Consider the following 56,552-nt stretch of genomic DNA (forward strand, 5'->3'; position numbering starts at 1 on the left):
GCCCTCCGGGCGCTTCGTTCTTTCGTGTTTCCAGCTTATCAGATGTTTTCCGCTCCGTTTTCCGGGGCTTCGTCATCCAACTCGCCGGTGTCTTCTGAGGTTTGACGCCCCGTCCGACGTTTCAAACTCTAGCCGATCCCCGCTCCGAAAAGCGAATCCAGCCGCAATCCGATAAAAGCGCACGCCGAATAAGCACCGAGCCGAGACGCGAAAAAGCGAAACGACCGGTACGGACCGGAAGTGGTGTTTCAAGGGATTGGCCGCTCCGGGACCGTCCGCGCAAACGCGTGTCCGGTGCTCCCTGCCGAGCGACTAGAGAACACTACCCCTCTCCGGCGCCTGGGGCAAACCGGTGCCGGAGACGGTCCGGGTGCAGAGCGCGCGGCCCTGCTTCACGTACTCGCCGTTGGGGTGGTCGTTGCCGGAGACCCAGCGCAGGGCGGTGGCCTCATCGCGGCCGCCGTCGCGGTGGCGGCGGAGCAGTCGCTCCTCGCGGACGGTGTCGTCGGTGTCGACGTACCAGAGCTCGCGCAGCAGCCGGCGGGCGTCCGGCCAGGGGGTGTCCGCGGAGGCGAGGTAGTTGCCCTCGGTGATGACCAGGCGGGTGTGCGGGCGGACGACGTGGCGGGCGGCGACCGGTTCGTCCAGGGTGCGGTCGAAGTCGGGGACGTAGATGTCCTGGAAGCGGTCGGCGGCGACCCGGCGCAGCAGGGCGACGTAGCCGTGGGCGTCGAAGGTGGCCGGGGCGCCCTTGCGGTGGGTCAGTCCGAGGCGGTCGAGCTGGGCCGCGGAGAGGTGGAAGCCGTCGAGCGGGAGGTACGCGGCGGTGCCGGGGCCTTCGGTGCGTTCGACCTCGGCGACCAGGTGGCGGGCGAGGGTGGACTTGCCGGCTCCGGGCGGGCCGACAAGTCCGAGGATCGTACGGGCGTTGCTGCCCGGGCCGCGGAGGAGTCCGCGGGCGAGGGCGGTGAGGCGGTCCTCGTTCATGGCCGCACCCTACTCACTGGCCCGGGCCCGGCGGCCGGCTCAGTCGACGGCCAGGGCAGGGACGAGGGCGGGCTGCTCCAGGGTGAGCGTGCCGGCGTCCGCGTCGAGCACGGCGGGGACGCCGAGCGGGACGGTGAGAGTGGACGGACAGTGGCCGAAACCCAGTTCCCAGAGCACGGGCACGCCGAGGCCGCCGAGGCGGTCGAGCATCACGTCCCGGACCCGTTCGGGCCGCCCGCAGCCCTCCCAGGAGCCGAGGGCTATACCGGCCACGCCGTCGAGGGCGCCGGAGCGCAGGAACTGGGTGAGCAGGCGGTCGAGCTGGTAGGGGTGCTCGTTGACGTCCTCGAGGACCAGGATGCTGCCCGTGTAGGAGGGGCGGGCGGCGGGCGTGCCGCGCTCGGCGGCGAGCACGTGGACGCAGCCCCCGGCGGTGACGCCACGGGCACGGCCGGGGACGAGCGCGCCCGCGGTGGGCGAGGTGAGGACGGTGGTGGCGGCGGGGTCGAAGAGGGTGCGGCGCAGGTGTTCGGCGGTGGGGCCGTCCTCGACGAAGGAGGAGGCGGCGGCCATCGGCCCGTACAGGGTGGCGAGGCCGAGGCGCCGGGCGAAGGCCTCGTGCAGGGAGCTGACGTCGCTGAAGCCGATGAAGGGCTTGGGGCGGGCCGCGCGCATGGCGGTCCAGTCGAGCAGGTCGACGATGCGGTGGACGCCGTAGCCGCCCCGGGCGCAGATGACGGCGTCGACGGTGGGGTCGAGCCAGGCGTCCTGGATGTCGGCCGCGCGGTCGGCGTCGGTGCCGGCCAGGTAGCCGAGGGCGGGGTGGGTGTCGAGGACGTGCGGGGCGACGGTGACGCGCAGGCCCCAGGTGCGGAGGATCTCGCAGCCGGCGGTGAGTCGCCCGGCGTCGATCGGGCCGCTGGGGGCGACGACGGCGATGTGGTCGCCGGGGCGCAGCTGCGGCGGGCGGGTCAGTCCCTGGCCGGGCGTGGGCGGTTGCTGGTCCATGGACCGGGCCTTTCGGGGAAGGGGCGGCTGTGGGCGGCCTCGGGGTGTGGTCGAGGCCGCCCGGTGACGATATGCCCGCCGGTCGACCGGCCGATGTCCGTGGACGGACGGACCGCAGTGGGTCCGTGCGGGTTGCGGCCGTAGAGGGTGTTGACGGCGTTGAGGGCCCTTCAGATCGCGCCCATCACCTCCCGCACCTCGGCGAGGGTGGCGTCGGCGATGGCGTTGGCCCGTTCGGCGCCGTCCCGCAGGACCTGCCGCAGGTGGCCGCGGTCGGTGGCGAGCTCGGCGCGGCGGGCGCGCAGCGGGCGGAAGTGCTCGTTGACGGACTCGATGACGGTGCGCTTGAGGGCGGCCGCACCGCCGTCGCCGATCTCCTCGGCGATCGCCTCCGGGTCGCGGTCCTGGCAGAGCGCGGCGAGCAGGACAAGTCCGGAGACCTCGGGGCGGGCGCTCGGGTCGTAGGTGATGCGGCGGTCGGCGTCGGTCTTCGCGCCGCGGATGATCCGGGCGGTGGTGTCCTCGTCGGCGCCGAGGGCGACGGCGTTGCCGCGGCTCTTGCTCATCTTGCCGCCGTCGGTGCCCAGCAGCATCGGGGCGTCGGAGAGCAGCGCCCGGGGGCGGGGGAAGACGGCGCTGCCGTCGGCGTGCGGGTAGCGCTCGTTGAAGCGGCGGGCGACGGTGCGGGCGACTTCGAGGTGGGGCAGCTGGTCCTGGCCGACCGGGACGAGGTCGGCCTTGCAGAACAGGATGTCGGCGGCCTGGTGGACGGGGTAGGTGAACATCAGTCCGTTGACGGCGGCCTGGCTGGAGTGGGCGATCTCGTCCTTGACGGTGGGGTTGCGGCTCAGTTCGGCGACGCTCACCAGGCTGAGGAAGGGCAGCAGCAGCTGGTTGAGGGCGGGGACGGCGCTGTGCGCGAACATCGTGGCCCGCTCGGGGTCGAGGCCGGCCGCGAGGTAGTCGAGGACGAGGTTCTCGGTGTGCTCGGCGAGCCGGTCGGCGATGTCGCGGTCGGTGATGACCTGGTAGTCGGCGACCAGGACGAACATCTCGACGCCCTGGTCCTGGAGCCGGACCCGGTTCCGCAGGGTGCCGAAGTAGTGGCCGAGGTGGAGCGGGCCGGTGGGGCGGTCGCCGGTGAGGACGCGGTGGGAGGACGGGTCACCGAGCGGGTCCGTGGCGGTGAGGTCGGACGTTCCGGCGGCGGTAGCGGTGGTGGTGGCGGTAGCAGCGGTGGTCATCGGGTTTCTCCCTCGGTACGGCGGTGGTGGCGGCCGTCCGGGGCGAGGGGCCCGTCCCGTGGGGAAACGCGACAGGGCCGTCCGTCCCGGACGGCCCTGGTCAGGCGAGTGTGGTGGCCGTCCTAGGACGGCCACCAGCACAGGCCCACGAAGCGCTTCATGGCTCCCACCATAGCGTCAGTCCTCCACGACCAGGGCCCTGGTGTCGTGGCGCAGCGTCTCGCCGCGGAAGAACTCCGGTCGGATCCGGCCGTACCAGGTCATCAGCGCGGCGCCGAGCAGCAGGATGCCGACGCCGATCACGAACACCGAGCCGATGCCGAACAGCGCGCCGCTGCCGTAGTCGGGGGACCAGGCGTCGGTGAGGGTCTGCAGGAAGACGGCGCTCAGCAGCAGGCCGCCGAGCAGCGGGGCGGCGCCCTTGAGCAGCAGGTCGCGCAGGCTGCCGCGGAGCGAGCGGCGGAAGTACCAGACGCAGGAGAAGGCGGTCAGCGCATAGTAGAAGCAGATCATCAGACCGAGCGCCAGGATGGTGTCCTGGACGACGTCCTCGCTGATCAGGCTCATCCCGACGTAGAACACGGCGGTGGCGAGACCGGCCGCGACGGTCGCGTACCCGGGGGTGCGGAAGCGCGGGTGGACGGTGCCGAAGCGCGGCGGCACGGCGCGGTACGCGCTCATCGCGAGCAGGGTGCGGGCCACCGGGATGAAGGTGGTCTGCAGGCTCGCGGCGGCACTGGCGACGACGGCCAGGAAGAGCAGGATGCTCCACGGCGAGCCGAGCACCGGGCGGGCGAGCGCGGCGAAGACGTTGTCGGCGGTCGCCGGGTTGCCGAGACCGTTGCCGGTGCTGCCGACGCCGGCGAACATCTGCGCCGAGATCGCGACCAGCAGGTACGAGCCGACCAGGGTGACCATGGAGACCAACGCGGCCCGGCCCGGGGTCTTGGCGCTGCCGAGGGTCTCCTCGTTCATGGTGAGGCAGGTGTCCCAGCCCCAGTACATGAAGATCGACAGCGACAGGCCGGCGGTGAACGCGCTGAACGAGCCGACCTGGAGCGGGTTCAGCCAGGAGAAGGAGAAGCCGATCGAGTCGGGCAGGTCCCCGGCGGCGGCCTTGCCGATGGCGATGGCCGAGAACAGCAGCAGCACGGCCAGTTGGAGGCCGACCAAGCCGTACTGGAACCACTTGGTGGCCGTCATCCCCCGGTAACTCATCGCGGTGGCACCGGCGATGAGCAGCACCACGGTGAGCAGGTGGACGGCCTTGTTCTGGTCGAGCCCGGCGATCCAGTCGCTGCCGCTCATCTCGCCGAGCATCAGGTAGAGGAACTCCGTCGCGACCCCGGCGAGGTTGGAGAGCACGATGATGGTCGCGACGGTCAGTCCCCAGCCGGCCATCCAGCCGATCCGCGGGCCGAAGGCCTTGACCGTCCACGTGAAGGACGTCCCGCAGTCCGGGAAGTCCTTGTTCAGCTCCTTGTAGGCGAACGCGACGAGCAGCATCGGCAGGAAGCCCGCCAGGAACACCGCCGGCATCTGGACCCCGACCGCGGTGACCGTCGGTCCCAGCGTGGCGGTCAGGCAGTAGACCGGGGCGACCGTCGAGACGCCCAGTACCACGCTGCCCAGCAGGCCGACCGAGTTGCCCCGCAGGCCCTTGTCCCCCGCTCCCCCAGCCGTCCCCTGTTCGGGGACGCCACCACTGGTGCCACTGACCGGGGCACCCTGCGGAGCGCCGGGCGCCATTGCCCGGCCGCTGCTTGTGTGCTCTGAGAGCTGCTGATCAAACACCAGCGCACTCTAAGTCGCATGAAGAAGGTTGAATAGACCAACTCTTGGTGATTTTATGCACTTTCGATGACCTTTGACGCTCCGGTGAGCGACCCCGCACGGAGGGTGCGGCGGGCGGCGAGATAGGTTTGCCTCACCTAACCTCTTCCTCGACCGTCCGGTCCCGACCGTGAAGGAGCGTCGCGTGGCCCCCGACTCCGACGACTCGACCCTCGTGCCCGCCTCCGGCCTCGTACCCGCACCCGCGCCTGCGCCTGCTCCGCGCACCGCCAGCCGCCGTCGCTTCCTCACCGCCGGAGTGACCGGCGCCGCCGTGCTCGGCCTCGGCGGACTCCTCGCGGCCTGCGGCAGCTCGGGCGGCTCGGGCGGCTCGGGCGGCGGCGGAGGCAACGGCGGTACGAAGCCGGGCAGTGGCGGTTCGCCCGACCAGAAGTCGGTCAAGCAGGGCGGCGACGACTACGCCACCGTCATCGAGAAGATGAAGGGCTTCGGCACCGACGCCGCCCCGGGCGTCTACCCGCGCACCGTCAAGCACGCCATGGGCGAGACCGTCATCCCCGCCAAGCCCACCCGGGTCGTGGTGCTGGACACCGGCGAGCTCGACAACGTCGTCGCGCTCGGCATCCAGCCGGTCGGCGTCGTCCACACCGACGGCTCCAAGTCGCTGCCCTCCTACCTGAAGGACAAGGCGGGCAACCCGGCCGCCGTCGGCACCATCAACAGCCTCAACCTGGAGGCGATCGCGGCGCTCAAGCCCGACCTGATCCTCGGCAGCCAGCTGCGCGCCCAGGACCAGTACGCCCAGCTGTCGAAGATCGCGCCGACCGTCTTCTCGCTGCGCCCCGGCTACCCCTGGAAGCAGAACTTCCTGCTCAACGCCAGCCCCTTCGGTCTGCAGGCCGAGGCCCGGGCGCAGCTCGACGCCTACCAGGCGGCGGCCGCCGCGATCGGCACCGGGCTCGGCGGCAAGCGGCCCACCATCACGCCGCTGCGCTTCATGCCGGGCCGGACCAGGCTCTACGCCGAACTCTCCTTCATCGGCACCATCCTCACCGACGTGCCGCTGCCGCAGCCCGCGATCGAGCAGGTCAAGGAACTCGCGGTGGAGGTCAGCCCGGAGCAGATCGACAAGGCGGACGCCGACTGGATCTTCTACGGCGTGTACGGGAGCCCCAGTTCGACCAACCAGGACGCGGTGCTCGGCGGGGCGCTCTGGAAGACGCTCGGCGCGGTCAAGTCCGGTCAGGCGCGGCCGGTTTCGGACGAGACCTGGTTCCTCGGGCTCGGCGTCATGGCGGCCAACGCGGTGCTCTCCGACCTCAAGGGCTTCGTCGCGCCCGGCAGTTGAGCCGATACGCCTGGTAGGGGCCGCCGCTGATCGCCCGGCGATCACGGCGTGCTCCCCAACACACGCCCGGGAATGACGCTTGGAGCTGGTGGCGCGGTGCGGGAGGATCGTCGGGACCGTCCCCCGAAGGGCCCGCCGATGACCTCGCTCCATCCCCGTTCCACCGACTCCGCCCTGCCCGGCCCGCCCGCGGACGGTGCCGGCTCCTCGCCCCGGGCCGACGCGCTCGGACCGCCCGGCTCGGGGGCTCCGATCTGCGCGATCGCGACGGCACCCGACGCCCACGCGGCCGTCGCCCCGGGCGTCCCCGCCCGGGGCGACTCGGTGCCGCAGCCGCGCAGCCCGGAGGACGTCGAGGCGCAGCTCCGGCGTGCTGCGACGGGCGGGGCTGCAACGGACGGCGCTTCGACGGACACCGCCACGACGGGCGGGGCTGCGACGGACCGTCTTGCGACCGACGCTGCCGCGACCGCGGCCCGGCTCCGGGAGGCCTTCGCCGACCGGCTGCGGGCCGCGCGCGCCGAGGGGCGCTCGGTCGCCGAGCTGGCGGCCGCGTGCCGGCGGCCGGTTGAAGAGGTACGGGCGCTGCTCGGCGAGACCGCGGAGAAGGCCGAGGAGAAGACCGCGGAGGTGGCCGGACCGGGGTTCGTCGGCCTCCGGCAGCCCGCGGCGCCCACGGAGGGCACCCGGCCCACGTCGGCGCCGCGTTCGGCGCGCGAGGAACTCCGGAGCCTCGGCTCACGACGGCCGTCGCCCTCCCGCCGGCTGCGCCGGATGCACCCGCTGGCCGACCCGACCGGGCAGGAGGCGGCCGCACGGGAGACGGCCGCGACCGACCCGACCGGCATCCGGCCGCACGGTGCGGGGTGGGCGGGTGCACCGGCCGGTGCAACGGGGGTGGTGACCGGTCACCTGGCCGCGCTGCCCCCGGCGCTCGCTGCACACGGTGCCGACTCGGCGAACGCCTGGGCCGGGGACGGGGCCAGGGCCGTTGCCGGGGATTCCCGGGCCGAACCGCCGCTCGGCATCCTGATCGGCGGCAGCCCGGTCCAGCCGGACGGCCTCGGCCGCCCGGAGGAGCGGACGCCGGTCCGGGTGGCGGCGGAGCCGATCCGGGTCGGGCGCGGAACCAGCCTGGTCGTGCTGCCCTCGTGGCGTCCCGCCATCGCCGTCTCGGTGTCGACCGAGCAGCTGGTCGCCGAGACCGGGCTCACCGTCGAGCAACTGGCCCACGCCCAGCTCACGGTACGGATGAACCCCTGGGCGCTGCACGACCGGGAGCTGGACCTGCACGGCTGGGAGCCCGGCCCGGCCGGCCCCACCGGGCGTGCCCGGCGCGGCGGGCGGGGCTAGGCGTACCCGGCGCGGTCGGCGCGGCTAGCGGGTGTTCGGGATGTAGCCGAGGTCGACGGGTACCGGAGGGCGCCCGTCGACCGCCCAGCCCGTGCGGACGGGCTCCAGCAGCTCCGGGAGCCGGGGCGGCCAGAGCGCGTCGGCGTTCTCGTCGGCGAGGTCGGCCGGGGTCCACCAGCGCCAGTCGAGGATCCGGTCCTCGGCGTGCACCGCGCTGACGTCACCGACCGGGCCGCGGTGCGGTCCGCGGGTGAGGTAGATGTGCTCGTGCTGGCGGACCGGGGTGCCGTGCCAGGTGAAGTCGTGCTCCCAGGTGCAGAGCAGCGGACCCGGTTCGAGGTCGGTCCAGCCGGTCTCCTCCCACAGCTCGCGCCGGGCGCCGACCGGCGGGGTCTCGCCGGGCTCCAGCCCGCCGCCGGGCATGGTCCAGTGGACGCCGACCTCGTCGTTGTCCGAGCGGAGCAGGAACACCGAGCCGTTCCCGTCCAGGACCACCGTGCGGGCGGCCCGGCGGGGAACGCGTCTGCGCGGTCGCAGCAGTCTTCGCATCGGGACACTCTGACAGCGCCGGCACCGGGCGTCGACCGAATTCACCGCCCCGGTCACCCACTTGGGGCGGCCCCGGGCGCCCGACCGCCGACGGGACGCAGCCGGAGCGGCCCGCTGGCCTTACCCTGACCGCCATGCCCGTACCCTCGATCCTCTTCCCCGCCGATCCGCTCAACCCGCGCCGGCCCGATCCGCACTTCGCCTGGGAGGCCCGGCTGCTGCGGGAGTTGGGCGGCGAGCACCATCTCGTCGACCACGACGCGCTGCTCGCCGGACACGCCGAGGAGGCGGTCCGGCGGGTGCCCCAGGACGCCGGGCCGCTCTGGTACCGGGGCTGGATGCTCCCCTCCGCCCGCTACGCCGAGTTCGCCGCCGCCCTCACCGCCCGCGGCGGCAACCTGCTGACCAGCGCGCCCGGCTACGCGGCGGCGCACGAACTGCCCGGCTGGTACGGGGTGTTCGAGGGCGCGACCCCGCCCAGTGTCTGGATCCCGGCCGACGGGACGGCGGCCCCCACACCGGAGGAACTGGCGGACGCCGCGGCCCGGCTCGGCGGGACCGGGCCGGCGATCGTCAAGGACTACGTGAAGTCGCGCAAGCACGAGTGGCACGAGGCCTGCTACGTCCCGGAGTTGGCGGACCTGGCGGCCGTCGGCCGGGTGGTCGGGCGGTTCGTCGAGCTGCAGGGCGAGTTCCTGGCCGGCGGGGTGGTCCTGCGGCGGTACGAGGAGTTCGAGCGCACCGGCGGGTCGGACCAGGACGGCGCGCGTGTCGGGGGCGGTCCGGATGGCGCGGACGGCGGGGACGGCGCCGGACGGGCCGTGGAGGCCCGGGTGTGGTGGCTCGACGGCCGGCCGATCCTGGTCGGGCCGCACCCGGACGCCCCGCACCAGCGGGTCGAGCCCGACCTCACCCACGTGCCCGCGCTGGTGCGAAGACTCGGCTGCCGCTTCGTCACCACCGACCTCGCCCGCCTGGCCGACGGCTCCGGCTGGCGCGTGGTGGAGGTCGGGGACGGCCAGGTGAGCGACCTGCCGCGCGGGGTCGACGCCTCGGGCCTGCTGGCCTCGCTGATCGCCGCCTGAACCCGCTGCTCGACCGGAGGGGCAACTCCGGAGGGGTGGTCGGACGGCCCGACGGCCGGCCCGGCTGTCAGACCGGCCGTCGGACCGGCCGTCGGACCGGCCGTCGACCGCGGCGTGGCGGCTGCCCCGCCGCTACCCCGCGGCCGCCCGGCGACTACCCGGCGGCGACCGTCTCGGCCGGTGCCGGGTGGCCGTCCGCGATGAACGCCTGCCAGAGCCTGGCGTACGTCCCGTCCAGGGCGAGCAGTTCGGTGTGGGTGCCGTCCTCGACCACCCGGCCGTGGTCCAGGACGACCACCCGGTCCGCGCGTTCGGCGGTGGTCAGCCGGTGGGCGATGACCAGGGTCGTGCGCCCGCCGCTGAGCCGGTCCGCGGCCTGGTTGACGGCGGCCTCGGTGGCGAGGTCGAGCGCCGCGGTGGCCTCGTCCAGCAGCAGGATGTCCGGGTCGACCAGTTCGGCCCGGGCCAGCGCGATCAGCTGGCGCTGGCCCGCCGAGAGGTTCCGCCCGCGGCCGGCCACCTCGTGGTCGTAGCCGTCCGACAGCCGGACGATCATGTCGTGCGCGCCGACCGCCCGGGCCGCCGCCTCCACCTCGGCCGCCGAGGCGTCCGGGCGGCCGTAGGCGATCGCCTCGCGGACCGTGCCCGCGAACAGGTACGCCTCCTGCGGCACCACGCCCAGGCGGTGGCGGTACTGGGCCAGGTCGTAGCGGGTGAGGTCCACCCCGTCGACCCGGACGGTGCCCTCGGTCGCGTCGTAGAACCTGGCGACCAGCTTGACCAGCGTCGACTTGCCCGCGCCGGTCTCACCGACCAGCGCCACCGTCTGACCGGCGGGTATGTGCAGGTCGACGGCGCTCAGCACCTCCGGTGCGCCGTCCACCCCGCCGTTGTAGGCGAAGCCGACGCCCTCGAAGCTGATCTCACCGCGCAGCCCCTTCGCCACCGGGACGGGGTCGGCCGCCGGGGCCGTGGTGGTCGGGGTGCGCAGCAGTTCACGGATCCGGCCGAGGCCCACCGAGGCCTGCTGGTAGCCGTCGAACACCTGGGACAGCTGGTTGACCGGGGCGAAGAACAGGTCGATGTAGAGCAGGTACGCGACCAGCGCGCCGACCGTCAGCGTCCCCGCGTCCACCCGGGCGGCGCCCACGATCAGCACCAGTGCGGCGGCCACGCTGGAGAGGAACTGGACGAACGGGAAGTACAGCGAGATGTAGAACTGCGCCCGGACCCGGGCCTCCCGGTAGGCGATGCCGCGGGCCACGAAGCGGTCGGTGTTGGTGTCCAGGCGACGGAACGCCTGGACGATCCGCATGCCGGCCACGTTCTCCTGGAGGTCCGCGTTGACCGTGCTGATCAGGTCCCGGGAGAGCTCGTACTGGTCCTTGGACTTCTTCCGGAACACCAGGGTGGCGATCACCAGCAGCGGCAGCACGGCGAAGACCACCAGGGCCAGGCCGGCGTCGATGATCAGCAGGGCCAGGAAGATCCCGGCGAAGGTCAGCAGGCTGACCACGGCGGTGACCATGCCGGTCTGCAGGAAGGACGTCAGCGAGTCCAGGTCGGTGGTCATCCGGGTCATGATCCGGCCGGTCAACTCGCGCTCGTAGTAGTCCAGGCCGAGCCGGTTGAGGTGGGCGAAGATCTTGAGCCGGAGGGTGTAGAGCACGCGCTCGCCGGTCCGGCCGCTGACCCGGTTCTCGGCGCCCTGCACCAGCCAGTCCAGCAGCACCACGACGAGGGCGGTGATCGACGCCACCGCGACACCGGACATCAAGCCCTTGCGGACGCCCTCGTCGATGCCGTGCCGGATCAGCACCGGCAGCACCAGTCCGGCGGCCGCGTCCAGGGCGACCAGCAGGAAGGCGATGAGCAGCGGGATGCGGAAGGGGCGCAGCAGGCGGCCCAGGCTGAAATCGGGGTCACCGGCCTCGGCCTCGGCGCGCGGGACGGCGGGGGCGTCGGAGGCCGGCGGGAGGGCGGCGACCTTGGCCAGCAGCTCGGGGTCGGCGGTGCGGGCCGCCTTGGCGAGGGCGGGGGTGGGGAGCGCGGGGGGCTGCGGGGTGGGCTGGTTCTGCTGGTCTGCCGGTGCGGACTGTTCGCTCGGGTTGCTCTGGTTGTTCTGGTACTCGGGCTCGGCCTGCGGTTCCGGTGTGCGGCCGGCCTCCGGGTCGGTGATCAGGGCCCGGTACTGGGGACATCGGGCTTCGAGTTCCTCGTGCGTGCCGAGGTCCAGCAGTCGGCCGTGGTCCAGGACCGCGATCCGGTCGGCGAGTTGGAGGGTCGAGCGACGGTGGGCGATCAACAGGGTGGTGCGGCCGGTCATCACCGAGCGCAGCGCGTCGTGGATCTCCGCCTCGACCTGCGGGTCGACGGCCGAGGTGGCGTCGTCCAGCAGCAGGATCCGGGGGTCGGTGAGGATCGCCCGGGCCAGGGCGATGCGCTGGCGCTGGCCTCCGGAGAGGGTCAGTCCCTGCTCGCCGACCTTGGTCTCGTAGCCGTCCGGCAGCGCGCGGACGAACTCGTCGGCCTGGGCGGCGCGCGCTGCGGCGACGATCTGCTCGTCGGTGGCGTCCGGGCGGCCGTAGGCGATGTTGGTGCGGACCGACTCGGAGAAGAGGAAGCTCTCCTCGGGCACGATGCCGACCGCCGCACGGACCGAGTCCAGGGTGAGGTCGCGCAGGTCGTGGCCGTAGAGGCGGACGGCGCCGGCCGCCGGATCGTAGAAGCGGGGCACCAGCTGGGCCACCGTCGATTTGCCGGATCCGGAGGCGCCCACCAGGGCGAGGGTCTCGCCGGGGGCCAGCTTCAGGCTGAGCCCGTGCAGTACGGGGGCGGGGTGTTCGGGGTCGTAGCGGAACTCGACCCGGTCGAACTCCAGGGCGACGTCCGGGGTGCGGGGGCCGGTCGTGCCGGTCGTACCGCCGGTCGGAGCGTCGGCTGCGGTGTCGTCATCGGAGGGGACGGCGCCGTCCCGCGTCAGGTCCAGGGTGAGCGCGTCCGGGCGCTCCTGGACCAGCGGGCGCTCGTCGATCAGCTGCAGAACCCGCTCGACGCCGGCCCGGGCCTGCTGGCCGACCGTGATGACCATGGTCATCATCCGCACCGGACCGGTCATCTGCGCGACGTAGGTGGAGAAGGCGACGAACGTCCCCAGCGTGACCTGACCGTCGACGGCCAGCCAGCCGCCGAAGGCCAGCACCGCGACCTGGGCGAGGGCCGGGATCGCCTGCATCGCCGGGTTGTAGCGGGCGTTCAGGCGTATCGACCGGAGCCGGGCGGCGAACAGGTTGCGGGAGACCAGCTCCAGCTTGTCCTGCTCCTGTGCCTCCTGGCCGAAGCCCTTGACCACCCGGACCCCGCCGATCGCACCGTCCACCACGCCCGCCACGGCGGCCGCCTCCTGCTGGGCGGCCCAGGTGGCCGGGAACAGGCGCTTGCGGCTGAGCACGCTGACCCACCACAGCGCGGGGGCCATGACCAGGGCGACCAGGGTCAACGGCGGGGACAGCCAGACCATCACGCCCAGCGACATCACGAACATCAGCAGGTAGCCGGTCATCATCGGCAGCATCGAGAGCAGGCCGTTGATCAGCTGGAGGTCGGAGGTCGCCCGCCCCACCACCTGGCCGGTGTCCAGACGGTCCTGGCGGTGGCCGTCCAGCCGGCCGAGCGAGCGGAACAGGTCGCTGCGCATGTCGTGCTGGACGTCGAGGGCCAACTGGCCACCGTAGTAGCGGCGGACCTGGGTGCAGCCGAAGACCACGACGGCGGCGAGCAGCAGCAGCACGGCCCACGGGGTCAGCGATCGGGTGTGGGCGACGATGACGTCATCGATGACCAGCTTGGTGACCAGCGGCACCAGCGCGGTGACGGCCATGCCCAGCAGCGAGGCTCCGAAGGCGAGCAGCAGGCTGCGGCGGGACCGCCAGCTGTAGCCGATCAGTCGGCGCAGCCAGCCGTCGGACGGGGCGGGCGTGCCCGGGTCGCCGGTTGCACGCGGGTTACCGGCCGTACCCGGGTTATCGGTTGTGCCCGGGCTGCCGACCGTGCCCGGCTCGGGGCGTGCGTCAGTGGCCTGCGGGTTCGGGCCGGGGGCCGGTGGGCCGCTCGGGGATTGCTCCACCATGGATCCGTGAGTCTCGGGCATATTTAGGGATGCTAACCATTTCGTCGGGTGGCCGCCACGGCATTTCCGGCCGCTCGCCGCGGTCGGGGCTGACTTCGTTACGGCCCGGATCGTCCGGTCCGGCGACTGGGCAACAGCCTGCGGCCTGCGGTGATTCCCGATCGAACACAGCTGCGACCCAACACTCCGGCCCTGCCCCCAAGGATCGCCCGGGCACCCGACGCGCGCCCAGCGGCCCGGGGCGGGCGGACGCCGTCCTTTGGACCTAGGGCCGCAGCCCAGGTCGCGGCCTAGGTCGCGGTCCTAGGTCGCAGCCCTAGGCCGGGGAGTCGGCGGCGACGGATTCGGCGGCGGCCGCGAAGGCGCCGTGGGCGAGGGCGTGCAGCAGTGCGGCCATGCCGTCGCGCTGCAGACCGGCGCGCTCGCCCTGGACCGGGTTCGGGCCGAGGCTGTGCGGGGTCGAGTTGATCAGGCCGAAGACCGCGTGCACGGCGGCCCGCGCCACCGGCTCGGCGGTGGGGGCGGCGAGCGGCGGGTGGGCCTGCCGGACCACGTCCACCCACAGTTCCACGTAGCCGCGCTGGAGCCGCCGGACGGTGCGGCGGTCCTCCTCCTTGAGGTTCAGCAGCTCGCGGTCGTGCAGGGTGATCAGGTCGCGGTCGTTCAGGGCGAAGTCGACGTGGCCGCTGATCAGCGCGTCCAGCGTGGCGGCCGGACCGTCGCCGCCGCCCGCCCGGCGGCGCCCCTCCTCCAGCAGGCGCTCGCTGATGCCGATCAACAGGTCGGCCAGCATCGCGTCCTTGCCGGCGAAGTGGCGGTAGAGGCCGGGGCCGCTGATGCCGACGGCCTTGCCGATCTCGTCCACGCCCACGCCGAGGAAGCCCCGGGCGGCGAACAGTCGCGCGGCCTCCCGGCGGATCTGGTCGCGGCGTGGGAGCGCGGAGGCTGCGGGGACGTTCGGCATGCCGTCCATCGTAGACAGTCGGGTTATCGGCCGTTAACCTGGGCGCGTAAGTTAACGTTAATTAACGTGAGGATCAGGGGCGCACCGTACTCGGCACGCCCGCCTGCTGCCGAGGGCAAGGGAGCTCTTGGGAATGGTCATCTCAACCACCGGCGCCCCCTCCGGGGTCCGGCTCAACGCAGCGACCGGCACCGCGGCGGCACCGGGTGCCGCCGCGCCGGGAGCCGCCGCTCCGGCACCCCGGCTCGGCACCTCCGCCGACCCGGGCTCCGCGGCCTACCGGGCCAACACCGAGGCGCACCGGGCCCTGGTCGCCGAACTGCGCGCCAAGCTCGACACCGCCGCCCTCGGCGGGGGTGCCAAGGCCCGCGCCCGGCACACCTCGCGCGGCAAGCTCCTCCCCCGCGACCGGGTGGACACCCTGCTCGACCCGGGCTCGCCCTTCCTGGAGCTGGCCCCGCTGGCCGCCGACGGGATGTACGAGGGTGCGGCGCCCGCGGCCGGGGTGATCGCCGGCATCGGCCGGGTCGCCGGACGCGAGGTGGTGGTGGTCGCCAACGACGCCACCGTCAAGGGCGGCACCTACTACCCGATGACGGTGAAGAAGCACCTGCGCGCCCAGGAGGTCGCGCTGGAGAACCGCCTGCCCTGCATCTACCTGGTGGACTCCGGCGGCGCCTTCCTCCCGATGCAGGACGAGGTCTTCCCGGACCGCGACCACTTCGGCCGGATCTTCTACAACCAGGCCCGGCTCTCGGCCGCGGGCATCCCGCAGATCGCCGCGGTGCTCGGCTCCTGCACGGCCGGCGGCGCGTACGTCCCGGCGATGAGCGACCAGGCGGTGATCGTCCGAAACCAGGGCACGATCTTCCTGGGCGGACCGCCGCTGGTGAAGGCGGCCACCGGTGAGGTGGTCACGGCCGAGGAGCTGGGCGGCGGCGAGCTGCACTCCCGCACCTCGGGCGTGACGGACCACCTGGCCGAGGACGACGCCCACGCCCTCTCCATCGTCCGCACCATCGTGTCCGAGCTCGGCCCGCGCACGGCCAAGCCGTGGCCGCTCACCGCCGTCGAGCCGCCGGCCGTCGACCCGGCGGGCCTGTACGGCGCCGTCCCGGTGGACCCGCGCACGCCCTACGACGTGCGCGAGGTGATCGCCCGACTGGTCGACGGCAGCCGCTTCGCCGAGTTCAAGGCCGAGTACGGCGCGACCCTGGTCACCGGCTTCGCCCGGATCCACGGCCACCCGGTCGGCATCGTCGCCAACAACGGCGTGCTGTTCTCCGAATCGGCCGTCAAGGGCGCCCACTTCATCGAGTTGTGCGACCAGCGCGGCATCCCCCTCCTCTTCCTGCAGAACATCACCGGCTTCATGGTCGGCCGGCAGTACGAGGCGGGCGGCATCGCCAAGCACGGCGCCAAGATGGTCAACGCCGTCGCCTGCACCCGGGTCCCGAAGCTGACCGTGGTGATCGGCGGCTCGTACGGGGCCGGCAACTACTCGATGTGCGGCCGGGCCTACTCGCCCCGCTTCCTGTGGATGTGGCCGGGCGCCAAGATCTCCGTGATGGGCGGCGAGCAGGCGGCCTCCGTGCTGGCCACCGTCCGGCGCGACCAGTTGGAGGCGCGCGGCGAGGAGTGGCCGGGCGAGGCGGAGGAGGAGTTCAAGCGCCCGGTCCGCGAGCAGTACGAGCGCCAGGGCAGCGCCTACTACGCCACCGCCCGGCTCTGGGACGACGGCGTGATCGACCCGATGGACACCCGCACCGCTGTCGGTCTCGCCCTCACCGCCTGCGCCAACGCACCGCTGGCGCCGCCCGCTCCGTTCGGCGTCTTCCGCATGTGACCGCGCCGATGCGACCACTCCGCCGCAACCGATCCGGTGTCACCGCTCCGATGTGACCCCCCTCTTCCGGGTGTGACTCCTGCGGCGCCGGTCCGACGACCGGGCCGGCGCCTCAACCGCCCACCGCCACCTCCTTCTTACGGCTCCCCTCGACCCGGAGGAACGCCTCCCATGTTCGACACAGTTCTGGTCGCCAACCGCGGTGAGATCGCCCTGCGGGTGATCCGCACCCTGCGGCGGCTCGGTGTCCGCTCGGTCGCCGTGTTCAGCGACGCGGACGCCGACGCACCGCACGTCCGCGAGGCCGACGTCGCGGTCCGGCTCGGCCCGGCCGACCGCAGCGACAGCTCGGCCGCCGAGACCTACCTGCGCGCCGACCAGATCCTCGCCGCCGCCCGCCGCACCGGCGCCCAGGCCGTCCACCCCGGTTACGGCTTCCTCGCCGAGAACGCCGGCTTCGCCCGCGCCTGCGCCGACGCGGGCCTCGTCTTCATCGGACCACCTCCCGGTGCGGTCGAGCTGATGGGTGACAAGATCAACGCCAAGGAGGCCGTCCGGACCGCCGGCGTCCCGGTGGTCCCCGGCAGCCAGGCCACCGCGCCCACCGACGAGGACCTCGTCGCCGCCGCCGACGGGATCGGCTACCCCGTCCTGCTCAAGCCCTCCGCCGGTGGTGGCGGCAAGGGCATGCGCCTGGTGCGGGACCCGGCCGAGCTGCCCACCGAGATCGCCGCCGCCCGCCGCGTCGCCCGGACCGCCTTCGGTGACGACACCCTGCTGCTGGAACGGTGGATCGACCGGCCGCGCCACATCGAGGTGCAGGTGCTCGCCGACGCCCACGGCACCACCGTCCACCTCGGCGAGCGCGAGTGCAGCCTCCAGCGCCGCCACCAGAAACTGATCGAAGAGGCTCCCTCCGTTCTGCTCAATGCCGAGACCCGCGCCGCGATGGGCGCCGCGGCCGTCCGGGCCGCCGAGTCCTGCGGCTACACCGGGGCCGGCACCGTGGAGTTCATCGTCCCCGGCATCGACCCGGACGCCCCCGCCTCCGCCGCTGAGGGGGTGCGGGACTTCTTCTTCATGGAGATGAACACCCGCCTCCAGGTCGAGCACCCCGTCACCGAACTCGCCGTCGCCGTCGGTCCGGACTCGGCCCGACTGGACCTGGTCGAGTGGCAACTGCGCGTCGCCGCGGGCGAGCCGCTCTCCTTCACCCAGTCCGACATCTCCTTCCTGGGCCACGCCATCGAGGCCCGCATCTGCGCCGAGGACCCGGAACGGGACTTCCTGCCCACCGGCGGTCGCATCCTCACCCTGGACGAGCCCCGGGGCGAGGGCATCCGGGTCGACTCCGGGGTCGCCCCCGGAACCGTGATCACCAGCGCCTATGACCCCATGCTCGCCAAGGTCATCGCGTACGGGCCCGACCGCCCGACCGCGTTGCGCCGGCTCCGCGCCGCGCTGGCCGACACCCGCATCCTGGGCGTCACCACCAACACCGGCTTCCTGCGCCGACTGCTCGCCCACCCCGAGGTCGTCGCCGGCCGACTGGACACCGGCCTGGTGGAACAGACGGCCCAGCAGCAGCCGGCCCTGCTCGTCGCGCCGTACTCCCCGTCGAATGCGGCGGCGTCGAGCACGACCGCATCGAACGCGGCGGAATCGAGCACCACCGCCCCTGCCGCCGATGCCCCGGCGACCGAACCGCCGTCACCTGCCCACCTCCTCTACTACGCGGCCGCGCTGGCACGGCACCTGGACCTCACCCCGGCCGCCGACCCCGGCGGCTGGACCGACCCGTTCTCCCTCCCCTCCGGCTGGCGCCTGGGCGGCACCCCCGCCTGGACCACCCACCGACTCCGTACCCCCGGCCAGGACCCGGTCTCGGTGCGCATCCGTTCGATCACTGCGGGCAACGTAACCGAGGCCACTGACAATTCCCCCGAGCGCACCCGCGAGGTGGAGCTCCAGCTGGACGCCGGGCCCGTCCACCGGGCCCGTGCGACCCTGGTGTCCGACCGGCTGCACCTGACCGTCGACGGCCTGCAGACCGCCTTCGCACTGGCCACCGACGCCACCCCCGGCCTCCCGGCCGGCCCGGTGACCTGGCTCGGCATCGAGGGCGACGCCTGGCCGATGCACGCCTACGACCCGGTCGTCGAGAGCACCGCCGGCGCCTCGGCGCACCACGGCGCGCTGACCGCCCCGATGCCCGGCACCGTCACGGTCGTCAAGACCACGGCGGGCGAGACCGTCCGCAAGGGCCAGCCCCTGCTCGTGCTGGAGGCCATGAAGATGGAACACGTGATCGCCGCGCCGCACGACGGCGTGGTGGCCGAGCTGCGGGCGACCGCCGGCGCCACCGTCGCGATGGAGGACCTGCTGGTCGTGGTCACCCCGGCCGAGGAGGCCGCCGAGGTCGCGGAGGTGCGGTCATGACGTCCCGGGAGACCCCGGCCGGGGAGACCGCCGCCCGCGAGCCCGACGCACTCGACCTGGGCCTGCCCGACCCGGTCCGCGCCCCCGGCCTGCCGGAGGAGGTCCGGATCCACGAGGTCGGGCCGCGCGACGGGCTGCAGAACGAGAGCTCCCTGGTACCCGTCGAGGTCAAGGCGGAGTTCATCGGCCGGCTCGCCGCCGCCGGGCTGCGGACCGTCGAGGCGACCAGCTTCGTTCACCCGAAATGGGTACCCCAGCTCGCCGACGCCGAGGAGCTGGTACCCAGGCTCGCCGGACTGCCGGAGCGCCACCCCGGTCTGCGACTGCCGGTGCTGGTGCCCAACGAGCGCGGCCTCGACCGCGCGCTCGCCCACCACGCCACCGCCATCGCGGTGTTCGCCAGCGCCACCGAGACCTTCGCCCGGCGCAACCTCAACCGCTCGGCGGACGAGGCCATGGCGATGTTCCGCCCGGTCGTGACCCGGGCCGTCGAGGCCGGGGTCGCCGTCCGCGGCTACCTCTCGATGTGCTTCGGCGACCCCTGGGAGGGCCCCGTCCCAGTCGACCAGGTGGTCCGCTACGGCGTCCAGCTGCTGGAGATGGGCTGCGCCGAGCTGAGCCTCGGCGACACCATCGGCGTGGCCACGCCCGGCCAGGTCGGCGCGGTGCTGGCCGGGTTCGCGAAGGCCGGCGTGCCGGTCGGCCGGCTCGCGGTGCACTTCCACGACACCTACGGCCAGGCGCTCAGCAACACCCTGGCGGCGCTGCGCGAGGGCGTCACCACGGTGGACGCGTCGGCCGGCGGCCTGGGCGGCTGCCCGTACGCGAAGAGCGCCACCGGCAACCTGGCCACCGAGGACCTGGTGTGGATGCTGCACGGGCTCGGCGTCCGGACCGGTGTCGACCTGCGCGCGCTGGTCGCGACCAGCGGCTGGATGGCCGAGCGCCTCGGCCGCCCGAGCCCCTCCCGGACCGTCCAGGCGCTGCTCAGCGCCACCCGGGGCTGACCGCCCCGCCCGACTGCCGGGCGTCGGCCGCCCGAACGGTCCGGCCGGCGCCGCGGCACCACGTTCATCCGTCAACCACACCGTGCGACCGTCACACCGTCAGACGGACGCCGGTCACCCCGCTCACGCCCGCGGCCACCCCGGCCGGGCACCAGGAGGATCAGATGCTCGACCACCGGCTCAGCAGCGAGTACGAGGAACTGCGGCGCACCGTCGCGGAGTTCGCCCAGGACGTGGTGGCGCCGAAGATCGGCGAGTTCTACGAGCGGGAGGAGTTCCCCTACGAGATCGTCCGCGAGATGGGGCGGATGGGCCTGTTCGGCCTGCCCTTCCCGGAGGAGTACGGCGGCATGGGCGGCGACTACTTCGCCCTCGGCCTCGCCCTGGAGGAACTCGCCCGCGTGGACTCCTCGGTGGCGATCACCCTGGAGGCCGCCGTCTCGCTCGGCGCGATGCCGATCTACCGCTTCGGCACGGAGGAGCAGAAGCGCGAGTGGCTGCCCCGGCTGACCTCCGGCGAACTCCTCGGCGCCTTCGGCCTCACCGAGCCGGAGGGCGGCTCGGACGCCGGAGCCACCCGCACCACCGCCCGCTACGACGAAGCCACCGACGAGTGGGTCATCAACGGGACCAAGTGCTTCATCACCAACTCCGGCACCGACATCACCGGACTGGTCACCGTCACCGCGCTCACCGAACCGATCGCTCGTTCGAGTGAAGAGGGCGAATTCCGCTCGCCCGTACGGGAGATCTCGTCCATCATCGTGCCCACCGGGACCCCGGGGTTCCAGGTCTCGAAGAAGTACTCGAAGGTCGGGTGGAACGCATCCGACACCCGCGAACTGTCCTTTACCGACTGCCGCGTTCCCGCGGCCAACCTGCTGGGCGAGCGTGGCCGAGGCTACGCCCAGTTCCTGCGGATCCTCGACGAGGGCCGCATCGCGATCGCGGCCCTGGCCACCGGCCTGGCCCAGGGCTGCGTCGACGAGTCCGTCAAGTACGCCGGCACCCGCCGGGCCTTCGGCCGCCCGATCGGTGCCAACCAGGCCATCCAGTTCAAGCTTGCCGACATGGAGCTGCGCGCCCACACCTCCCGCCTGGCCTGGCGGGACGCCGCTTCCCGGCTGCTGCACGGCGAACCGTTCAAGAAGGAGGCCGCGATCGCGAAGCTGTACTCGTCCGAGGCCGCCGTCGACAACGCCCGCGAGGCGACCCAGATCCACGGCGGGTACGGCTTCATGAACGAATTCCCGGTCGCCCGCTTCTGGCGCGACTGCAAGATTCTCGAGATCGGGGAGGGCACGTCGGAGGTTCAGCGCATGCTCATCGCCCGGCAGCTCGGCGTCACGTCGTGACGATCGGTACCTGACCGTCGGCTCCCGGCCGTCGACTCCTGACGGCCGGTCCCAGCCGGCTGGCTACAGACGGCCGGCTACAGACGGCCGGCTCCTGATGGTCACCTCGCGGGCCGGGCCCACCGGGCCAACCCACAACTCCACAGAGGCTGTTGAGGACGTCCTCAGGGGATCACGATCACCGGGCGGTTGGCCCGCCGCGCCAGCCGCCCGGAGACCGAGCCGAAGATCTTGCCGAGGAGGCCGTGCGTCGTGCCGACGACGATCGCGTCGGCGGCGTACTCACGGCCCACCTCCTCGATCTCGTGGCAGATGTCGCCGCCCCGCTCGACCAGGACCCACGGCACCCCCGCGAGGAAGTCCGCGCAGGCGAGTTCCAGGCCCAGGACCTCCGTGCGGTGGTCCGGGAGATCGACGAAGACCGGAGGTTCGCAGCCTGCCCAGACCGTGGCGGGCAGGCGGTTGGCGACGTGCACGATCACCAGGCCGCACTGCGACCGGCGGGCCATGCCGACGGCGTAGGCGAGGGCGCGCTCGCTCGACAGCGAGCCGTCGAAGCCCACCACGACGCCGTGCTGGAACACCGGATCGAGGGAACGCCCGGACGCGTCCGTCACCGACGGGTCGGTGTGCCCACCGAGCGAGCCGGAGGCCGTGTCCGGACGCTCGGCACCGGGGCCGGGGCGGCCCGTCACCGGGGGCTCCGCAGGCTCGGTCGGGCGCCCGTCACGGCGCTGGTGCGGGCCGGAACGGTCGCGTCGGCCGAGGCTGCCGCGGCGGAGGCTGCGCAGGGCACGTGCCAGGCCTTGGGGTTCGGTCCGCCCAGGGCTCCCGGCCGCGGGCCGGACCGGCGGATCGGCCTGCGGGGCAGCGGAGTTGTCGGCTCGGCCGCCCGCCTCGGCTCCCCCATCGGCACCGAGGTCGGCAGTGGCAGCGGCGCGGGCAGCGGCGCCGCCGTCCGCAGGGTCTTCGGCGTGCCCGCCCGACCGTTCGTCGAGGTGCTCGGCATCGGACGCGTCGACTCGCTCGTCGAGCCGCTCGTCGAGGCGCTCGCCGGGCTGGCCGCCGGCCGCGTCGAGGTGCGTGCGGGCGCCGTCTCCCCGGGGCCCTGCGCCCGCACTGCGGGGCGCATCCGGTTCGACCGGTCGGGAAGGCTCAAAACCAGCCATGGCTCACGGCTCTTCAAGGGAGAGGGGCCGACAGGAGAGGACAACGCTGCCCGGGCAGCAGGCCCGCCCACGGGATGACGTCGGTCTGCGACGCGCAGCACCGTATGTGACCTGTTCCTTTCAGAGTACGACGAGCATGGGGCCCAGCCCAGCGGCGAAGCCCCGGAGCGACGTTGTTCCCGCGAAAGGAGGATGCGCCCGCCGTGGCAGTGCGCCCTGCCCGCAGGCGATCGCGCCCCCTCCAGAACGGAGGTTCTAAGGAGCTTGACTGAGCGGGCCCAGAGGCGCAACAGGCCCGCAGGACACCGTGACCGGACTGTCATGGATCGGCGACGATCTGTTGCGGGGCGTCGCCAACCGTCACGCCCCGCGAGCCCCGACCTGCTCACCGGACCGTCCCGGTCCGCCCCGTCCATCCGGTGTCCGGGTGCTTTCAGCCACTCCGTACGGCTTCGCGACGCGGTCTGGCATTTGCCAGATGCATGGGCCGGGCCGCTGGCACCATGCTCGGCATGCCCCTGCTCCTGTTCGACCTCGACAACACGCTGCTCCCCCGGGACGCCGCCTTCCGGGCCTGGGCGCAGGACTTCCTGTCCGAACACCACCTGCCGCCCGGCGACCTCGACTGGTTCGTCACCCTCGATGGCGGCGGCTACGTGCCGCGCAGCACCGTACTGTCCGCGGTGCGGCGCCGCTACGGCCTGGACGCCTCGGTCGAGTTGCTGCTCGCGCACTTCCGACGCGGCATCAACTCGCACATCCACTGCCCGGCCCGGAACGTCGAGGCGCTGCGGACCGCGCGGGCGGCCGGGTGGACGCTCGGGATCGTCTCCAACGGCGGCACCCGGCCGCAGTTGGAGAAGATCCGGCGGACCGGGCTGGGGCCGCTGGTCGACGGCTGGGTGATCTCGGAGGAGGCCGACTGCGTCAAGCCGGACCCGCTGATCTTCGAGATAGCCGCCCGGCGGTGCGGCATCCGACCGACCGGGGACTGGACGTCGCACACCTGGATGGTCGGGGACCACGCGCCCGCCGACATCGCCGGGGCCGAACTGGCCGGGCTGCGCAGCGTCTGGCTGCACCACGGCCGGCCGTGGGCGGAGGGCGGCTACCGGCCGACGCTGAAGGCGGCCGGGATCCCGGAGGCCGTGGGCCTGGTGCTGTCCGCCCGCAACGCGCCCTCGATCCGGGCGGAGGTCCGGACCGGCGCCAGGGCAGAGGCCAGGGCGGAGGTCAGGGCAGAGAGCCGGGCCGGTGTCCGGCCGGGGGTGCGCGCGGGCGGGCAGGCGCGGGGGCAGGCGGACGGGGTGCCGGTGCGTGCGACGGCGCTGCTCGGCGCGCGGTCCGGCGCACGTCCGGCGACGACCGCCCCGGCGGGTCCGAGTGCGCCCGTTCCCGTGCACGCCGGGACGGCCGTCGCACCGGCTTCCGGGGCAGGGCGCGGTGTCCGAAACCGATCAGGCGGGTTTGCCGCGACCGCCGACGGCCTCCAGGGCCCAGGAGTACGCCGGGGACCGAGCGCCGGGGCGGGCGACGACCTGCGGACGGGCGGCGGGGCGGAGCCGGGCGCGAACCGCGACCGGACGCTCGCGCCGGTGCGGCCGACCCCGCTCCGCACGGCGGCCGGTGGGAGCGAAGGTGCTGGTGGGACGGCTGGTACGGGTGGGACGAGCCCCGCCCGGACCGTCTTCGCCGCGGCGCCCGGCACCGCGAGAACCCCTACCGCTGCGCCTACCGCCCCCACCCCGGGAACGGCGAAGCCGGCCACCGTCACGCCGATCGGTTCCGCACCGCTCGGCCCCGCGCCCACCGCGGCAGCGGTCGCCCGGTAGCGGCCCCGCCCCGCTCGCCGACCCCGCACGGCCCGGCGCAGCGCGCCCCCCAGCCGCCGGAGTGGCCGCAACCCCGGAGGTCAGCCGCCCGGTGAGGTGAAGGTCCACCAGTTGGTCGTCCCCTGCCCGGTGAACCCGAGCTCGCGGTACAGCGGCTCGCCGGCCGAGGTGGCGACCAGGGTGGCCGGGCGGTCCGGGTGGGCGTGGGCCAGGACGGTCCGCAGCACGGCCCGGGCCACGCCCCGGCCGCGCTGGTCGGGCAGGGTGGCGACCCAGTACACCCCGGTGGCGGCCCCGTCGTCGTAGCTGAGGCAGGCGCCCGCCGGTGCGCCGTCGACGCGGCCGAGCCAGGCCCGGCAGCCGGGCTCGCCCAGCAGTCGCTCCGGGAGGGCTTCGCCGCGGGTCCAGGGCTGTCGGGCGGGCAGCGGGAAGCCGTCCACGATGGTCCGTTCGACCAGGGCGAGGGCGTCGCCGTGCGCCGCCTCATCGACCGTCAGGACGTCGCCGTCGCGGGTCCTCGAGACCACTGGCAGCTCGGCGGACGCACCGTCGACCGGTCCGGGTTCCCGGGCCATCACCGGCATGGGCGGCATCCGGACGGCACCGAGGCCGGTCAGGTCGAGCCCGCCGTACGGGTCCTCCACGGTGCAGCGGACGGTCTCCCACTCGGCCAGCAGTTCGGCCAACTGCTTCTCCACGTCAGCGGGTTGGACGTAGGGGCGGGTGATCAGGAAGCGCTGGGAGTCGTCCGGGGTGCGGGCGCAGCGGACGGCCGTGAGGCCCGGGCGGACGCGGTACCGCCAGCCGTGCGCGCGGGCTTGCGCGAGCCAGAAGGCGGCGGCGTTGTCGTTGGCCTGTTCGAGCCGGCTGTTGGTGTTCACGGCAGGAACGTAGCCCGGTGGCGGCGGTGCCGGTCGGCCCGTTCCGGCGCTGGCCGGATGAAGCCTGGGAGGCGCACGGCCGGCGCGCGTGCGCCCTCCCGTGCACCGCCGATTTTCGGTCAATTTCGTGCCGCGTCCTCCCCCTTGGGCAAATCCGCAGCCCAGACCCGCCGGCCGGGCGCCCGGAACCCGGACGCCCCAGGAACCGCCCCGCGACAACCAGCCACCGTTGCACGGGCCCTCTTCCCAGAAGGGTCGACGGGTGCCACGCTTCGTGATCGAATGCATCACGCCAAATTGCCATGTCGACATAGCGTCGGATGGTGAACTTGTCACAACGGCAACGGTCCACCCGATAGATTTCGATCTTGGCCAGCAGTGCCGCACCACCCACACCACACCACCGAGGGGGCTTGAGCGCCTTGAGCAGGGTGAGCAGGAGCGACGCGGGTCCTGACAGCGGCCAGGCGCCGGCCGGCACCGCGAGTCGGTCCGCGAGAAGCGCCGGCACCTCCGCGATCGGCGCCACCACCCGCACCTCCGGCACCCCGAGCCCCTCGGGCCCCGGCCCGCACTCCCCCTATCCCGGCGTACCGTCAGCGCCCGGCCACGCCCCGGCCGACCACGGCGGTCAGACACCCGGCGGCCAGGCGCACGGCGGCCCGGCCCCGTACGGTGCGCAGCCGGTCCAGGGCGGTCACCAGGGTGGCCATCAGAGCGGGCATCAGGGCGGGCGCCCGAACCCCGCCGGACAGCCCGTCAGCCGAGGCCCCGTCAGCCCGGGCCACGGCCAGGCGCACGGCCCGGCCCAGTCGCTCGGCGGCCCCGCCCAGCCCTACGGCGAGTACCCCGGCTACCCCGGGGGCGCGGCCCATGCCGGCAACCCCGCCCACGCCGGCAACCCGGGCTACCCCGGCCACCCGGCCTACCCCGCCGCCGGCGCGGCCCCGGGGCTGAACGGCTCCGGCCCCGGCCCGCTCGGCGGCGGCCTGGCCCTGGGCACCGCCCCCGGCCACGGCCCGCTGGGCCACGGCGGTCCCGGCGGCAACGGCTCCCCGGGCGCCCTCGCGACCATCGGCTCCCCGCGCAAGCTGTCCGGCCGACGCCGCCGGGAGACCGTCGCGGTGCTGATCTTCGGCGGTGCGCCGATCTTCGAGAGCTCCATCCCGCTCTCCGTCTTCGGCGTGGACCGCCAGGACGCCGGGGTGCCCCGCTACCGGCTGCTGGTCTGCGCCGGGGAGGAGGGCCCGCTGGCCACCACCGGCGGCCTGACCCTCTCCGCACCGTACGGCCTGGAGGCGCTCGCTCGGGCCGGGACGATCGTCGTACCGGCCTGGCGCTCGATCTCCCAGCCGCCGCCGGTCGAGGCGATCACCGCCCTGCGCAAGGCCCACCACGAGGGCGCGCGGATCATCGGGCTCTGCACCGGTGCCTTCGTGCTCGCCGCGGCCGGTCTGCTGGACGGCCGCCCGGCGACCACCCACTGGATGTACGCGCCGACCCTGGCCAAGCGCTACCCGCGGGTGCACGTCGACCCGCGCGAGCTGTTCGTGGACGACGGCGACGTGCTGACCTCGGCCGGCACCGCCGCCGGGATCGACCTGTGCCTGCACGTGGTGCGCAGCGACCACGGCGCCGAGGCCGCCAACGCGCTGGCCCGCCGTCTGGTGGTGCCCAGTCGCCGCAGCGGCGGTGGACAGGCCCAGTACATCGATCAGTCTTTACCGGAGGAGATCGGCAACGACCCGTTGGCCGAGGTGGTCACCTGGGCACTGGAGAACCTCAACCAGCAGTTCGACGTCGAGGTGCTGGCGGCCCGTGCCTACATGAGCCGGCGCACCTTCGACCGCCGCTTCCGCACGCTCACCGGCAGCGCGCCGCTGCAGTGGCTGATCACCCAGCGGGTGCTCCAGGCGCAGCGGCTGCTGGAGACGTCCGAGCTGTCGGTGGACGACGTGGCGCGCCGGTGCGGGTTCCGGTCGCCGGTCGCGCTGCGCGGGCACTTCCGCCGTCAGCTCGGGGTCTCCCCGGCCGCGTACCGGACCAGCTACCGGGCGCGTCGCCCCGGGCAGCAGCAGCCGACCCCGGCCGGGGCGCACGGCGCCGACCTCCGGCTGCCGGGCGCTCTGACGCACGCGGCGGCAGCGGCCGCCTCGGCGGGCGGCGGGCTGTTCGGCGGTCCGGTGCACGGCGGGCCCGCCGTGCACCCGTTCCCGGCCGGTCCGGGCGCGCAGGTGCCGGCCGGCCAGCCGGGCCAGCACGGGCAGCCGGTCGGCCACGGACAGCCGGTGCCGCACGGACCGGCCGGTCCGTACGGTCCGGGGCAGGCCGGGACGCCGGCCGCCCAGGGCTTCCACGCCCGCGCGGGTCAGCCGTACCCGCACCAGCAGGCCGCGCAGCAACCGCACCCCGGGCAGCAGGGTGCGGCGCGCGGTCCGGTGCGGTCGCCGCTGGTTCCGCCGCAGGCCGGTCCGGGTGCGGGGCGTCCGCCGCGCACCGCCGAGCACGCGGCGGCCGAGGACGGCCACCCCCAGCCGGGGGCGCGCGGCCAGGGCCAGGGGCACCGCAGCACGGTCGAGCGGCCCGGGGACGAGCCGGGCGCGGCCGGGCGGACGCACGGCGCGCCGGGCGGCCGGGTGCCGACCGGTGGCGCCGGGCAGCCGGCGGCCGGGTCGGGTGACCCCCGGGGCCGGCAGGCGCGGGCTCCGCAGGTCCGCGCTCCGGGTGCCCGGGCGACCGCGGCGGACGGCGCACGCGCGGCGCACGAGGCCCGGGCCGGACGGGACGGCCACGCGGTCCGCACCGGCCGGGAGGGCGAGCGTCCGGACGGTGCCGGCACCCACGACGGGGCGGAGGAGCACCAGGCCGACGCCTGCGCTCCGGCACCCCGGTCGGCTCCTCCGGTCCCCGCGGCGCGTGATCGCGCCGTAGGGTGAGTTGCGTGAATGACCGTTTGGTATGGATCGACTGTGAAATGACCGGCCTCGACCTCGACCGGGACGCCCTGGTCGAGGTCGCGGTACTGGTGACGGACTCCGAGCTGAACATCCTCGGCGAGGGCGTGGACGTCATCATCCGCCCGCCCGCGGAGGCTCTGGCGAACATGCCGGAGGTGGTGCGCACGATGCACACCTCCTCCGGCCTGCTGGAGGAGCTGGAGCAGGGCGTGACCCTGGCCGAGGCCGAGGAGCGGGTCCTGGCGTACGTGCGCGAGCACGTGCCGGAGGCCGGGAAGACGCCGCTGTGCGGCAACTCGGTGGCCACCGACCGCGGCTTCCTGGCCCGGGACATGCCGGCCCTGGAGAAGCACCTGCACTACCGGATCGTGGACGTCTCCTCGATCAAGGAGCTGGCCCGTCGCTGGTACCCGAAGGCGTACTACAACAGCCCGCCGAAGGGCGGGAACCACCGGGCGCTCGCGGACATCCGCGAGAGCATCGACGAACTGCGCTACTACCGCGAGGCGGTGTTCGTGCCGCAGCCCGGCCCGGACGCCGAGACCGCGCGCGCGATCGCCGAGAAGTACCGGGCCTCGACCGACTGACCGGGGCCCTCGCGGGGTCGGAGGGGGTGCCGTCGTTCGCCGGGACGAAACCCTGGCGCGAGCACCCTCTCGGATCCTGTAGAGTTCTTCCTGTCGGAACGGGAACGCGAGAGCGGGAACGGACCGGACAGATGGTGGGTGTAGCTCAGTTGGTAGAGCACCTGGTTGTGGTCCAGGTGGCCGCGGGTTCGAGTCCCGTCACTCACCCCAGAGCCTGAGGGGCCGATCTCTTCAAGAGATCGGCCCCTCAGGCGTTTTCGCGTTCCCCGATCGGGCGCGGGCTCAGTCTGATCGGGCGCAGGCTCAGTCCGATCAGGCGCGGGCTCAGTTGTGCCCGGCGGCCCGGGTTTTCCGGTCGGCCCCTGCCGCAACAAGCTACCGGCTAGTAACATCGTCGCCATGACCACTCCTTCGATCGGCCAGATGCTCGACGCCACCGTTCCGATGGCGCACACCCTCAAGCTCGAGTACCTGGAGACCACCCCGGACCGCGCCGTGCTCCGGCTGCCCGACCAGCCCGCGTACCACAACCACGTCGGCGGCCCGCACGCCGGCGCGATGTTCACCCTCGCCGAGTCCGCCAGCGGCTGCATCGTGCTCGCCGCCTTCGGGGACCAGCTGTCCCGGGCCGTGCCGCTCGCCGTGAACGCCGAGATCGCCTACAAGAAGCTGGCCATGGGCGAGGTCACCGCCACCGCCGTGCTCGGCCGCCCGGCCGTCGAGGTCGTCGCCGAGCTGGACGCCGGCGGCCGCCCCGAGTTCCCGGTCACCGTCGAGATCACCCGCGCCGACGGCGCCGTCACCGGTGTGATGACGGTCACCTGGACCCTGCGCCCCAACTCCTGACCGCCGCGCGGTCGGTGGCCCCGGGTGCAGCGCCCCGGGGCCACCCACGCGATGACTGTCCGTGACGGCGGGCGTGACCTCACCACCCGTCCGCTCGTTCTCAACTCACGTGCGAGCCAATCACGCGACCGAGCCCCAGGAACCCGCCCGCGGCGTCACCGGAGCGCGTCGGGCGGCCGCCCGGTGGCTGCCCCGCCCCCGCACCGTCGCCGCCGGCGGGGCCCTGCTCGCCCAGCTCTGGGGCGTCGGCGCCCCCGGCGCGTACGCGGCCACCGCCGAACCGTCGCCGGGCCAGCCCCGACCGGCCGTCCGCCGGACCGTGCACGGCGGGACCGTGCTCGACGGGCCGTCAGCCGCCCGCCCGGTCGCACCGGGGCAGCCGGGCGCCGGGGATCCCGGACGCTCCCCCGGGCTCGTCGGGGAGTCGACCGACGGCGGACCGGCCGACAGCCCGGCCGACGGGGCCACCGGCCCGGTCGGCGGCGCGGTCGGCGGCGTGCTCCAGGAGCGCATCCGGGCCGGCGGGCTCCCTCTGCCCGGTCAGGGCACCGCCGTCCCGGACGCGTTCGCCCTCGCCTCCGGCCTGCTCGGCTCCGTCCCGGCCCAGGGCCGCCCCAGCGGGACCCGCGCCTCCCGCGAGGGCGAACCCGCCGCTCTGCCCGCCGTCCCCCGGCCCCGCTCCGGCACGGGCACCGGCGACCGGAGCATCCCGTCCCCACCGGAGGCGGCCGGAACGCTCCCCGTCCGGGAGGCCGCGGCGCACGAGGGGCCGGGCACGGGGACGCCCGAGGCACTCGCCCTCGCCGACACCGCGTCCGTCACCGCCGCGGAGGACGGCACCGCCACCGCGACCGCGGTGCTCGCCCCGATCGCCGCCGGGCTGCTGCTCACCGGCGCGGCGATGTTCAAGCACCGCGGGCTGCCGCGCGGGCACTGAGCCCGCCCGAGGTCCGTCCGGCGGTCCGGGGCTGAGCAGCCGGCCTCAGGGCGCCAGGTCCACTTCCAGCAGCGGGAGTTCACGCCCCGGTATGGAGTCGGACACGGTGCTGCCGATCCGGACGGCGCCCATCGCCAGGTAGAAGGGCTCGGCGTTCGGGTCGGCGTCGATGGTGAAGCGGCGCAGGCCGGCGGCCCGGGCCCGGTCGCGGACCTGCTCGAACAGCGCCCGGCCGATGCCGTGGCCGATCCGGTCGGGCTCGACGAAGAGCATGTCCAGCTCGCCGGACGGCGGGGCCCCGGTCAGGACGGCGAACCCGACCACCCGGGCGCCGTCCTCGGCCACCGAGGCCCGTTCCAGGGCGGCGGCGTCCAGGGTCAGCTCCTCCCGACAGGCGGCCATGAACGCCTCGTCGTAGCCCCAGTACGCCTTGGCCCGCAGGGCGATGCCGGTGAGCAGCCCGGCTTCGCCCGGGCGGGCGGATCGGATGCGCATGCGGCCCCCTCGCGTCGACAGCCGGACACCCGCGGCCAGTGTGCGCCGCAACTCGGTCGTCTGCCAACCGTTTTACGACCCCGGGACGGCAGGGACCGTGCCAAGGGACCGGGTCAGCGGAAGACGCCCGGCGGCGGCTCCGGGGAGGGCGCCGCGGTGGCGTCGGTGGCCGGGGCGGCGCCGGCCGTGAAGTCGGCGAGGGCGCGGCCGTGTTCGACCCGGCCGAGGGCGGAGTCGGAGGCGACCCGGCGGGTCAGGTCGGCGATCGGCAGCGGGGTGTGGGCGGCGGCCAGGACGAGGTTGCCGAAGCGCTTGCCGCGCAGCACGGCCGGGTCGGCGGTCAGGCACAGCTCGGGGAAGACCGCACCGAGGGTGGCGACCTGGGAGCGGGCGAAGGGCAGTGCGCCGCCGTCGGCGATGTTGGCGGCGTACCAGCCGCCGGGGGCGAGGGCGCGGGCCGCGAGGGTGGTGAACTCGACGGTGGTGCAGTGGGCCGGGGTGCGGGCGCCGGAGAAGACGTCGGTGATGACCAGGTCGACGGTGCCCTCGGGGGTGCGTTCCAGCACGCTGCGGGCGTCCCCGCCGCGCACCTTGATCTGCCAGCCGCGCTCCAGGGGCAGTTCGGCGCGGACGAGTTCGGTGAGCGCGGTGTCGATCTCGGCGACCTGCTGGCGGGAGCGGGGCCGGGTGGCGGCCACGTAGCGGGCCAGGGTGAGCGCGCCGCCGCCCAGGTGCAGCACGGTCAGCGGTCGGCCGGGCGGTGCGACCAGGTCGATCAGGTGGCCGAGCCGGCGCTGGTACTCGAAGCCCAGGTGAGTGGGGTCGGCGAGGTCGACCAGGGACTGCGGGGCGCCGTCGATCAGCAGCGACCAGGCGTGCGGGCGGTCGCGGTCGGGCCGCAGCTCGGCCAGGCCGGACCCGACCGGGCGGGTCAGCAGCCCCTGCGCGTGGGTACGGCCGTCCGCCCCGGTGGTGAGCACCGGTTCGGGGCTGCGCGCGGCCCTGTTGCTTCGTCCCATGCGGACCATTATCGCCGGAGGCGTCATGGGCACTGTCGCCGGAGGCGACGTGGGCCGGTGTCGCCGAAGAAGGACACACCCCCTGGCCAGGGGCGTGCCGCGGGGATCCGGCCGGAGGCGTAGGGGCCCGGCGGGATCCGCGCGGCACGCCCGCTAGAACGGTCCGAGGCCACCGGCGGTGAGCGTGCAGGCGGCCTCGCAGAGGGCGGAGCGGAGCACCCAGGCGTCGGTGGGGCGGGTGGCCCGGCCGGTTCCGGCGGGCGGGATCACCCAGCGCGGGTCGGTGCCGCCGGGCACCAGGGCGCCGGCCGTACAGGAGCTGCCGGGCAGGTGCCAGGTCTCCCAGGTGCCGGCCGGGACGAGGAAGGAGACGGTGCTGCCGTTGCGGCTCTGCAGGACGGCCCCGCAGGCGCGGCGCAGCCGCAGGATGTCGACGGCCTCCAGGCCGTGCCGCAGGGCGACCGTCACGGTGTCGCAGCCGGTGAGGAGGGTGTCCTCGGCCGGGACGACGGCGTCCCGGCGCAGCCCGCCGCAAGAGCCCCGGCCGCCCTCGACCGGGCCCCGGCCGGGGAACCGGTCGTCGGCCGGGTCCGGGAGCAGGGCGGGGGCGGCGGCGGCGAGCACGCCCCCGGCGACGGGTCGGTACTGCGGCAGTCCGGTGGCCATCATGGGCCCTCCTGTACCTCGTCGGTTCGGAAGCGCTGCCGCCGGGGGTGGGGCCGCGGGGCGGGGACGGGCCGGCGGGACGGCCTGGGCTTCCACGTATCAGGACAACGCCGCGGGGTCGCCGGAGGCCACGGGGCGCCTTACAGCAAGGCATGGCATTTCATGGCGGATATCCGGCAACAACGCCCGCTTCGCCCCGTATTGATGGCAGATGTCCCGCAAACCCAATGTGGCCACTCGGTGACTCCGAGTACTCTCGGCGCCATGGCAGCCACCCCACCGGCCGAGCCGAACCGACCGTCCCCCAACACCGTGATGCGCGAGCTGCGCGGCGACCGCTCACCCGGCGAGTTCGCCGTGGCCGTCCGCCGGGCCGCCCGCGAGATCGGCGAGCACGTGTCCTGCGACGCCCGCTACGTCGGACGGGTCGAGTCCGGTGAGATCCGCTGCCCCAACTACGCCTACGAGCGGGTCTTCCGGCACATGTGGCCGGAACGCACGCTCACCGACCTCGGCTTCGCCCCCCGCACCGCCGTCCGCCGCCGCTCGGCGGACGGCGCGCGGGCGGCCGCCGAGTCGGCCGCGCTCCACCTACCGATCCATCCGCCGTTCCCGCCCCTGCCAGCCCCGCGCCCACCACTCTCCACCCAACTCCCGTACGCTGCCTCGCCGTACGCGGATCCAACCGCTCCGGACAGGCCGCCGTGGCCGAGGGCCGGCGCGGTGCCCAGGGGGCACGATGGATCGCCCTATCCCGACGAGGAGAACGACGACGTGCGTCGCCGTACGTTCCTGGCCGGCGGCTCGACCGCGCTGGCCACCGTGATCGGCATCGACCGCCCGGCCGCCGCCGGCCCGGTCACCCCTGCCGTCACCCCTGCCTTCACCGCCGCCGGCCCCGGCCTCGGCATCAGCCCGGTGGCCGGCCAAGGCGCCTTCCCCGGCGTGGAGTTCACCGCACCCGCACTGCACGGCGCAGACCCGGTGGTACCCGGGCGACCGGGACCGGTACCGCCGCCGCGCAAGGTCGGCGCCGCCGAGGTGTTCGGCGTCGAACAGGCCGTCCGGGACATCCGACTGGCCGACGACGCGCACGGCGCGGACGCCCTGTACGAACTCGCCGGGCAGTCGCTGCGCACCGCCTACCTGCTGCTCAACGAGGGCGAGTACAGCGAGGAGACCGAGCGCCGACTGCAGGCCGGCGCCGGTGAACTGGCCATCTCGGTGGGGTGGTTGGCGCACGACTCGAACCGGCTCGCGGACGCCCGCTCGTTCTACGCCGAGGCGCTCGCCACCGCCCGGATGGCCGGGGACGCCGCGCTGGAGGCGCACGTCTTCTGCAACAGCGCCTTCCTCGCCCGGGACGCCGGGCGCCCGCGCGAGGCGCTGCGCGCCGCACAGGCCGGGCAGTCGGCCGCCCGGGAGCTGGACTCCGCCCGGCTGCTCGCCCTGCTGGCCATGCGCGAGGCCGGCGCCTGGGCCGTACTGCGGGACCGTTCCGCCTGCGAACGCGCGATCGGCCGGGCCTACGCGCTGTTCGACCGGGGGCCGTCGGAGACCGACCCGGAGTGGATGTCCTTCTTCGGCGAGGCGGAGATCGCCGGGCTGCAGTCGCAGTGCTGGTCCGCGCTGGAGGACTGGGACCGCGCCAGCGAGCAGGCCGCGCTGGCCATAGCGCTGCAGGAGCCGCACTTCGTCCGCAACCGGGTGCTGTACACCGCCGAACTCGCCCACGACCGGCTCGGCCGGGGGGACTTGGCGGGAGCGGCGCACCACGGCTCGGCCGCCGTCGCCCTGTTCGGCGAGGTCCGCTCGGCCCGGATCCGCAGCATGCTGGCGGACACCGCGGGGCGGCTGCGCCCGCACGCCTCGGTCGCCGAGGTCCGCCGCTTCCTGATCGGCTACGACCAGGCCGCGGCGGCCTGAGCGGGTCGACAAACTGCGCTGACTGATCGTCAACGAAGGCCTCAGTGGCCCGCGTTCAGCCCCTCCAGGTGGGACAGGTCGTTCCAGACCTCCACCGCCGGGGCGCCGTACTCCCAGGACAGCACGCACAGCGCCGCCGTGCCGAGCTTGAACCGCTGGGCGTACTCGGGCGGCAGGCCCAGCCAGCGGGCGGTCAGGATGCGCAGCAGGTGGCCGTGCGCGAAGAGGACGACGTCCCGGTCGGCGCAGTGCATCTCGGTGGTGTCCGACTCCGGGACGCCGTGCTCCTCGTTGAGTCCGGCGAGGAAGGCGTCCACCCGGGCGGCGACGTCGGAGAGCTTCTCGCCGCCGGGCACCCCGTCGCGCCAGATCAGCCAGCCGGGGTGGTCGGTGGCCCGGATGTCGGCGCCGGTGCGGCCCTCGTACTGGCCGTAGTCCCACTCCAGCAGCTCGGGGCGGTCCACCGCGCGGTCGCCGAAGCCGGCCAGCGCGCAGGTCTCCTTGGCGCGGCCGAGCGGGCTGGTGTAGACGAGCGCGTCCGGCATCCCGTTCCAGGGGGCCTTGGCGAGCCGGGCGCCGAGCGCCCGGGCCATCGCCCGGCCCTCCTCGGTCAGCGGGATGTCGGTGCGGCCGGTGTGGCGGCCGGTGGCCGACCACTCGGTCTCACCGTGGCGGACCAGCACGATTCGGGCGGGCATGGGCAGGCTCCTCGCAACGGGGCGGTCAACGGTCGGTCTCACCCTTGAGCACCGGACTCCATGATCCCCCACCGGCTCGGCGGCCACGATCTCGGTCCTGACCGGGCCCGGGCACGATCGGCCGGTTACGGCCGGAACGGGCCGGAACCGCCCGGTCCGCACCGCGTTGTCGGACCCGGATGCGACACTGGGCCGCACCATGAACGTCTCGACGAACGTCCCGCTCGGCGGGCCCGCTGAGCCGCTCGCCCTGCGGCTCGCCGAGCTGCGCGGACCGGCCCCGCAGCGCAGTCTGAACGCCCGCTCCCTCGCCGCGCTGGCCGCCAATCCGGGCTGCCGGCGCCGCGCCGTCCTGGACGCGGCGGGAGTGGACAAGTCGGCGCTGGCCGCCCGGCTCGGCCGCCCCGCCCCCTTCGGGCAGTCCCCGTTCGCGATCGCCCGCGGCCTGGTCTTCGAGTCCCGGCTGAAGGCGGACGACCACGCCGCCCTGCTGGAACCGCTCCGCGCCCACCTCGGCGTCCCTGCGGACGACCGCGCCCCGCTGCTGGTCCCGGACCTGATGCACCGCTCCGGCCCGGCCGTCCGCGCCGACCGGACGGCCGAGGTGCTCGCCCGGGCCGCCGCCGACCCGGACGCCTGGACGCTGTTGGACCACCCGATGCTGCGGCTCGCCGTGGCCGGCAGCACCGCCTACCTGGAGCCGGACGCCCTGGTGGTGCACGGCGGGCGGTGCACGGTGGTCGAGATCAAGTCCTTCCCGGTGCTGGACGGCAGCGCGGACCCGGCCAAGGTCGGCGCCGCCGCCCGCCAGGCCGCGGTGTACGTGCTGGCGCTCCAGCACGCCGCCGCCGCGGCCGCCGGACTGCCGCTCGCCGACGACCCGTACACCGAGCAGCTGCTGCCGGGCAGCCCGCGCACCAGCGTCCTGCTGGTCTGCCCGAAGGACTTCGGCAACCGGCCGACCGCGGTCGCCGTCGACGTCCGCCGCGAACTGGCCACCACCCGCCGTCAGCTGAGCCGGATGACCGGCATCGGCCGGCTGCTGGAGGAGCTGCCGCCCGGCACCGACTTCGACCTGGCCGCCGACGAGGACGGCGCCCCGGCCCGCAGCTCCGAACAGCTGACCGCCGCGGTCGAGGCGGTCCCCGCCGCCTACAGCCCGGACTGCCTCTCCACCTGCGAACTCGGCTTCCACTGCCGGGCCCGGGCCCGCTGCGACGACCGGGTCGAGCAGCTCGGCCGGGGCGTGCGCGGCGAGCTGGGCAGCATCCGTACGGTCGCCGAGGCCCTGGCCGCCGCGGCCGGCGTCGAGGAGGCACACGGCGAGGAGGCACACGGCGAGCACGCGGACGGCGACGGCGCGCACGCGGACGGCGACGGCGCGCACGAGGCGGCCGCGCGCCTGGCCTACGCCGCCGCCCTGCGCGCCGAAGCCCTGGGCGGGCACGCATGAGCCTGCTGACCACCCTCGCCCGGCTGGAGGCCGTCCGCAGCGGTCGGGCCGAGCCGCTGGCCACCGTCCGGCACCGGCACCTGTCGGAGCGCCCGATGGTGGTCGTACCGCTGACCGCCGCCGGTGAGGCCGGGGCCCCGCTGGCCGTCATGCTCGGCACCGACCGGGACGCGCCCCGCCTGCACCTGGTGCCGCAGCCGCTCAACCGCACCCTGCGGTTCGACTACCTGGCCGCGCTGGCCGCCGAGCTGCTGCCCTACCTGGAGTCCTTCGGCACGGACGTCGAGCAGATCGAGGGCTCCGAGAAGGACCCGGAGACCGGCGAGAAGACCCAGGTCTTCCGCGAGCTGTGCGCCGACGCCCCGCAGCTGATCGTGCCCAACGGCGCGGGCGTGCACCACCTCGCCCTGATCGGCCGCTCGACCCGGTTCCGCCGCACCGCCGAGGACGCGGACCCGGGCCCCTACCCGGCGCCGCTGCGGGTGCCGCTGCTCGGCCGCTGGCTGACCCACCTCACCGACCGCGCCCAGGTGCCCGGTTCCAGCCTGCTGCTGCCGATGACCGGCCTGCTCGCCCGGCACTGGGCCACCGGCCAGAGCCACCTGGAGGACCAGCACCTGGCCGCCCGGCTGGCCTGGCACGACCCGCCGCCGGGGCTGACCGGCGCCGCCGCGGCCGAGCTGGCCGAGTCCGCCCGCGACGAGCAGGGGCAGCTGCTGCACCCGCCGGCCGGTCCGGCCACCGACCCGGGCTTCGACGAGGGCGTGCTCGCCCCCGCGATCGCCCGCTACGACGCGGCCGTCAGCGCCCTGCAGCACAGCACCGAGCAGCGCGACGAGGCCGCCGCCGAGCGCGCCCGGGCGGCCGTCCGCGCGGCGGTGGACCAGCTGGAGCGGGTGCTGTCCGCCGTCCTGCTGCCGACCTGGCGGGACGTCTGGAAGGGCCTGGACCTGCTGCGCGCCCTGCCGCCGGCCGGCCACCTGGAGGAGCGCTGGACGGGCGACCGCTGGTCCTACACCGGCCACCGGGACCGCCTGGCGGCGGGCGAGCCGCCGCAACCCCGGCAGGACGACGCCGTCACCGCCGCCCGCAAGCTCGCCCAGCGCGAGCGCGAGCAGGCCCGGCTGGACGTCCAGGAGGCGCTGGACGACCCGCTGGCGATGGCCGAACACCGGCTGTCCGGCGAGGCGTTCAGCGGGGTGGTGACGGAGGTGGTGCCGGACTACGACACCACCGGCCGCTCCCCCAAGCCGCGCCCGCTGGTCACCCTGCGCACCGCCGACCGCCCGCACGCCGACCTCGGCCGGGAGGCGCACCGGGTGCACGGTCCGTCCGCGCAGAAGGCGCGGATCGTGGCGGTGGACCCGGCCGAGGGCACCATCACGCTGCGGGTGCTGTCCGGCATGGGCCGCAAGAAGGAGCCCGAGCCGGGCAGCCTGCCGGAGCCCGGCGAGCCGGTCACCTTCACCCTGTTCGAGTTGACGGTCCGCCAGTCCGCACCGCTGCCCGAGCCGGACGACACCCCGTGGACCCACGGCGGCCCGCCCGGCACCGCCGCGCCCGCCCCGTTCGCGGCCCCGTCCGCTGCCCCGTCCGCCACCGCTGCCGCCGTCGAGGAGTGGGAGTGATGACCGAACCGATCAGCGCGCAGCCCCCGGGGGCGGCCGCCGACGCCGCCGTGGCCCGGATCCTGGCGGCCACCGTCCACCCGGCGCCCGGCGCACCGCGCGGGGTGGTGGTGGACTCCCCTCCCGGCGCCGGGAAGTCGACCCTGGTGGTGCGGGCCGCCCGCGAGCTGGTGGCGGCCGGCGAGCGGCTGATGATCGTCGCCCAGACGAACGGGCAGGTGGATGACCTGGTCGGCCGACTGGCCGAGAAAGCACCGGACTTGACGATCGGCCGACTGCACGCGGCGGACTCCCGGCCCGGCCCGGAGGTGCTCCGGCACGCCAACGTCACGCCCTCCGACAAGGTCGCCGACCTGGTCGAGCACGACGTGGTGATCTCCACCGCCGCCAAGTGGCAGTGGGTGCGGGCCGAGGCGCCGTGGCGGCACGCGATCGTCGACGAGGCGTACCAGATGCGCTCGGACGCCCTGCTCGCGGTGGCCCGGCTGTTCGAGCGGGCGCTGTTCGTCGGCGACCCGGGCCAGCTGGACCCGTTCACCGTGGTCGGCACCGAGCAGTGGGCGGGCCTGTCCTACGACCCGTCCAGCAGCGCGGTGGTGACGATGCTGGCGCACAACCCGCAGATCGAGCCGCACCGGCTGCCGGTCTCCTGGCGACTACCGGCCAGCGCGGCGCCGCTGATCTCCCGGGCGTTCTACCCGTACACGCCGTTCCGCTCCGGCACCGGCCCGGACGACCGCGGGCTGACCCCGGCCGTCCGCCCGGACGGCTCGGCGCTGGACGCGGTGATCGACCGGGCCGCCGAGCACGGCTGGGCGTTGCTGGAGCTGCCCGCCCGGCACACCGTACGGACCGACCCGCAGGCGGTGGCCGCCGTCGCGGCGACCGTCCGGCGGCTGCTGGAGCGCGGGCTGACCGCCCGCTCCGAGCAGGGCGAGGCCCCGCTCACCGCGGACCGGATCGCCGTCGGTACGGCGCACCGGGACCAGGCGGCGGCGGTGCGGGCCGCCCTGCTCAAGGTGGGCGTCCCGGTGGACGGCACGGTCGGGCCGGCCGTCACGGTGGACACCGCGAACCGGCTGCAGGGCCGGGAGTACGACGTCACCGTGGTGCTGCACCCGCTCTCCGGGCGCCCGGACGCGACCGCCTTCCACCTGGAGACCGGCCGGCTCTGCGTGCTCGCCTCCCGGCACCGGCACGCCTGCATCGTGGTCGCCCGGGCCGGGATCGCCGAGCTGCTGGACGAGCACCCCGCGACCGAGCCGGTCCAGTTGGGCGTCCCGGTGGCCTTCCCGGACGGCTGGGAGGCCAACCACCAGGTCCTCCAGCACCTCAGCGGCCACCGGGTCCACCTGCGGTAGCCGCTCGCGGGCTGACCGACCCGGTACCTGTCAGCCCTCGGAACGGGTCAGTCCTCGGAACGGGTCAGTCCTCGGTCTCGCAGACCGCGAAGGCCACCACGGACCCGTGGGCGGCCTGGGCGCTCCAGCCGGTGGCGTCGGCGGTCGGCCCGCTGGCGCGCACCGGCCCGTCGGCGTCGGGCTGGAGCCGGTAGCCGCCGCCGGTCAGGTGGGTGCCGCTCGGGCAGGTGGCCGTCGAGACGCCGCCCGGGCTGCTGGGCGGCCCGGTGACGACGTGCGCCGTCTCCGCGGCGGCGGCGGGTGCAGCCGGGGCCAGGACGGCGGCGGCCAGCAGGAGGCCGGTGGACAGTGCGCGCATGGGGTGCTCCCGGTTCGGTGGTGCGGATTCCGTGGTGCGGACTCCGGCGGTACGGACTCCGGCGGTACGGATGCTGTCGCCCGGTCCAACCGGTTCGCATGCGATCAGGAAGCGCGGCGCCCGGGGCACCGTCCCGGCGCGCGCCGGGGGAATAGCGCCTGCACGCGCACCGTTCCGCTACCGGCCGCCGCCGCGAGACAATGGACGACGGCCACAGGCGGGCGGTGCGGCCCGGAGCAGCCCACCGCCCTCCCTCACCCGAGACCCCGGAGGTGTCCGTCCATGCCCGACTCCCCCGCCGAGGCGCCCGAGCCCACCAGGCGTCTGCGCCCCGCGCAGCTCCTGTTCGAGCCGCAGTCCGCCGAACCGGAGCCGGAACGATTCTTCGACCTGGAGTCGATCGACGACCCCGCCGAGCTGCTGCGCCGCTCCACCGAGCTGGCCCTGGCCTTCCGGGCCGCCGCCGAGCGGGCCACCGACTTCCAGGCCGTCGCCGCCGCGCAGCTCGCCGACCCGCGCCGGTTCGACGCGCTGTCGAGCACCCAGGTCGCCGAGCGGGCGGACTGGACGCCGGACTACGCCGCCAAGATGATCGAGTACGGCCGCGGCCTGCTCCAGCCGCGCCGCCACGAGGACTGATCGCCGGTCCCCTGGCATATGCCAGCGGCGGAGGGTACGCGACGTCCCGCCGCCCTGTCCGGCGAACGGCGCTTTCCACCACGGCGGGGGCGCGCACGGCGCAGGCTGCTGGGCGTGGACATCTGGACGCACCAATCCGTGGAGTACGTCACCGTGGCCGGGGAAGCCTGGCTGGCCTCCGCCAGCGAGTACCCGCGCAGCATGCGCGCCCTCTGGGAGGCCCGCCCGTGGGCGCCCTCCGTGCTGCCCTGCGGGCGGGCCTTCGACGTGATCAGCATGCCGTCGCTGTTCGGGCGCCGGGTGCTGGACGAGCTGTGGGCCTCCGGCCCCGGCTGCGGCCCGGTCGCGGCCTACCGGGGGCGCACCCTGCTGTTCGTCCAGCCCGGCGCGGCGCCCCGGCTGCGCCGGCTGCTGGCCTGGGAGGAGTGGGCCCGGGACGTGCCGCCGCTGCTGTGCCACGGCAAGGGCGACGCGGTGACCGTGCCGCCGCTGCAGCGGATGGTGCACGGCCCGGACTCCTCCGGCCGGAGCGCCGGCCGCTGGATCGTCGCCCCGGAGGAGCGGGAGCCCTGGCTGCCCGGGGCCTCGGTGGTGCTGTGGGCCTGCGTCCGAGCGGCGCGCGAGCCCGGCCAGGGCGTGCCGGCCGAGCCGGTCCTCGTGACCGGCGGGTGAACGGGGGGCGGCCGGTATTCGATTTTGGCTCGACCGCCGGCCGCTGCTAAAGTCTTCTCTGTCAGCAGGCGCCGCTAGCTCAGTTGGTTAGAGCAGCTGACTCTTAATCAGCGGGTCCGGGGTTCGAGTCCCTGGCGGCGCACAGACAGCCGGAAGGCCCCTTGCGAAAGCAAGGGGCCTTTCGGCGTTTCCGCACCGCGAGCCGCCAGTCGCGAGCCGCGAACCTGAACAGCGACAGCCGGGCCGCCCGCCGGAGCGGACGGCCCGACCCGGGGCTCAGCGGCCGCGCAGCGCGCGGTAGCGGGCGACCAGCTCGGCGGTGGAGCTGTCCAGCTGCTCGCCGCCCTCACCGGTGAGCAGCACCGGCTCGATCCGCTTGGCGAGCACCTTGCCCAGCTCGACGCCCCACTGGTCGAAGGAGTCGATGTTCCAGATCGCGCCCTGGACGAACACCTTGTGCTCGTACAGCGCGACCAGCTGGCCGAGCACCGACGGGGTCAGCTCGGCGGCCAGGATGGTGGTGGTCGGGTGGTTGCCCTTGAAGGTCTTGTGCGGGACGAGTTCGGCCGGCACGCCCTCGGCGGCGACCTCCTCCGGGGTCTTGCCGAAGGCCAGCGCCTGGGTCTGGGCGAAGAAGTTGGCCAGCAGCAGGTCGTGCTGGGCGGCCAGGCGGGCGGGCAGGTCGGCGACCGGGCGGGCGAAGCCGATGAAGTCGGCCGGGATCACCTTGGTGCCCTGGTGCAGCAGCTGGTAGTAGGCGTGCTGGCCGTTGGTGCCGGGGGTGCCCCAGACCACCGGGCCGGTCTGCCAGCCGACCGGGGTGCCGTCACGGGTCACCGACTTGCCGTTGGACTCCATGTCCAGCTGCTGGAGGTAGGCGGTGAACTTGGACAGGTAGTGCGAGTACGGCAGCACCGCGTGCGCCTGGGCGTCGAAGAACGCGCCGTACCAGACGCCCAGCAGGCCGAGCAGCAGCGGGACGTTCTGCTCCGCCGGGGCGGTGCGGAAGTGCTCGTCGACCAGGTGGAAGCCGTCCAGCATCTCGCGGAAGGCGTCCGGGCCGATGGCGATCATCAGCGAGAGGCCGATCGCCGAGTCGTAGGAGTAGCGGCCGCCGACCCAGTCCCAGAACTCGAACATGTTGGCGGTGTCGATGCCGAAGTCCTGCACGCCCTGGGCGTTGGTGGACAGCGCGACGAAGTGCTTGGCCACCGCCTCGGTGCCGGCGTCCAGGCCGTCGAGCAGCCAGCCGCGGGCGGAGATCGCGTTGGTGATGGTCTCGATGGTGGTGAAGGTCTTCGAGGCCACGATGAACAGCGTCTCGGCCGGGTCGAGGTCCCGGACCGCCTCGTGCAGGTCGGCGCCGTCCACGTTGGAGACGAAGCGGACCGCGAGGTCGCGCCGGCCGAAGGAGCGGAGCACCTCGTAGGCCATCGCCGGGCCGAGGTCGGAGCCGCCGATGCCGATGTTGACCACCGTGCGGATCGGCTTGCCGGTGTGACCCTTCCACTCGCCGCTGCGGACCCGGTCGGCGAAGGCCGCCATCTTGTCCAGGACGGCGTGCACGCCGGGGACGACATTGACGCCGTCGACCTCGACGACGGCGCCGCGCGGGGCGCGCAGCGCGGTGTGCAGGACGGCGCGCTGCTCGGTGATGTTGATCTTCTCGCCGCGGAACATGGCGTCCCGCAGCTCGGCGACGCCGGTGGCGGCGGCGAGCTCGCGCAGCAGCTCCAGCGTCTCGTCGGTGACCAGGTGCTTGGCGTAGTCCACGTGCAGGTCGCCGACCTGCAGGGTGTGGGTGCGGCCGCGCTCGGGGTCGGCGGCGAACAGCTCGCGCAGGTGGGTCTCGCCCAGCTCCGCCCGGTGCTTGGCCAGGGCGGCCCACTGCGGGGTCCGGTCGAGCGGGGTGCGGGCGTCGGCGCGGGTCTCCGACATCGGTGGGTCCTCGATTCATCTGGGTGCAGAAACCGGCAGGGCCGTGCGTGAGGGCCAGGCCATGAGGGTCTTCCGCGAGGTCGTGACGGTACTGGTGGTGCGCCGACTCCGTTGACGGCCTGCCCGGGTTCAGCCTATGCAACCCGGGAGGGGGTGGCGCACATTCCGGCCCCCGGCGAGCGGACCCCTCGTCACTTCCGTTCGGTGCGCAGGTCCAGCCCGCGGAGCACCTGGTCGACCAGCTCCGGGTCGGCGCCGAGTTCGCTGCGGGCGGCGAGCATCTCGCGCCGGGAGGCGGCGATCATCTCCTGCTCGACGTCCCGGGCAGCCCGCCACTGGTCGATCCGCAGCTTCGCCTCGGCGGCCTCCTCCTCGGCGTAGTTCTCCGGGCAGAGCCGGGCCAGCCGGTCGTGCTGACGGTCCCGCAGCCGGTCGGCGACCTCGGCGGGCAGCTTGTCCTGCTCCTCCAGTTCGCCGAGCCGGGTGAGCCCGGCCTTGGCGGCGCGCCACCACAGCTGACGCACGGCCTGCTCGTGGGCGTCCTGGTCGATGTCCAGCTGGAGCCGCTTGGCCAGCCAGGGCAGGGTCAGGCCCTGGACCAGCAGGGTGAACAGCACCACGCTGAAAGCGATGAACACCAGCCGGCCGCGCTCCGGGAAGTCGGCGCCGGAGTGCAGGGTGAGCGGGATGGCCAGGGCCAGGGCGACGGTGGCCACCCCGCGCATGCCGGACCACCAGAGGACCACGCTCTCCTTCCAGCTGAACGGGGTGTCCTCCTCGGCGTCCTTGCGCAGCCGCTTCGACAGCCAGCCGGCCGGCAGCAGCCAGAGCAACCGGACCGCCACCACGACCGCGATGACCACGGCGGCGTCGCCCAGGAAGCCGGTCCAGCCGCGGCCGGCCTCCTTGAGCACGGTGGCCAGCTCCAGGCCGATCAGGCCGAAGGCGACGCCGGTGATCAGGATCTCGACCACCTCCCAGAAGGCGTTGCCGACCAGCCGGTAGGAGACGGCGTCGGCGTCGGAGGCCCGCTCGGCGAGGTAGAGCGCGCAGATCACCACGGCGAGCACCCCGGAGCCGTGGATCTCCTCGGCGACGGCGTAGGCGGCGAAGGGCACCAGCAGGTTGAGCGCGACCTGCTGGGTCGGGTCGTCCAGGCGCTCCGCGAGCTTGGCGTTCACCCAGCCGAGCACCACGCCGACGACCACCGCGAGCACCGCGGAGAGCACGAAGCGCACCACGGCGTGGCCGATCGAGAAGTCGCCGCTGACCACGGCCTCGATGGCGAGCGAGTAGATGACGATCGCGGTGACGTCGTTGAACAGGCCCTCGCTCTCCAGGATCGCCACCAGCCGGCGGGGCAGTCCGACGCTGCCGGCCACCGCCACCGCGGCCACCGGGTCGGGCGGGGAGACCAGCGCGCCGACCGCGATCGCGGCGGCCAGCGGCAGCGCGGGCAGCAGCCAGTGCACGGTGCCGGCCACCGCGATCGTGGTGACCACCACCAGGGCGACGGCCAGCAGCAGGATCGAGCGGACGTTGGCCTTGAAGTAGCGGACGGTGGAGCGCCGGGCGACGGCGAAGATCAGCGGCGGCAGGACCAGCGGGAGGATCAGCTCGGGCTCGATCTTGACGTCGGGGATCTGCGGGACGATCGCCATGACGATGCCGAGCAGGGTCATCAGGACCGGTTGCGGCACGCCCGTCTTTCGGGCGAGTGGCATGGTCACCACGGAGGCGAGCAGCACCAGGAAGAACAGGGGCAGCTGGCCCACGGGGAGGTTCCTCTCGACGGCTGGGCAACGACGGGCGGCCGAGCCGCGGCGGATCGCCGGGCTGCGGGCGGCCGGGCGGGCCACGACGGACGACCGGGCCACGACGGGTGCCGGGGCCACGACGGACGGCTGAGCGCCGCCCAGGATAAATCTGACAATGCGCCCATCGGTGGGGACACGCCGGACGAACGCTTGACCTCAAGCGCACTTCACGTTCGATGATCGGGGAGTTCGAGCAGCGAATCGGCGAGAGGAGCCCCCATGAAGGCGGTCACCGTACCGAGGTCCGGCGGTCCGGAGGTCCTGCGGGTCACCGAGGTGGCGGACCCGGAGCCCGCGGCGGGCGAGGTCCGGGTGCGGGTGTACGCCGCCGCCGTCCAGCCGGTGGACCTCGCGATCCGGGAGGGCTTCCGCCCGCCGGGGCTGGTCGCCGAGGAGCCGTTCGTCCTCGGCAACGAGTTCGCCGGGGTGGTGGACCGGATCGGGCCGGGCGTCGACCGCTGGCGGGTCGGCGACGAGGTGCTGGGCTTCCGGGTGCTGGGCTGCCAGGCCGAGCTGGTCGCGGTGGACGCCGACCAGCTGGTGGCCAAGCCCGCCGGAATGCCCTGGGAGCAGGCCGGCGCACTCTCCGCCTCCGGCCAGACCGCGCACGTGGCGCTCGACCTGCTCGGGGTCGGCCCCGGCGACACCGTGCTGGTGCACGGCGCCAGCGGCGGGGTCGGCACCGTCGCCGTCCAGCTCGCCCAGTCCCTGGGCGCCACCGTGATCGGCACCGCGAGCGAGCGCAACCACGACTACCTGCGCGAGCTGGGCGCGGTCCCGGTCGCGTACGGGGAGGGGCTGGTCGAGCGGGTCCGGGCGGTCGCGCCGCGGGGGGTGGACGCGGCCTTCGACGCGGCCGGGCGGGGCGCCCTGGCGGCCTCCGTCGAACTGGTCGCCGACCGGGACCGGATCGGCACCGTGGTCGACTACCCGGAGGCCGAGCGGCTGGGCGTCCGGGGGCTGCGGGCGCCGCGCACCGCCGAGCGGCTGGCCGAGCTGGTCCGGCTGTGGGAGGCCGGCGGGCTGCGGATGGAGATCGCCGAGACGCTGCCGCTGGAGAAGGCCGCCGATGCGCACCGGCTGGTCGGGACCGGGCACGTCCGCGGCAAGGTGGTGCTGACCGCCTGAGCGCCTCACCGTGCGAGCCCCTGGGCGCCTGGGGGCCTCCGGGCCGATTGTGTGTTTCGGCCGCTGACCAGGTAATGTTCTCCACGTCAGCAGGCGCCGCTAGCTCAGTTGGTTAGAGCAGCTGACTCTTAATCAGCGGGTCCGGGGTTCGAGTCCCTGGCGGCGCACAGACAGCCGAGAGGCCCCTTGCGAGAGCAAGGGGCCTCTCGGCGTTTCCGCCCACCCGCGCCCACACCCGCGCCCCGCCCACCGGTGGCAGGAAAGGTGGGAAACAGGTCATTGCTGCCATCACGGGCCGGTGACAGGCTGACCGCATGAGAGCGCGCAGCGTGGTCGTCGTCCTCTACGACGGCGTGCAGAGCCTGGACGTCACCGGCCCCCTGGAGGTGTTCGCCGCCGGAGGCGCGGCCGCCGGGCGGCCGGGCGCGTACCGGGTGACCACGGCCTCCCCCGGCGGTCGGCCGGTGCGCAGCGCCAGCGGGCTGCGGCTGCTGCCGGACGTGGACCTGGCCGAGGTCGGGCCGGTGCACACCCTGCTGGTCCCGGGCGGGGAGGGCTTCGAGGACCCGGACGCCGCCCTGGTGGCGCGGATCCGGGAGCTGGCCGGCCGGGCCGAGCGGGTGGTGTCGGTGTGCACCGGGGCCTTCCTGCTCGCCGAGGCCGGGCTGCTGTCCGGGCGCCGGGCGACCACCCACTGGGCCTTCTGCACGGAGCTGGCCCGCCGCTTCCCGGACGTGGCGGTCGACCCGGATCCGATCCACGTCCGGGACGGGCGCCTCGCCACCTCGGCCGGGGTCACCGCCGGGATCGACCTGGCGCTGGCCCTGGTCGAGGAGGACCTCGGCCGGGACGCCGCGCTGCTGATCGCCCGTCACCTGGTGGTCTTCCTGCGCCGGCCGGGCAACCAGGCCCAGTTCAGCACCCAGCTGGCCGCCCAGGTGGCGGCCCGGCAGCCGCTGCGCGAGGTCCAGCGGTGGATCGCCGAGCACCCCGAGGCGGACCTGTCGGTCGAGTCGCTGGCCGCCCGGTCGGCACTGTCCCCGCGGCACTTCGCCCGGGCCTTCGCCGCCGAGGTGGGGGTGCCCCCGGGCCGGTACGTGGACGGGGTCCGGCTGGAGGCCGCCCGGCGGCGGCTGGAGGACACCGACGACGGCGTCGAGGGGATCGCGCGCTCCTGCGGCTACGGCACCCCGGAGGCGATGCGGCGCGCCTTCGTCCGGACCCTGGCCGTCCCACCCGCCGAGTACCGCCGCCGCTTCCGCACCCGGCCCGACGATTCACCGCCCGTTGCTCCACCGCCCGTTGCTGCCCAATCCGTTGCTCCACCGCCCGTTGCTCCACTGCCCGTTGGAGGTCACTGATGCGCATCGCGATCCTGCTCTACCCCGAGTTCACCAGCCTGGACGTGGTCGGCCCGTACGAGGTGCTGTCCCGGATCCCCGGCGCCGAGGTGGTGTTCACCGCCGCGGAGCGCGGCCCGGTCCGCAACGACCTGGCCGGCCTGGCGCTGACCGCGGACGCCCTCCTCGACGAGGTGGACTCGGCCGACCTGCTGCTGGTCCCCGGCGGGCCCGGGACGGAGGCGCAGCTGACGGACGAGGCGGTGCTCGACTGGGTGCGCCGGGTGGACGCGACCACCACCTGGACCACCTCGGTCTGCTCCGGCTCGCTGATCCTGGGCGCCGCCGGGCTGCTCCGCGGCCGCCGGGCCACCACCCACTGGGGCGTGCTGGACCAGCTGACCCGGTTCGGGGCGGAGCCCACCGGCACCGAGCGGACCGTGGTCGACGGCAAGTACGCGACCGCGGCCGGGGTCTCGGCCGGGATCGACCTCGCGCTCACCCTGACCGGCCTGATCGCCGGGGACGAGACCGCGCAGGCGATCCAGCTGCTCATCGAGTACGACCCGCAGCCGCCGTACACCGCGGGCGCCCTCGCCAAGGCCTCCCCCGCGGTGGTGGAGGGGGCGAAGCGGCTGCTGGTGCCCTGACGGCGCCGCACGGGGTCCGCACCCGACGGGCACGGACCCCGCCTCCGGTCAGCGGCCGAAGTAGGCGTCGAAGTTCTTGGAGAACTCCCGGCCGCCGAACTGGTCCCAGTTGACCGACCAGGTCATCAGCCCGGCCAGGTTCGGCTGGGCGCCCGAACGCGGCACGTACGTCCCGCAGTTGGCCAGCTTGGTGAGGCAGTCCAGGGCCTTGTCCACCTCGGCCGGGGCGACGTAGCCGTTGCCCGCGTTGGTGGTGGCCGGCATGCCGATGGCGACCTTCGAGGCGGGCAGCGGCGGGAACACGTTGTTCGCGTTGCCCGCCACCGGGAAGCCGTTGAGCAGCAGGTCGGTCATCGCGACGTGGAAGTCGGCGCCGCCCATCGAGTGGTACTGGCTGTCCAGGCCCATGATCGAGCCGGAATTGTAGCCCTGGACGTGCAGCAGGGTGAGGTCGTCGCGCAGCGCGAAGATGACCGGCAGGTACGCCCCGGCGCGCGGGTCCTGACCGCCCCAGGGGCCGGATCCGTAGTACTGGTAGCCGAGTTGGACGAAGAAGGTCTCCGGCGCCATGGTCAGCACGAAGCCCGGGCCGTACTTGGCCTTGAGGGTCTTCAGCGCCGAGATCAGGTTGACGATGACCGCGCTCTTCGGGTTCTTGAAGTCGGTGTCGCCGGTGTCGAGGGAGAGCGAGTGGCCCTCGAAGTCGATGTCCAGGCCGTCCAGGCCCCACTTGTCGATGATCGCCGAGACCGAGCTGACGAAGGTGTCCCGGGCGGCGGTGGTGGTCAGCTGGACCTGGCCGTTCTGGCCGCCGATCGAGATCAGCACCTTCTTGCCCTGGGCCCGCTTGGCGGCGATGGCCGCCTTGAAGTCGGCGTCGGACTCGACGGTCGGGCAGTCGGTGGCCGAGCAGCGGTTGAAGCGGATGTCGCCGGAGGTCGGGGAGGTGGGCTCGCCGAAGGAGAGGTCGATGATGTCCCAGGACGCGGGGACGTCGGCCATCCGGGTGTAGCCGGCGCCGTTGGCGAAGCTGGCGTGCAGGTAGCCGACCAGGGTGTGGCTGCCGGCGGGGGTGCCGGTCGGGGTGCCGGTGGGCGTTCCCGTGGGCGTTCCGGTGGGCGTTCCGGTGGGGGTGCCCGTCGGGGTCCCGGTCGGCGTGGACGTGGAGGTGGGCGTCGGGGTCGGCGTGGAGGTCGGGGTCGGGGTCGGGGTCGGGCTGGGGGCGCCCGGGCCGTCCAGCGAGATGTCGTCCGCGTAGTAGGTGCCCTGCCCGTACCAGCCGTGGGTGTACACGGTGGCGGTGGTCTGGCTTGCGCCGGTGGTGAAGCCGACGCTGAGCTTCTGGTACGCCCCGCCGGTGCCGGGCGTCCAGGTGCTGGGGCCGCCGCCGTCGACGCCCAGGTAGACGTAGGAGCCGTTGACCCAGGCGCTGAGCGTGTAGGTGGTGTTCGGTGCGACGGCGACGGTCTGGGCGCACTGGGCGGTGTCGCCCGCGGTGGCCGCGGCGGCGAGCGCGTGGCTCCCGCCGTGCACCGGGGAGGTGACCACGCTGCCGGAGTTGCCGGAGCAGCTCCACGGGCCGAGCGAGCCGGATTCGAAGCCGCCGTTGACCAGGAACTCGCCGGCCGAGGCGGCGGGCGCCAGGCCCAGGGTGACGCCGACCAGGGTGGCCGCGGCGACGGCGGAGGCGGTTCCGGCCGCGAGGCCGTTTCTCAGGTTTCTGCGCATGGGGGTGCTCCTGCGTGGCACGGTCGTGGGGGACGTCCGAGGGCACGCCGGAGCACGCGCCAGTGGGGGGAACGGCCCGGCCTGGCACCCAAGTTGGACTAGACCACTGAAGTGGATCCGCCGGTGCGCTGTCAATGGTCCAGACCGGTACGGGAGGGTCGTCTCCGGTTGCCGGGGGTGACACCCCGTCGAAGGATGGAGGAGTGACCCCGCCCGGCTACCTCCGCCACCCCCACCTGCACGGCGGCCTGCTCACCTTCACCGCCGAGGACGACGTCTGGATCGCCCCGCTGGACGCCGGGGCCGCCGCCACCGGCCGGGCCTGGCGGGTCGGCTGCGACCGCACCCGGGTCAGCCACCCCCGCTTCTCCCCCGACGGCGCCACCCTCGCCTGGACCAGCTGGCTCGGCCTGACCCCCGAGGTGTGGACCGCCCCGGTCGAGGGCGGCGAGACCCGCCGGCTCAGCTACTGGGGCAGCCAGGACACCCGGGTGCGCGGCTGGCTGCCGGACGGCGAGGTGCTGGCCGTCACCTCCTTCCACGAGCCCTTCGGCCACTACACCTGGGCGCACGCCCTGCCGCCCGACGGCTCCCCCGGCCGCCGGATGCCCTGGGGCCCGGTCGGTGACGCCCAGCTCAGCCGGACCCGGACCGTCCTGCTCACCGGCTCCGCCCCGCACGAGCCCGCCGCCTGGAAGCGCTACCGCGGCGGCGCGGTCGGCCGGCTCTGGGTGGACGGCGAGCTGATCCTCCCCGGGCACACCGGCCACCTCGCCTCCCCCATGCCGGTCGGCGAGCCCCCCGACGACCGGATCGCCTTCCTCTCCGACCACGAGGGCGTCGGCAACCTCTACTCCTGCCGCCCCGACGGCACCGACCTGCGCCGGCACACCGACCACGCCTCCTACTACGCCCGCGAGGCCGCCACCGACGGCACCCGGATCGTCTACCAGCACGCCGGCGACCTCTGGCTGCTGGACGGCCTGGACGCCCCCGCCCCGCACCGGCTGCACGTGCCGCTCGGCGGCGCCCGGGCCGGCCGCCGCCCGTACCAGGTCGGCGCCGCCTCCCAGGTCAAGGACCTCGCCTGCGACCAGACCGGCCGGGCCGGGGTGATCACCGTGCGCGGCAGCCAGTACTGGCTCACCCACAAGGACGGCCCGGCCCGCGCGCTCGCCGACACCCCCGGGGTGCGCACCCGGCTGCCGGTGGTGCTCGGGCACACCGGGGAGGCGGCCTGGATCACCGACGCCGAGGGCGCCGACGCGATCGAGGTGGTGCCGTTGCCCGGCCACGAGGGCCCCTCCGGATCGACGGGCGGGGACCGGCACCGCCACCGGGTGCTCGCCGCCGGCCGGCTCGGCCGGGTCCTGGAGCTCACCGCCGCCCCCGACGGCACCCGGCTCGCCGCCACCACCTCGGACGGGCGGCTGCTGCTGGTCTCCGCCGAGGACGGCGGGGTGCGCGAACTGGCCGCCTCCGACTACGGGCCGATCGCCAGCGCCCGGTTCTCCCCCGACTCGCACTGGATCGCCTGGTCCCAGCCGGCCGCCGGGCGCTCGCTGCGCCGGATCCGGCTCACCCGCACCGACGCGCCCGCGGCGACCACCGACGTCACCGACGGCCGGTTCGAGGACGAGCAGCCGGTGTTCACCCGGGATGGCCGCTACCTGGCCTTCCTGTCCTGGCGCGGCTTCGACCCCGTCCACGACGTGCACACCGGCGACCTCTCCTTCCCGGTCGGCTGCCGCCCGTACCTCGTCCCGCTCACCGCCGACACGCCCTCCCCGTTCGCCGCCCCCGCCGAGGACGGCGCCCCGCGCGGGGACGGCGGCGGCGACGGCACCGTCCGGGTCGACCCGGTGGGCATCGGCGAGCGGCTGCTGCAGTTCCCGGTGATCGCCTCCAAGTACTCGGCCACCGACGCGGTGCGCGGCGGCCTGGTCTGGCTGCGCTGGCCGATCTCCGGCACCCTCGGGCAGACCTTCGCCAACCCCGACGACACCTCCGGCCGCCCCTCGCTGGAGCACTTCGACCTGGCCCGGGGCACCCGCAGCACGCTGGTCGACAAGCTGGACGGCTACGCGGTCTCCGGGGACGGCGGCTCGATCGCGGTCTACTCGGCCGGGACCCTGCGGGTGGTCCCGGTCGCCGCCCCCTCCGCCGGGACCAGCGTCGACCTGCGCCGGATCACCCACACCGTGCACCCGGCCGCCGAGTGGCGCCAGGCGTACCACGAGGCCGCCCGGATCGTCCGGGACCAGTTCTGGGACGAGCGGATGTCCGGCCTGGACTGGCCCGCGCTGGTCGCCCAGTACGAGCCGCTGCTGGAACGGGTCTGCTCACCCGACGACTTCGCCGACCTGCTGCGCGAACTCCTCGGCGAGCTCGGCACCTCGCACGCCTACGTCACCCCCTCCCGGCGCGCCGAGGGCCCCACCCTCGCCCAGCAGCCGCTCGGCCTGCTCGCCGCCAACGCCCACCGCTCCCCCGACGGCCGCTGGCTGGTCGACCGGGTGCTGCCCGGCGAGTCCTCCGACCCGCGCGCCCGCGCCCCGCTGGCCGCCCGTGGCGTCCGGGACAGCGACGAGCTGCTGGAGGTCGGCGGCCGCCCGGTGGACCCGGTGCGCGGCCCGCTGCCGCTGCTGGCCGGCACCGGCGGCACCACCGTCGAACTCGCCCTGCGCAGCGGCCCGGACGGCCCGGTGCGGCGGATCACCGTCACCCCGCTGACCGACGAACGGGCCGTCCGCTACCAGGACTGGGTGACCAAACGCCGTTCCCTGGTACGGGAGTTCAGTGACGGCCGGTGCGGTTACCTGCACATCCCGGACCTCGGCGGCTCCGGCTGGGCGCAGTTCAACCGCGACCTGCGGCGCGAACTGGACAAGCCCGCGCTGGTCCTCGACGTACGCGGCAACGCCGGCGGCAACGTCTCCGAACTCGTCCTGGAGAAGCTCACCCGGCACGTCCTCGCCTGGGACTTCAGCCGCGACCGCCAGCCCGTCCGCTGGCCCCGGCACGCACTGCGCGGCCCGCTGGTGGCGCTCGCGGACGAGGCGACCAGCTCGGACGGGGACGTGATCATCGCGGCGATCAAGCTGCTCGGCCTCGGCCCGGTGATCGGCAGCCGCACCTGGGGCGGCGTGGTCGGGATGACCGGGCGGCACACCCTGGGCGACGGCACCCAGATCTCGGTGCCGAAGAACGCCTCCTGGTTCAGCGGCGGGCTCGGCTGGTCGGTGGAGAACCGGGGCGTCGAGCCGGACGTGCACGTGCTGCGCGCCCCGCAGGACTGGGCGCGGGGGCGCCACCCGGAGCTGGTCGCCGCCGTCCAGTTGGCCCTGGAGCTGCTGGAGGACGCCCCGGCCGCCGCGCCCCCGCCGGAGTCCACGCCCCGGCCGGACCTGCGGCGCCCGCCGCTTCCGCCGCGGGCGCCCTGAAGGCCTCGGACCTCAGCCGCACTCGGACCTCAGTCCCACTCGGACCCCAGCCTCGGACCTCAGTCCCAGGGGTCGCCCTCGGCCGTCATGTTCTCGGCGGCCCGCCGGTCGGCCTCCTCCTCCTGGGCGGCCGTCCGCTCCTGCGTCTCCCTGGTCCGCTCGATGTCGTCGCTGTACGCGTCGGCGGCCTCGTCGTGCGCGAGCGCGGCGCGCTCGGCGGCCTCCGGGCCGGTGGCCTCGTGCCCCCTGTGGAAGATCCTGTCGAGGATGCCCATCACTCCTCCTCCGAACGGATTACCGGGCTGTCCCCCACTCTCACACCGGGCTCCGGCGCCCGCACGTTGAGCCTTTGGTCCCGGCCCGACGCGTCCAAGGGCCGTAGCCGGGCGGTTCCGGACGGGCGGAGGGTGACGGTGTGAGGAACTCGACCGAGGAACTGCACGACGGACCGCGCCGCCGGGTCGGCGCCCTGGCCGCGCTGGACGGACGGCTGCCCGGCACCCACGACCTGCTGCTGATGCAGTGCCCGAGCTCGCTGCGCCCGCTGGCCGGCGGCGAGCTGCCGGACTGGGCGCGGACGGTGCTGCGGGCGCACCCGTGGGTCACCGTCGGCCGGGCGCCCTCGCTGATCGGCGCCCCGGTGGACGTCCCGCACCCGCAGCGCTGCACCCGGGACCGGGCGGCCGCGCCCGAGCACTGGACCCCGGTGACCGTACGCGGCCCGCGCCCCGGGCAGCGGCTGGACGCGCTGGCCCCCTGGGCCGCGGTGGCCCGGACCCTGCGGCCCGAGCAGCTGGCCGGACGGCTGGAGCGGCTGGCCCCCGAGCGGGTCGCCGGGATCCCGGCGCTGGCCCTGCTGCCGGAGGTCGGCCGGCTGGTCGCGGACCACCGGCTCGCCTGGGGGCCGGTCGGCGCGGTCGGCTACGAACTGGGCACCGGCGTCCCGGTGGCGGGGCCGCTCAGCCCGCTGCGGCTGGTGCTGCGCACCCCGCACCCGATCAGCCGGCGGGACGCGCTGCAGCTGCGGCGGGCGCTGAGCAAGCTGCCGGTGCCGGTGCAGGCCGAGCTGGAGACCCGCTACGGCGCGGTGCAGCTCGCCGAGTACGCGGCGGGGGTGCACACCTTCACCCTGCTGACGCCGTACGGGCCCCGGGAGGTCCACGACCCGTGGTTCCCCCGGGGCCCGTTCGCGTGAACCGGGGCCTGTTCGGCTAGGGCCCGCCCGGCACCGTCGTCAACGAGCGCCCCGACTCGCAGCGCGATCAGGTGGTTTACCCATCGGACGTGCGCGATCCGCCCGGCTCGCGGGCCAAGGTGGTCACGTCGGGGCCGCGCCGTGCCCCCTGAGCGAGGGAAGATCACATGCGAAGGTTCACCCGGGCCGCGCTGGTGGCCGTCTGCGCGGCGGGCGCCGTGCTGTCCGTCGTCCCGTCGGCCCAGGCCGCCACCAGCGGCCAGGGCTGCCGCTACTACTACACCAGCTACTTCCCCGGCCCGAACGGCCAGACCACGGGCTACGGCGACTACCCCGAGGGCGCCACCGACCCCGAGGGCCGGGTCTGCCAGGACGGCTGGTGGGTGGACCAGGACGACAACGGCCGCTTCTGATCCCGTCGAATGCCGGTGCCCCGGCGCGGCCTCCCGCGCCGGGGCGCCGGGCCGGTCAGCCGCTGACGCTGGGGGTGCCCGTCTCCAGGTGGCCGGTGAAGCGCTGCGACCAGCTGCTGTCGGCGTCCACGGTGACGGTGAAGTCGTACCAGCCGTTGTTGTAGGCGACCGCGTTGAAGTAGTCGCTGACGCTGCCGCCGGCCGGGACCTGGTACGTCCAGGGGCCGTCCGTGCGGTAGTTGGTGGAGGTGATGGTGAAGGTCATCGGCGCGCTGCCGGCGTTGGCCAGCTTGAAGTAGACGGCGAGCTTGCCGGTGCCCGGCTCCACCGCGTACGAGGCGGTGACCGCCGCGTTCTTGCCCGCCTTGGTGGCGTCGCCCTTGAAGCGGCGCAGGAAGCGGTTGGGGCCGACCACGGTGAGGTCGTACGGGCCGCCGCCGAAGCCGGTGCCGCAGTTGAAGAAGTCGCTGGTGTTGCCGCCCGGGTCGACGGTGTACTGCCAGGGGCCGCCGCTGCGGTAGGCGTTGGCGTAGGCCGCGAAGTGGGCGGAGTTGGCGGCCGCGGTGCCCGCGTTCTCCATCTTGATCCAGACCTTCATCACCCCGGCGGAGCCGAACTCCAGGTGGTCGAGGTTGGCGTTGGGCTGGTACGGCAGGGCCCGGGCCGGGCGGGTGCCGGGCTCCTGGGCGGGCAGCGCGTTGTTGGCGGGCGAGGGGTTGGGCAGCGGGCCGCAGGTGGACAGGCCGATGGTCTGCGAGGTGTCGGGCAGGCCGGGCAGGCCGTACACCGGGTTGGCGAAGTCGAAGACCGAGGTGAGGTCGCCGCAGACCTTCCGGCGCCAGGCACTGATGTTGGGGCTGGTGGCGGGCGTGCCGAGGGCGGCGGTCCACACCTCCAGGAAGCGCAGCACCGAGGTGTGGTCGAAGGTCTCGGAGTTGACCCAGCCGCCGCGGGTCCACGGGGAGACGGCGATCAGCGGGACGCGGAAGCCGAGGCCGATGTTGGTGGAGTTGTAGAACTCGCCCGCGGTGCCCGCGGGCGCGGCCGGCGGCGGGACGTGGTCGAAGAAGCCGTCGTTCTCGTCGTAGTTGATCAGCAGGACGGTCGAGTTGAACACGTTGGGGTCCGCGTTCAGGGCGTCCAGCACCATGTGGACGAAGTGCGCGCCGTCCTGCGGGGTGGCGTAGGGGTGCTCGGAGGACTGCTGGTCGGCGACGATCCAGGAGACCTGCGGCAGGGTGCCGTTCTGCACGTCGGCCCGGATCGCGGCGGCGATGTCGTCCGGGGTCCGGCCGGTGACGGCGGGGACGGAGCCCATGCCCTTGACGGCCAGCGCGCTGCCGGCCGCGGCACCGGTGAACTGGCTGAAGTAGGCGAGGGCGTTGTCGCCGAAGTTGTCGTTGGCGTTCTGGTAGACCTTCCAGCTGACGCCGGCGGCCTCCAGCGCCTCGGCGTAGGTCTGCCAGCGCAGGTTGGACTCGGAGCCGCCGTCGTAGGCCGGGCCGCCGGCGGTGCCGGCCGGGTCGATCGTCCCGCTCCAGTGGTAGGTGCGGTTGGGGCCGGTCGCGCTCAGCACCGAGCAGTGGTAGGCGTCGCAGACGGTCCAGTTGTCGGCCAGCGCGTAGTGGAACGGGATGTCGCCGCGCTGCAGGTAGCCGAGGGTGCGGA

43 protein-coding genes, 3 tRNA genes and 1 pseudogene (1 of these 47 running past the window's edge) are annotated in these 56,552 nt (G+C 74.4%); 28 read left to right on the top strand and 19 right to left on the bottom strand.

Annotated features, from left to right (window positions below):
• Positions 1–312: 312 nt before the first annotated feature.
• From ACFVXG_RS40795 to ACFVXG_RS40810, 4 genes are all read right to left on the bottom strand, one after another.
• Positions 313–987 (bottom strand): nucleoside/nucleotide kinase family protein, encoded by a 675-nt coding sequence (locus ACFVXG_RS40795; RefSeq protein WP_387935413.1) that lies wholly within the window; start codon positions 985–987, stop codon positions 313–315.
• A gap of 39 nt (positions 988–1,026) precedes the next feature.
• A complete protein-coding gene (locus ACFVXG_RS40800) occupies positions 1,027–1,995 on the bottom strand; it encodes an LD-carboxypeptidase (protein WP_387935415.1) in 969 nt (322 codons plus the stop codon).
• 170 nt (positions 1,996–2,165) lie between these two features.
• Entirely contained in the window at positions 2,166–3,239 is a 1,074-nt protein-coding gene (gene trpS / locus ACFVXG_RS40805) for a tryptophan--tRNA ligase (RefSeq protein ID WP_387935417.1), read from the bottom strand.
• 177 nt (positions 3,240–3,416) lie between these two features.
• Positions 3,417–4,988 carry an APC family permease gene (locus ACFVXG_RS40810; RefSeq protein WP_387935419.1) on the bottom strand — a complete coding sequence of 524 codons (1,572 nt, stop codon included), beginning with the start codon at positions 4,986–4,988 and terminating at the stop codon, positions 3,417–3,419.
• Between the two features lie 343 nt (positions 4,989–5,331).
• Between ACFVXG_RS40810 and ACFVXG_RS40815 the strand changes: the two genes are divergently transcribed.
• Both ACFVXG_RS40815 and ACFVXG_RS40820 read left to right on the top strand, forming a co-directional pair.
• The gene (locus ACFVXG_RS40815; RefSeq protein ID WP_387935498.1) at positions 5,332–6,381 is read left to right on the top strand and encodes an ABC transporter substrate-binding protein; all 1,050 of its coding nucleotides are present in this window, start codon (positions 5,332–5,334) and stop codon (positions 6,379–6,381) included.
• Between the two features lie 138 nt (positions 6,382–6,519).
• Complete coding sequence (locus tag ACFVXG_RS40820) at positions 6,520–7,734, top strand: hypothetical protein (RefSeq protein WP_387935421.1); 1,215 nt, start codon at positions 6,520–6,522, stop codon at positions 7,732–7,734.
• A 24-nt stretch (positions 7,735–7,758) separates the two neighbouring features.
• Here ACFVXG_RS40820 and ACFVXG_RS40825 read toward each other — a convergent pair whose 3' ends face one another.
• Positions 7,759–8,283, bottom strand: coding sequence for an NUDIX hydrolase (locus ACFVXG_RS40825; protein ID WP_387935422.1), 525 nt, complete (start codon positions 8,281–8,283; stop codon positions 7,759–7,761).
• Between the two features lie 134 nt (positions 8,284–8,417).
• On the opposite strand from ACFVXG_RS40825, the gene ACFVXG_RS40830 reads away from it, so the two are divergent.
• Positions 8,418–9,368: an ATP-grasp domain-containing protein gene (locus tag ACFVXG_RS40830; protein ID WP_387935424.1), complete on the top strand. Its 951-nt coding sequence runs from the start codon at positions 8,418–8,420 to the stop codon at positions 9,366–9,368.
• A gap of 154 nt (positions 9,369–9,522) precedes the next feature.
• On the opposite strand, the gene ACFVXG_RS40835 is transcribed toward ACFVXG_RS40830, so the two are convergent.
• Entirely contained in the window at positions 9,523–13,497 is a 3,975-nt protein-coding gene (locus ACFVXG_RS40835; protein ID WP_387935426.1) for an ABC transporter ATP-binding protein, read from the bottom strand.
• A gap of 316 nt (positions 13,498–13,813) precedes the next feature.
• Entirely contained in the window at positions 13,814–14,461 is a 648-nt protein-coding gene (locus ACFVXG_RS40840; RefSeq protein ID WP_387935428.1) for a TetR/AcrR family transcriptional regulator, read from the bottom strand.
• Positions 14,462–14,594: 133 nt separating this feature from the next.
• Here ACFVXG_RS40840 and ACFVXG_RS40845 point away from each other — a divergent pair, with 133 nt between their 5' ends.
• The 4 genes from ACFVXG_RS40845 to ACFVXG_RS40860 all read left to right on the top strand — a co-directional run bounded on the left by ACFVXG_RS40845 (position 14,595) and on the right by ACFVXG_RS40860 (position 21,108).
• Positions 14,595–16,307: a carboxyl transferase domain-containing protein gene (locus ACFVXG_RS40845; protein WP_387935429.1), complete on the top strand. Its 1,713-nt coding sequence runs from the start codon at positions 14,595–14,597 to the stop codon at positions 16,305–16,307.
• 171 nt (positions 16,308–16,478) lie between these two features.
• Positions 16,479–18,746: a biotin carboxylase N-terminal domain-containing protein gene (locus ACFVXG_RS40850; protein WP_387935431.1), complete on the top strand. Its 2,268-nt coding sequence runs from the start codon at positions 16,479–16,481 to the stop codon at positions 18,744–18,746.
• Positions 18,743–19,753 carry a hydroxymethylglutaryl-CoA lyase gene (locus tag ACFVXG_RS40855; RefSeq protein ID WP_387935433.1) on the top strand — a complete coding sequence of 337 codons (1,011 nt, stop codon included), beginning with the start codon at positions 18,743–18,745 and terminating at the stop codon, positions 19,751–19,753. The genes ACFVXG_RS40850 and ACFVXG_RS40855 overlap by 4 nt, the downstream gene beginning before the upstream one ends.
• Positions 19,754–19,917: 164 nt before the next feature.
• On the top strand, positions 19,918–21,108 hold the full coding sequence (locus ACFVXG_RS40860; RefSeq protein WP_360244983.1) for an acyl-CoA dehydrogenase family protein: 1,191 nt from the start codon (positions 19,918–19,920) through the stop codon (positions 21,106–21,108).
• A 164-nt stretch (positions 21,109–21,272) separates the two neighbouring features.
• Here the strand turns inward: ACFVXG_RS40860 and ACFVXG_RS40865 are convergent, their stop codons facing one another.
• Positions 21,273–21,725 (bottom strand): universal stress protein, encoded by a 453-nt coding sequence (locus tag ACFVXG_RS40865; protein ID WP_387935500.1) that lies wholly within the window; start codon positions 21,723–21,725, stop codon positions 21,273–21,275.
• A gap of 189 nt (positions 21,726–21,914) precedes the next feature.
• Between ACFVXG_RS40865 and ACFVXG_RS40870 the strand changes: the two genes are divergently transcribed.
• A complete protein-coding gene (locus tag ACFVXG_RS40870) occupies positions 21,915–22,355 on the top strand; it encodes a hypothetical protein (RefSeq protein WP_387935435.1) in 441 nt (146 codons plus the stop codon).
• A 434-nt stretch (positions 22,356–22,789) separates the two neighbouring features.
• Positions 22,790–24,109, top strand: coding sequence for an HAD-IA family hydrolase (locus ACFVXG_RS40875; RefSeq protein WP_387935437.1), 1,320 nt, complete (start codon positions 22,790–22,792; stop codon positions 24,107–24,109).
• Between the two features lie 80 nt (positions 24,110–24,189).
• Here ACFVXG_RS40875 and ACFVXG_RS40880 read toward each other — a convergent pair whose 3' ends face one another.
• A complete protein-coding gene (locus tag ACFVXG_RS40880) occupies positions 24,190–24,990 on the bottom strand; it encodes a GNAT family N-acetyltransferase (protein ID WP_387935439.1) in 801 nt (266 codons plus the stop codon).
• A 1,073-nt stretch (positions 24,991–26,063) separates the two neighbouring features.
• On the opposite strand from ACFVXG_RS40880, the pseudogene ACFVXG_RS40885 reads away from it, so the two are divergent.
• The 5 genes and pseudogenes from ACFVXG_RS40885 to ACFVXG_RS40905 all read left to right on the top strand — a co-directional run.
• Positions 26,064–27,056: pseudogene (locus ACFVXG_RS40885) on the top strand (helix-turn-helix domain-containing protein); the annotation flags it as partial.
• A gap of 875 nt (positions 27,057–27,931) precedes the next feature.
• Positions 27,932–28,534, top strand: coding sequence for an oligoribonuclease (gene orn, locus ACFVXG_RS40890; RefSeq protein WP_387935440.1), 603 nt, complete (start codon positions 27,932–27,934; stop codon positions 28,532–28,534).
• Positions 28,535–28,668: 134 nt separating this feature from the next.
• Positions 28,669–28,744 (top strand) — tRNA-His (locus ACFVXG_RS40895).
• Positions 28,745–28,933: 189 nt separating this feature from the next.
• A complete protein-coding gene (locus ACFVXG_RS40900) occupies positions 28,934–29,380 on the top strand; it encodes a DUF4442 domain-containing protein (RefSeq protein WP_387935442.1) in 447 nt (148 codons plus the stop codon).
• A 109-nt stretch (positions 29,381–29,489) separates the two neighbouring features.
• A complete protein-coding gene (locus ACFVXG_RS40905) occupies positions 29,490–30,317 on the top strand; it encodes a hypothetical protein (RefSeq protein WP_387935444.1) in 828 nt (275 codons plus the stop codon).
• Between the two features lie 45 nt (positions 30,318–30,362).
• Here ACFVXG_RS40905 and ACFVXG_RS40910 read toward each other — a convergent pair whose 3' ends face one another.
• The 3 genes from ACFVXG_RS40910 to ACFVXG_RS40920 all read right to left on the bottom strand — a co-directional run bounded on the left by ACFVXG_RS40910 (position 30,363) and on the right by ACFVXG_RS40920 (position 32,500).
• Positions 30,363–30,812, bottom strand: a complete 450-nt coding sequence (locus ACFVXG_RS40910) for a GNAT family N-acetyltransferase (protein ID WP_387935446.1) — start codon at positions 30,810–30,812, stop codon at positions 30,363–30,365.
• Positions 30,813–30,925: 113 nt separating this feature from the next.
• Positions 30,926–31,831, bottom strand: coding sequence for a spermidine synthase (locus ACFVXG_RS40915; RefSeq protein WP_387935447.1), 906 nt, complete (start codon positions 31,829–31,831; stop codon positions 30,926–30,928).
• Between the two features lie 153 nt (positions 31,832–31,984).
• Positions 31,985–32,500, bottom strand: coding sequence for a hypothetical protein (locus ACFVXG_RS40920; protein WP_387935449.1), 516 nt, complete (start codon positions 32,498–32,500; stop codon positions 31,985–31,987).
• A gap of 261 nt (positions 32,501–32,761) precedes the next feature.
• On the opposite strand from ACFVXG_RS40920, the gene ACFVXG_RS40925 reads away from it, so the two are divergent.
• Entirely contained in the window at positions 32,762–34,423 is a 1,662-nt protein-coding gene (locus tag ACFVXG_RS40925) for a tetratricopeptide repeat protein (RefSeq protein ID WP_387935451.1), read from the top strand.
• Between the two features lie 41 nt (positions 34,424–34,464).
• Here the strand turns inward: ACFVXG_RS40925 and ACFVXG_RS40930 are convergent, their stop codons facing one another.
• Positions 34,465–35,121, bottom strand: a complete 657-nt coding sequence (locus tag ACFVXG_RS40930) for a histidine phosphatase family protein (protein WP_387935453.1) — start codon at positions 35,119–35,121, stop codon at positions 34,465–34,467.
• Between the two features lie 199 nt (positions 35,122–35,320).
• Between ACFVXG_RS40930 and ACFVXG_RS40935 the strand changes: the two genes are divergently transcribed.
• From ACFVXG_RS40935 to ACFVXG_RS40945, 3 genes are read left to right on the top strand one after another with little or no spacing between them, the layout of a single operon-like run.
• Positions 35,321–36,574: a hypothetical protein gene (locus tag ACFVXG_RS40935; RefSeq protein ID WP_387935455.1), complete on the top strand. Its 1,254-nt coding sequence runs from the start codon at positions 35,321–35,323 to the stop codon at positions 36,572–36,574.
• Positions 36,571–38,202 (top strand): hypothetical protein, encoded by a 1,632-nt coding sequence (locus ACFVXG_RS40940; protein WP_387935456.1) that lies wholly within the window; start codon positions 36,571–36,573, stop codon positions 38,200–38,202. The genes ACFVXG_RS40935 and ACFVXG_RS40940 overlap by 4 nt, the downstream gene beginning before the upstream one ends.
• On the top strand, positions 38,202–39,563 hold the full coding sequence (locus ACFVXG_RS40945; protein WP_387935458.1) for an AAA family ATPase: 1,362 nt from the start codon (positions 38,202–38,204) through the stop codon (positions 39,561–39,563). Before ACFVXG_RS40940 ends, ACFVXG_RS40945 begins: the two co-directional genes overlap by 1 nt.
• Positions 39,564–39,627: 64 nt before the next feature.
• Here the strand turns inward: ACFVXG_RS40945 and ACFVXG_RS40950 are convergent, their stop codons facing one another.
• Positions 39,628–39,921, bottom strand: a complete 294-nt coding sequence (locus ACFVXG_RS40950; RefSeq protein WP_350504876.1) for a hypothetical protein — start codon at positions 39,919–39,921, stop codon at positions 39,628–39,630.
• A gap of 282 nt (positions 39,922–40,203) precedes the next feature.
• Between ACFVXG_RS40950 and ACFVXG_RS40955 the strand changes: the two genes are divergently transcribed.
• From ACFVXG_RS40955 to ACFVXG_RS40965, 3 genes are all read left to right on the top strand, one after another.
• Positions 40,204–40,560 carry a hypothetical protein gene (locus ACFVXG_RS40955; RefSeq protein WP_387935460.1) on the top strand — a complete coding sequence of 119 codons (357 nt, stop codon included), beginning with the start codon at positions 40,204–40,206 and terminating at the stop codon, positions 40,558–40,560.
• Positions 40,561–40,614: 54 nt separating this feature from the next.
• On the top strand, positions 40,615–41,232 hold the full coding sequence (locus tag ACFVXG_RS40960) for a bifunctional DNA primase/polymerase (RefSeq protein WP_387935502.1): 618 nt from the start codon (positions 40,615–40,617) through the stop codon (positions 41,230–41,232).
• Between the two features lie 68 nt (positions 41,233–41,300).
• Positions 41,301–41,374 (top strand) — tRNA-Lys (locus ACFVXG_RS40965).
• Between the two features lie 134 nt (positions 41,375–41,508).
• Here ACFVXG_RS40965 and pgi read toward each other — a convergent pair.
• Positions 41,509–43,170 (bottom strand): glucose-6-phosphate isomerase, encoded by a 1,662-nt coding sequence (gene pgi, locus ACFVXG_RS40970; RefSeq protein ID WP_387935461.1) that lies wholly within the window; start codon positions 43,168–43,170, stop codon positions 41,509–41,511.
• Positions 43,171–43,361: 191 nt separating this feature from the next.
• Complete coding sequence (locus tag ACFVXG_RS40975) at positions 43,362–44,945, bottom strand: Na+/H+ antiporter (protein WP_387935463.1); 1,584 nt, start codon at positions 44,943–44,945, stop codon at positions 43,362–43,364.
• A gap of 261 nt (positions 44,946–45,206) precedes the next feature.
• Here ACFVXG_RS40975 and ACFVXG_RS40980 point away from each other — a divergent pair, with 261 nt between their 5' ends.
• From ACFVXG_RS40980 to ACFVXG_RS40995, 4 genes are all read left to right on the top strand, one after another.
• Positions 45,207–46,115, top strand: coding sequence for an NADP-dependent oxidoreductase (locus ACFVXG_RS40980; protein ID WP_387935465.1), 909 nt, complete (start codon positions 45,207–45,209; stop codon positions 46,113–46,115).
• Positions 46,116–46,208: 93 nt separating this feature from the next.
• Positions 46,209–46,282: transfer RNA gene (locus tag ACFVXG_RS40985), tRNA-Lys, on the top strand.
• Positions 46,283–46,429: 147 nt separating this feature from the next.
• Complete coding sequence (locus tag ACFVXG_RS40990) at positions 46,430–47,476, top strand: GlxA family transcriptional regulator (RefSeq protein ID WP_387935467.1); 1,047 nt, start codon at positions 46,430–46,432, stop codon at positions 47,474–47,476.
• Positions 47,476–48,105, top strand: a complete 630-nt coding sequence (locus tag ACFVXG_RS40995; RefSeq protein ID WP_387935469.1) for a DJ-1/PfpI family protein — start codon at positions 47,476–47,478, stop codon at positions 48,103–48,105. Before ACFVXG_RS40990 ends, ACFVXG_RS40995 begins: the two co-directional genes overlap by 1 nt.
• 48 nt (positions 48,106–48,153) lie before the next feature.
• Here the strand turns inward: ACFVXG_RS40995 and ACFVXG_RS41000 are convergent, their stop codons facing one another.
• Positions 48,154–49,833, bottom strand: coding sequence for a chitinase (locus ACFVXG_RS41000; protein ID WP_387935470.1), 1,680 nt, complete (start codon positions 49,831–49,833; stop codon positions 48,154–48,156).
• A 134-nt stretch (positions 49,834–49,967) separates the two neighbouring features.
• Here ACFVXG_RS41000 and ACFVXG_RS41005 point away from each other — a divergent pair, with 134 nt between their 5' ends.
• Complete coding sequence (locus ACFVXG_RS41005; protein WP_387935472.1) at positions 49,968–53,276, top strand: S41 family peptidase; 3,309 nt, start codon at positions 49,968–49,970, stop codon at positions 53,274–53,276.
• A 59-nt stretch (positions 53,277–53,335) separates the two neighbouring features.
• On the opposite strand, the gene ACFVXG_RS41010 is transcribed toward ACFVXG_RS41005, so the two are convergent.
• Positions 53,336–53,551, bottom strand: coding sequence for a hypothetical protein (locus tag ACFVXG_RS41010; RefSeq protein WP_387935473.1), 216 nt, complete (start codon positions 53,549–53,551; stop codon positions 53,336–53,338).
• A gap of 140 nt (positions 53,552–53,691) precedes the next feature.
• On the opposite strand from ACFVXG_RS41010, the gene ACFVXG_RS41015 reads away from it, so the two are divergent.
• Entirely contained in the window at positions 53,692–54,471 is a 780-nt protein-coding gene (locus ACFVXG_RS41015) for a phosphoribosyl-dephospho-CoA transferase MdcG domain-containing protein (protein WP_387935475.1), read from the top strand.
• 167 nt (positions 54,472–54,638) lie between these two features.
• On the top strand, positions 54,639–54,884 hold the full coding sequence (locus ACFVXG_RS41020; RefSeq protein ID WP_387935477.1) for a hypothetical protein: 246 nt from the start codon (positions 54,639–54,641) through the stop codon (positions 54,882–54,884).
• A 55-nt stretch (positions 54,885–54,939) separates the two neighbouring features.
• On the opposite strand, the gene ACFVXG_RS41025 is transcribed toward ACFVXG_RS41020, so the two are convergent.
• Positions 54,940–56,552: the 3' portion of a phosphocholine-specific phospholipase C gene (locus tag ACFVXG_RS41025; protein WP_387935504.1), read on the bottom strand. Its footprint extends 448 nt past the window's final position; 1,613 of the gene's 2,061 nt are visible here — the last part of the coding sequence; the start codon falls outside the window, past its right edge; the stop codon is at positions 54,940–54,942.

Source organism: Kitasatospora sp. NPDC058162, assembly GCF_042884005.1.
Lineage (GTDB): Bacteria > Actinomycetota > Actinomycetes > Streptomycetales > Streptomycetaceae > Kitasatospora.

Bases quoted from the DNA above. Each gene is read 5' to 3' on its own strand.
- ACFVXG_RS40795 (WP_387935413.1), bottom strand. From the start codon at position 987: ATGAACGAGGACCGCCTCACCGCCCTCGCCCGCGGACTCCTCCGCGGC.
- ACFVXG_RS40800 (WP_387935415.1), bottom strand. From the start codon at position 1,995: ATGGACCAGCAACCGCCCACGCCCGGCCAGGGACTGACCCGCCCGCCG.
- trpS (WP_387935417.1), bottom strand. From the start codon at position 3,239: ATGACCACCGCTGCTACCGCCACCACCACCGCTACCGCCGCCGGAACG.
- ACFVXG_RS40810 (WP_387935419.1), bottom strand. From the start codon at position 4,988: ATGGCGCCCGGCGCTCCGCAGGGTGCCCCGGTCAGTGGCACCAGTGGT.
- ACFVXG_RS40820 (WP_387935421.1), top strand. From the start codon at position 6,520: ATGACCTCGCTCCATCCCCGTTCCACCGACTCCGCCCTGCCCGGCCCG.
- ACFVXG_RS40825 (WP_387935422.1), bottom strand. From the start codon at position 8,283: ATGCGAAGACTGCTGCGACCGCGCAGACGCGTTCCCCGCCGGGCCGCC.
- ACFVXG_RS40830 (WP_387935424.1), top strand. From the start codon at position 8,418: ATGCCCGTACCCTCGATCCTCTTCCCCGCCGATCCGCTCAACCCGCGC.
- ACFVXG_RS40835 (WP_387935426.1), bottom strand. From the start codon at position 13,497: ATGGTGGAGCAATCCCCGAGCGGCCCACCGGCCCCCGGCCCGAACCCG.
- ACFVXG_RS40840 (WP_387935428.1), bottom strand. From the start codon at position 14,461: ATGCCGAACGTCCCCGCAGCCTCCGCGCTCCCACGCCGCGACCAGATC.
- ACFVXG_RS40845 (WP_387935429.1), top strand. From the start codon at position 14,595: ATGGTCATCTCAACCACCGGCGCCCCCTCCGGGGTCCGGCTCAACGCA.
- ACFVXG_RS40850 (WP_387935431.1), top strand. From the start codon at position 16,479: ATGTTCGACACAGTTCTGGTCGCCAACCGCGGTGAGATCGCCCTGCGG.
- ACFVXG_RS40855 (WP_387935433.1), top strand. From the start codon at position 18,743: ATGACGTCCCGGGAGACCCCGGCCGGGGAGACCGCCGCCCGCGAGCCC.
- ACFVXG_RS40860 (WP_360244983.1), top strand. From the start codon at position 19,918: ATGCTCGACCACCGGCTCAGCAGCGAGTACGAGGAACTGCGGCGCACC.
- ACFVXG_RS40875 (WP_387935437.1), top strand. From the start codon at position 22,790: ATGCCCCTGCTCCTGTTCGACCTCGACAACACGCTGCTCCCCCGGGAC.
- ACFVXG_RS40900 (WP_387935442.1), top strand. From the start codon at position 28,934: ATGACCACTCCTTCGATCGGCCAGATGCTCGACGCCACCGTTCCGATG.
- ACFVXG_RS40910 (WP_387935446.1), bottom strand. From the start codon at position 30,812: ATGCGCATCCGATCCGCCCGCCCGGGCGAAGCCGGGCTGCTCACCGGC.
- ACFVXG_RS40915 (WP_387935447.1), bottom strand. From the start codon at position 31,831: ATGGGACGAAGCAACAGGGCCGCGCGCAGCCCCGAACCGGTGCTCACC.
- ACFVXG_RS40920 (WP_387935449.1), bottom strand. From the start codon at position 32,500: ATGATGGCCACCGGACTGCCGCAGTACCGACCCGTCGCCGGGGGCGTG.
- ACFVXG_RS40925 (WP_387935451.1), top strand. From the start codon at position 32,762: ATGGCAGCCACCCCACCGGCCGAGCCGAACCGACCGTCCCCCAACACC.
- ACFVXG_RS40930 (WP_387935453.1), bottom strand. From the start codon at position 35,121: ATGCCCGCCCGAATCGTGCTGGTCCGCCACGGTGAGACCGAGTGGTCG.
- ACFVXG_RS40935 (WP_387935455.1), top strand. From the start codon at position 35,321: ATGAACGTCTCGACGAACGTCCCGCTCGGCGGGCCCGCTGAGCCGCTC.
- ACFVXG_RS40940 (WP_387935456.1), top strand. From the start codon at position 36,571: ATGAGCCTGCTGACCACCCTCGCCCGGCTGGAGGCCGTCCGCAGCGGT.
- ACFVXG_RS40945 (WP_387935458.1), top strand. From the start codon at position 38,202: ATGACCGAACCGATCAGCGCGCAGCCCCCGGGGGCGGCCGCCGACGCC.
- ACFVXG_RS40950 (WP_350504876.1), bottom strand. From the start codon at position 39,921: ATGCGCGCACTGTCCACCGGCCTCCTGCTGGCCGCCGCCGTCCTGGCC.
- ACFVXG_RS40955 (WP_387935460.1), top strand. From the start codon at position 40,204: ATGCCCGACTCCCCCGCCGAGGCGCCCGAGCCCACCAGGCGTCTGCGC.
- pgi (WP_387935461.1), bottom strand. From the start codon at position 43,170: ATGTCGGAGACCCGCGCCGACGCCCGCACCCCGCTCGACCGGACCCCG.
- ACFVXG_RS40980 (WP_387935465.1), top strand. From the start codon at position 45,207: ATGAAGGCGGTCACCGTACCGAGGTCCGGCGGTCCGGAGGTCCTGCGG.
- ACFVXG_RS40990 (WP_387935467.1), top strand. From the start codon at position 46,430: ATGAGAGCGCGCAGCGTGGTCGTCGTCCTCTACGACGGCGTGCAGAGC.
- ACFVXG_RS40995 (WP_387935469.1), top strand. From the start codon at position 47,476: ATGCGCATCGCGATCCTGCTCTACCCCGAGTTCACCAGCCTGGACGTG.
- ACFVXG_RS41000 (WP_387935470.1), bottom strand. From the start codon at position 49,833: ATGCGCAGAAACCTGAGAAACGGCCTCGCGGCCGGAACCGCCTCCGCC.
- ACFVXG_RS41005 (WP_387935472.1), top strand. From the start codon at position 49,968: ATGGTCCAGACCGGTACGGGAGGGTCGTCTCCGGTTGCCGGGGGTGAC.
- ACFVXG_RS41010 (WP_387935473.1), bottom strand. From the start codon at position 53,551: ATGGGCATCCTCGACAGGATCTTCCACAGGGGGCACGAGGCCACCGGC.
- ACFVXG_RS41020 (WP_387935477.1), top strand. From the start codon at position 54,639: ATGCGAAGGTTCACCCGGGCCGCGCTGGTGGCCGTCTGCGCGGCGGGC.